Source organism: Helicobacter bilis, from assembly GCF_001999985.1.
Lineage (GTDB): Bacteria > Campylobacterota > Campylobacteria > Campylobacterales > Helicobacteraceae > Helicobacter_A > Helicobacter_A rappini.
In genome coordinates this window covers 921253-978923 of record NZ_CP019645.1, presented here as the reverse complement: position 1 = coordinate 978923, position 57671 = coordinate 921253, and the positions used below count along the sequence as shown (strand labels likewise).

At 35.3% G+C, this 57671-nt stretch carries 53 protein-coding genes and 2 pseudogenes (1 of these 55 running past the window's edge); 21 read left to right on the top strand and 34 right to left on the bottom strand.

Features of this window, described 5'->3' with window-relative positions; translation table 11 throughout:
• The 4 genes from gltS to hisD form a co-directional block, all read right to left on the bottom strand.
• A protein-coding gene (gene gltS / locus XJ32_RS04685) for a sodium/glutamate symporter (protein ID WP_051355090.1) crosses the window boundary here: on the bottom strand, window positions 1-702 show its 5' portion. The gene continues 471 nt to the left of window position 1, outside the view; 702 of the gene's 1173 nt are visible here — the first part of the coding sequence; the start codon lies at window positions 700-702; its stop codon lies beyond the left edge, outside the window.
• Between the two features lie 610 nt (window positions 703-1312).
• Window positions 1313-2995: an asparagine synthase (glutamine-hydrolyzing) gene (gene asnB, locus XJ32_RS04680; RefSeq protein ID WP_254422518.1), complete on the bottom strand. Its 1683-nt coding sequence runs from the start codon at window positions 2993-2995 to the stop codon at window positions 1313-1315.
• A 59-nt stretch (window positions 2996-3054) separates the two neighbouring features.
• Window positions 3055-3273 carry a hypothetical protein gene (locus XJ32_RS04675; protein WP_077388505.1) on the bottom strand — a complete coding sequence of 73 codons (219 nt, stop codon included), beginning with the start codon at window positions 3271-3273 and terminating at the stop codon, window positions 3055-3057.
• Between the two features lie 101 nt (window positions 3274-3374).
• Window positions 3375-4733, bottom strand: coding sequence for a histidinol dehydrogenase (gene hisD / locus XJ32_RS04670; RefSeq protein WP_005216615.1), 1359 nt, complete (start codon window positions 4731-4733; stop codon window positions 3375-3377).
• A 127-nt stretch (window positions 4734-4860) separates the two neighbouring features.
• Between hisD and XJ32_RS04665 the strand changes: the two genes are divergently transcribed.
• Together XJ32_RS04665 and XJ32_RS04660 are read left to right on the top strand one after the other, a co-directional pair.
• Entirely contained in the window at window positions 4861-5757 is an 897-nt protein-coding gene (locus XJ32_RS04665) for a DUF2156 domain-containing protein (RefSeq protein WP_005216616.1), read from the top strand.
• A 112-nt stretch (window positions 5758-5869) separates the two neighbouring features.
• The gene (locus tag XJ32_RS04660) at window positions 5870-6451 is read left to right on the top strand and encodes a 5'-methylthioadenosine/S-adenosylhomocysteine nucleosidase family protein (protein WP_005216617.1); all 582 of its coding nucleotides are present in this window, start codon (window positions 5870-5872) and stop codon (window positions 6449-6451) included.
• Between the two features lie 2 nt (window positions 6452-6453).
• Here the strand turns inward: XJ32_RS04660 and XJ32_RS04655 are convergent, their stop codons facing one another.
• From XJ32_RS04655 to XJ32_RS04635, 4 genes are all read right to left on the bottom strand, one after another.
• Window positions 6454-6999: a PepSY-associated TM helix domain-containing protein gene (locus tag XJ32_RS04655; protein WP_005216618.1), complete on the bottom strand. Its 546-nt coding sequence runs from the start codon at window positions 6997-6999 to the stop codon at window positions 6454-6456.
• A 132-nt stretch (window positions 7000-7131) separates the two neighbouring features.
• A complete protein-coding gene (locus tag XJ32_RS04650; RefSeq protein ID WP_254422486.1) occupies window positions 7132-8892 on the bottom strand; it encodes a CCA tRNA nucleotidyltransferase in 1761 nt (586 codons plus the stop codon).
• Window positions 8846-9955 (bottom strand): glutamine amidotransferase-related protein, encoded by a 1110-nt coding sequence (locus XJ32_RS12755; protein WP_254422485.1) that lies wholly within the window; start codon window positions 9953-9955, stop codon window positions 8846-8848. Before XJ32_RS12755 ends, XJ32_RS04650 begins: the two co-directional genes overlap by 47 nt.
• A gap of 2 nt (window positions 9956-9957) precedes the next feature.
• Entirely contained in the window at window positions 9958-10692 is a 735-nt protein-coding gene (locus tag XJ32_RS04635; protein ID WP_077388504.1) for a disulfide isomerase, read from the bottom strand.
• Window positions 10693-11050: 358 nt separating this feature from the next.
• Here XJ32_RS04635 and XJ32_RS04630 point away from each other — a divergent pair, with 358 nt between their 5' ends.
• Both XJ32_RS04630 and XJ32_RS04625 read left to right on the top strand, forming a co-directional pair.
• On the top strand, window positions 11051-11860 hold the full coding sequence (locus XJ32_RS04630) for an LPP20 family lipoprotein (protein WP_077388503.1): 810 nt from the start codon (window positions 11051-11053) through the stop codon (window positions 11858-11860).
• A gap of 54 nt (window positions 11861-11914) precedes the next feature.
• Window positions 11915-12595 (top strand): HP0838 family lipoprotein, encoded by a 681-nt coding sequence (locus XJ32_RS04625; protein WP_005217292.1) that lies wholly within the window; start codon window positions 11915-11917, stop codon window positions 12593-12595.
• 291 nt (window positions 12596-12886) lie between these two features.
• On the opposite strand, the gene XJ32_RS04620 is transcribed toward XJ32_RS04625, so the two are convergent.
• The 10 genes from XJ32_RS04620 to XJ32_RS04575 all read right to left on the bottom strand — a co-directional run bounded on the left by XJ32_RS04620 (window position 12887) and on the right by XJ32_RS04575 (window position 22621).
• Complete coding sequence (locus XJ32_RS04620) at window positions 12887-13429, bottom strand: hypothetical protein (protein WP_077388502.1); 543 nt, start codon at window positions 13427-13429, stop codon at window positions 12887-12889.
• Between the two features lie 15 nt (window positions 13430-13444).
• Window positions 13445-14209: a tRNA pseudouridine(38-40) synthase TruA gene (gene truA / locus XJ32_RS04615; protein WP_077388501.1), complete on the bottom strand. Its 765-nt coding sequence runs from the start codon at window positions 14207-14209 to the stop codon at window positions 13445-13447.
• Window positions 14209-15228 carry an LptF/LptG family permease gene (locus XJ32_RS04610; protein WP_077388500.1) on the bottom strand — a complete coding sequence of 340 codons (1020 nt, stop codon included), beginning with the start codon at window positions 15226-15228 and terminating at the stop codon, window positions 14209-14211. Before XJ32_RS04610 ends, truA begins: the two co-directional genes overlap by 1 nt.
• Window positions 15218-16513 (bottom strand): prepilin peptidase, encoded by a 1296-nt coding sequence (locus tag XJ32_RS04605; RefSeq protein WP_077388499.1) that lies wholly within the window; start codon window positions 16511-16513, stop codon window positions 15218-15220. Before XJ32_RS04605 ends, XJ32_RS04610 begins: the two co-directional genes overlap by 11 nt.
• Before the next feature lie 111 nt (window positions 16514-16624).
• Window positions 16625-17620, bottom strand: coding sequence for a UDP-N-acetylglucosamine 4,6-dehydratase (inverting) (gene pseB / locus XJ32_RS04600; RefSeq protein ID WP_077388498.1), 996 nt, complete (start codon window positions 17618-17620; stop codon window positions 16625-16627).
• Window positions 17621-17629: 9 nt separating this feature from the next.
• Window positions 17630-18076: a hypothetical protein gene (locus XJ32_RS04595; RefSeq protein ID WP_077388497.1), complete on the bottom strand. Its 447-nt coding sequence runs from the start codon at window positions 18074-18076 to the stop codon at window positions 17630-17632.
• 15 nt (window positions 18077-18091) lie between these two features.
• Entirely contained in the window at window positions 18092-18820 is a 729-nt protein-coding gene (locus tag XJ32_RS04590; RefSeq protein ID WP_020995417.1) for a tetratricopeptide repeat protein, read from the bottom strand.
• 238 nt (window positions 18821-19058) lie between these two features.
• Complete coding sequence (locus XJ32_RS04585; protein WP_077388496.1) at window positions 19059-19316, bottom strand: hypothetical protein; 258 nt, start codon at window positions 19314-19316, stop codon at window positions 19059-19061.
• Window positions 19317-19327: 11 nt separating this feature from the next.
• The gene (locus XJ32_RS04580) at window positions 19328-22048 is read right to left on the bottom strand and encodes a hypothetical protein (RefSeq protein ID WP_077388495.1); all 2721 of its coding nucleotides are present in this window, start codon (window positions 22046-22048) and stop codon (window positions 19328-19330) included.
• A 291-nt stretch (window positions 22049-22339) separates the two neighbouring features.
• Window positions 22340-22621: a TM2 domain-containing protein gene (locus XJ32_RS04575; RefSeq protein ID WP_020995377.1), complete on the bottom strand. Its 282-nt coding sequence runs from the start codon at window positions 22619-22621 to the stop codon at window positions 22340-22342.
• A 411-nt stretch (window positions 22622-23032) separates the two neighbouring features.
• Between XJ32_RS04575 and gpmI the strand changes: the two genes are divergently transcribed.
• Together gpmI and XJ32_RS04565 are read left to right on the top strand one after the other, a co-directional pair.
• Window positions 23033-24562, top strand: a complete 1530-nt coding sequence (gpmI, locus tag XJ32_RS04570) for a 2,3-bisphosphoglycerate-independent phosphoglycerate mutase (RefSeq protein ID WP_077388494.1) — start codon at window positions 23033-23035, stop codon at window positions 24560-24562.
• 106 nt (window positions 24563-24668) lie between these two features.
• Window positions 24669-25181 carry a hypothetical protein gene (locus XJ32_RS04565; RefSeq protein ID WP_077388493.1) on the top strand — a complete coding sequence of 171 codons (513 nt, stop codon included), beginning with the start codon at window positions 24669-24671 and terminating at the stop codon, window positions 25179-25181.
• Between the two features lie 132 nt (window positions 25182-25313).
• On the opposite strand, the gene mrdA is transcribed toward XJ32_RS04565, so the two are convergent.
• The 8 genes from mrdA to XJ32_RS04530 all read right to left on the bottom strand — a co-directional run bounded on the left by mrdA (window position 25314) and on the right by XJ32_RS04530 (window position 32021).
• Window positions 25314-27101 (bottom strand): penicillin-binding protein 2, encoded by a 1788-nt coding sequence (mrdA, locus tag XJ32_RS04560; protein ID WP_077388492.1) that lies wholly within the window; start codon window positions 27099-27101, stop codon window positions 25314-25316.
• A gap of 2 nt (window positions 27102-27103) precedes the next feature.
• Window positions 27104-27580, bottom strand: a complete 477-nt coding sequence (locus XJ32_RS04555; RefSeq protein WP_077388491.1) for a hypothetical protein — start codon at window positions 27578-27580, stop codon at window positions 27104-27106.
• A gap of 141 nt (window positions 27581-27721) precedes the next feature.
• The gene (locus XJ32_RS04550; RefSeq protein ID WP_254422484.1) at window positions 27722-28129 is read right to left on the bottom strand and encodes a hypothetical protein; all 408 of its coding nucleotides are present in this window, start codon (window positions 28127-28129) and stop codon (window positions 27722-27724) included.
• The gene (locus XJ32_RS12750) at window positions 28062-28346 is read right to left on the bottom strand and encodes a hypothetical protein (protein ID WP_254422483.1); all 285 of its coding nucleotides are present in this window, start codon (window positions 28344-28346) and stop codon (window positions 28062-28064) included. Before XJ32_RS12750 ends, XJ32_RS04550 begins: the two co-directional genes overlap by 68 nt.
• Window positions 28347-28616: 270 nt before the next feature.
• A complete protein-coding gene (locus XJ32_RS04545) occupies window positions 28617-29219 on the bottom strand; it encodes a hypothetical protein (RefSeq protein ID WP_077388490.1) in 603 nt (200 codons plus the stop codon).
• A 3-nt stretch (window positions 29220-29222) separates the two neighbouring features.
• Window positions 29223-29996, bottom strand: a complete 774-nt coding sequence (gene purC / locus XJ32_RS04540; RefSeq protein WP_077388489.1) for a phosphoribosylaminoimidazolesuccinocarboxamide synthase — start codon at window positions 29994-29996, stop codon at window positions 29223-29225.
• Window positions 29997-30251: 255 nt separating this feature from the next.
• Window positions 30252-31631 carry a S41 family peptidase gene (locus XJ32_RS04535; protein ID WP_077388488.1) on the bottom strand — a complete coding sequence of 460 codons (1380 nt, stop codon included), beginning with the start codon at window positions 31629-31631 and terminating at the stop codon, window positions 30252-30254.
• Window positions 31632-31664: 33 nt separating this feature from the next.
• Complete coding sequence (locus XJ32_RS04530) at window positions 31665-32021, bottom strand: rhodanese-like domain-containing protein (RefSeq protein WP_077388487.1); 357 nt, start codon at window positions 32019-32021, stop codon at window positions 31665-31667.
• A gap of 206 nt (window positions 32022-32227) precedes the next feature.
• On the opposite strand from XJ32_RS04530, the gene metG reads away from it, so the two are divergent.
• From metG to XJ32_RS04510, 4 genes are all read left to right on the top strand, one after another.
• On the top strand, window positions 32228-34219 hold the full coding sequence (metG, locus tag XJ32_RS04525; RefSeq protein WP_077388486.1) for a methionine--tRNA ligase: 1992 nt from the start codon (window positions 32228-32230) through the stop codon (window positions 34217-34219).
• Between the two features lie 46 nt (window positions 34220-34265).
• On the top strand, window positions 34266-34535 hold the full coding sequence (locus tag XJ32_RS04520) for a hypothetical protein (protein ID WP_004086370.1): 270 nt from the start codon (window positions 34266-34268) through the stop codon (window positions 34533-34535).
• 119 nt (window positions 34536-34654) lie between these two features.
• Window positions 34655-34963 (top strand): c-type cytochrome, encoded by a 309-nt coding sequence (locus XJ32_RS04515; RefSeq protein WP_077388485.1) that lies wholly within the window; start codon window positions 34655-34657, stop codon window positions 34961-34963.
• A gap of 312 nt (window positions 34964-35275) precedes the next feature.
• Window positions 35276-36325: a D-alanine--D-alanine ligase gene (locus XJ32_RS04510; protein ID WP_077388484.1), complete on the top strand. Its 1050-nt coding sequence runs from the start codon at window positions 35276-35278 to the stop codon at window positions 36323-36325.
• A gap of 94 nt (window positions 36326-36419) precedes the next feature.
• Here XJ32_RS04510 and XJ32_RS04505 read toward each other — a convergent pair whose 3' ends face one another.
• The 3 genes from XJ32_RS04505 to XJ32_RS04495 all read right to left on the bottom strand — a co-directional run bounded on the left by XJ32_RS04505 (window position 36420) and on the right by XJ32_RS04495 (window position 39036).
• Window positions 36420-36863 carry a DMT family transporter gene (locus XJ32_RS04505; protein ID WP_077388483.1) on the bottom strand — a complete coding sequence of 148 codons (444 nt, stop codon included), beginning with the start codon at window positions 36861-36863 and terminating at the stop codon, window positions 36420-36422.
• 11 nt (window positions 36864-36874) lie between these two features.
• The gene (locus tag XJ32_RS04500; RefSeq protein ID WP_077388482.1) at window positions 36875-37990 is read right to left on the bottom strand and encodes an alanine dehydrogenase; all 1116 of its coding nucleotides are present in this window, start codon (window positions 37988-37990) and stop codon (window positions 36875-36877) included.
• Window positions 37991-38268: 278 nt separating this feature from the next.
• On the bottom strand, window positions 38269-39036 hold the full coding sequence (locus tag XJ32_RS04495) for an MFS transporter (protein ID WP_254422482.1): 768 nt from the start codon (window positions 39034-39036) through the stop codon (window positions 38269-38271).
• A 109-nt stretch (window positions 39037-39145) separates the two neighbouring features.
• Between XJ32_RS04495 and XJ32_RS04490 the strand changes: the two genes are divergently transcribed.
• Window positions 39146-40057: a PDC sensor domain-containing protein gene (locus XJ32_RS04490; protein WP_077388480.1), complete on the top strand. Its 912-nt coding sequence runs from the start codon at window positions 39146-39148 to the stop codon at window positions 40055-40057.
• Window positions 40058-40080: 23 nt separating this feature from the next.
• The gene (locus XJ32_RS04485) at window positions 40081-40323 is read left to right on the top strand and encodes a NifU family protein (RefSeq protein ID WP_004086334.1); all 243 of its coding nucleotides are present in this window, start codon (window positions 40081-40083) and stop codon (window positions 40321-40323) included.
• 282 nt (window positions 40324-40605) lie between these two features.
• Here XJ32_RS04485 and rpsI read toward each other — a convergent pair whose 3' ends face one another.
• Both rpsI and rplM read right to left on the bottom strand, forming a co-directional pair.
• Window positions 40606-40998, bottom strand: coding sequence for a 30S ribosomal protein S9 (rpsI, locus tag XJ32_RS04480; RefSeq protein ID WP_077388479.1), 393 nt, complete (start codon window positions 40996-40998; stop codon window positions 40606-40608).
• Between the two features lie 12 nt (window positions 40999-41010).
• Window positions 41011-41445, bottom strand: coding sequence for a 50S ribosomal protein L13 (gene rplM, locus XJ32_RS04475; protein WP_004084569.1), 435 nt, complete (start codon window positions 41443-41445; stop codon window positions 41011-41013).
• Between the two features lie 343 nt (window positions 41446-41788).
• Here rplM and XJ32_RS04465 point away from each other — a divergent pair, with 343 nt between their 5' ends.
• From XJ32_RS04465 to XJ32_RS04425, 9 genes and pseudogenes are all read left to right on the top strand, one after another.
• Window positions 41789-43081 carry a citrate synthase gene (locus XJ32_RS04465; protein ID WP_077388477.1) on the top strand — a complete coding sequence of 431 codons (1293 nt, stop codon included), beginning with the start codon at window positions 41789-41791 and terminating at the stop codon, window positions 43079-43081.
• Window positions 43082-43314: 233 nt separating this feature from the next.
• Window positions 43315-44340, top strand: coding sequence for a type I restriction endonuclease (locus tag XJ32_RS04460; RefSeq protein WP_077388476.1), 1026 nt, complete (start codon window positions 43315-43317; stop codon window positions 44338-44340).
• 124 nt (window positions 44341-44464) lie between these two features.
• Window positions 44465-45679, top strand: coding sequence for a 1-deoxy-D-xylulose-5-phosphate reductoisomerase (gene dxr, locus XJ32_RS04455; protein WP_077388475.1), 1215 nt, complete (start codon window positions 44465-44467; stop codon window positions 45677-45679).
• 55 nt (window positions 45680-45734) lie between these two features.
• On the top strand, window positions 45735-46169 hold the full coding sequence (locus XJ32_RS04450; RefSeq protein WP_077388474.1) for a Dps family protein: 435 nt from the start codon (window positions 45735-45737) through the stop codon (window positions 46167-46169).
• Between the two features lie 10 nt (window positions 46170-46179).
• Entirely contained in the window at window positions 46180-46542 is a 363-nt protein-coding gene (locus tag XJ32_RS04445; RefSeq protein ID WP_005216649.1) for a hypothetical protein, read from the top strand.
• 27 nt (window positions 46543-46569) lie between these two features.
• Window positions 46570-47541 carry an NAD(P)H-dependent glycerol-3-phosphate dehydrogenase gene (locus tag XJ32_RS04440; RefSeq protein ID WP_077390132.1) on the top strand — a complete coding sequence of 324 codons (972 nt, stop codon included), beginning with the start codon at window positions 46570-46572 and terminating at the stop codon, window positions 47539-47541.
• Window positions 47542-47589: 48 nt separating this feature from the next.
• A pseudogene (locus XJ32_RS11810) lies at window positions 47590-47862 on the top strand (glycosyltransferase family 2 protein); the annotation flags it as partial.
• Between the two features lie 1333 nt (window positions 47863-49195).
• Window positions 49196-49493 (top strand): annotated as a pseudogene (locus XJ32_RS04430) (glycosyltransferase family 2 protein); the annotation flags it as partial.
• Between the two features lie 261 nt (window positions 49494-49754).
• The gene (locus XJ32_RS04425) at window positions 49755-50897 is read left to right on the top strand and encodes a glycosyltransferase family protein (RefSeq protein WP_077388472.1); all 1143 of its coding nucleotides are present in this window, start codon (window positions 49755-49757) and stop codon (window positions 50895-50897) included.
• Window positions 50898-50990: 93 nt separating this feature from the next.
• Here XJ32_RS04425 and XJ32_RS04420 read toward each other — a convergent pair whose 3' ends face one another.
• The 3 genes from XJ32_RS04420 to fliE form a co-directional block, all read right to left on the bottom strand.
• Window positions 50991-54536 (bottom strand): acyl-[ACP]--phospholipid O-acyltransferase, encoded by a 3546-nt coding sequence (locus XJ32_RS04420; RefSeq protein WP_437339616.1) that lies wholly within the window; start codon window positions 54534-54536, stop codon window positions 50991-50993.
• A 208-nt stretch (window positions 54537-54744) separates the two neighbouring features.
• Complete coding sequence (locus XJ32_RS04415) at window positions 54745-57318, bottom strand: peptidoglycan D,D-transpeptidase FtsI family protein (protein ID WP_254422481.1); 2574 nt, start codon at window positions 57316-57318, stop codon at window positions 54745-54747.
• Window positions 57319-57355: 37 nt separating this feature from the next.
• Window positions 57356-57658: a flagellar hook-basal body complex protein FliE gene (gene fliE, locus XJ32_RS04410; RefSeq protein ID WP_004086421.1), complete on the bottom strand. Its 303-nt coding sequence runs from the start codon at window positions 57656-57658 to the stop codon at window positions 57356-57358.
• Window positions 57659-57671: the final 13 nt, after the last annotated feature.

Below are 57671 nucleotides of genomic sequence, written 5' to 3'. Positions count from 1 at the left end.
CCCGGGCATGACATCTTTCATAACATCTTCTAACACTTTACCGATTAATAAACATGCTGCAATCAATGCAAGGCTCTCTATAAAGCTAATAGGTGTGATTAGTCTCTCTTTTGTCGGCGTTTCAAAACCATGTGCTTCATCATTATTATGCTCTGCACCCGGCAATTTGAGATTATGCTTTTTAATAAGATATCTTGCAACAGGACCACCGATAAGCCCACCCATAACAAGCCCAAAAGTCGCACATGCCATAGCTACACCCGTTGCCGCAGAGAAGTTGTATGGATCTGCTTCAAAAATCTTAGCCCATGCAGCACCTGTGCCATGCCCGCCACTCATTGTGATAGACCCGCCAAGCATACCAAGTAAAGGATCTACACCCATAGCATAGGATATACCAACGCCAACGATATTTTGCAAAAAAAGCGCACCAACGATGATAACAAGGAATATGGTAAGCATTTTCCCGCCTTTTTTCAATGCGGAGAAGTCGGCACTAAGCCCAATTGATGAAAAGAAAGCAAGCATTAAGGGCTCTGATAATGAAGTGTCAAATTTAAACTCAAGCTGTAATGTTTTATAGATTAATAGAATCATAATCGCGGTTATAACCCCACCTACAACAGGCTCTGGTATATTATAATCCCTCAAGACTTTTACACGCTCGATAATGAATCTACCAAGCAATAAAACTGCCACCATACACACAAGCGTGAAGTAGAAATTAAAGTCAATGCTACTTAGACTAACATCTTGCACACTGACATAGCCCTGTTTAGTCTCTTTATCATGCGTATAGCTTATGGAATAGTAGTTATCCACTTTGCCAAGCACTTTTAGCTTTGTGTCCTTAGGTATGGTTGTATCGAGTTTGCACTGCTTATTTGGTGCAGTATAGATTGTCGCATTTTGTGTGTTGATTCTATATTCATCACGCCATGCAGCTACTTTCTCTAGCTTTATATCATCTGTGGCACATTGTGTCGTGCTATTTTGTGCGTTCTCAGTCGCATAAAGCGGCAATAATGTGTTTAAAAACAAAAACAGGCATAAAATATGTCGCATAAAAATCCTTATAGTTAAGATTGTGATATTTTGGCTTTTTAGATTCTATGTTTGTTTTAGAAACTTAGAATCTATAGATTCTACACTTTTAATCTTGTAATTACTCAATAAAAGTAGAGAAATTATATCCTTTAGCATTTGAGTGAGATTTTAGTCAAAGTATCTAAAAATACAGAATCTATAAAACACTTTGAAAAAAGATTTTTCGCTCAACACTCAAAACGACGAGAAACTAAATGCCAAAATATCAGCCAAAGATTATTTTGATTATAAAGCAGTCCTTTACAAACTCATTGAAATAATTACTAACCTGTTCGCCTACTCTATAATTATTTTCTTCTTTATTGCATATTTTTATAATTAATGTTTGTAAATCTTTTGGGTTTCTCACTAGATTACATTCTAAAAAATCTTTAGAGTGTGCTATATCTAAAAACCATTCTTTTAATCCATTCTCTTTTCTATCTCGCTGCATCCATTGCACGATAGGGGAGACAAAGCCCATCTTGCTTTTACGCCAAATCACAGATTCTGGCATAATATCATGCAAAGCATCGCGAATTAGTGCCTTTGTATAGCCATTTCTAATTTTATATGTATAAGGTAGGCTAAAGACAAATTCCACAAGTCTATGATCTAAGAATGGCATACGCACTTCTATGCCATTAATCATGGAATATCTATCATAATTTCTCAAAAGTGTTTGTAATACATCTTGAGTAAATAATTCATAAAGCCATTTTGAAAAATAATCAAGTTTGTTAAAATTAGGATGAGAATCATGGGGTGTGTATAATTTATTTCGTATCTTTTTATTGAATCTTGATAAAAGAAATTTGGCTCCATCTTTATAGAGTTTTAGTGTTGGTTTTGGTGCTTCGCTAGAATCATTAAGAGTATGCAAGATATTTTTTATTTGTTTAATATTAAATCTTGCATCCCATAAAGATTGCAATACATGTCCATAACCGCTAAAAAGTTCGTCTGCGCCATGCCCATCAAGTGTTACGGTAACACCTTTTTGCTTTATGGCTTGATATGTTGCGATCATTGGCACAGGGCTTGTTGTATATAAATCCTCAAAGAGATAAAAATAATGCTCTATTTTATCCCAATGTGCCACCGGGTTAATCTCTAAAAATTCACCTTGTATATGAATATGATCGCACACTGCCTTAGCATACTTACTCTCATCAAATGGCGTATCTTTAAAGCAAGCAATGCAAGCATGCTGCCAATCATTTGATTGTCTTAAATGTTGTGTGCTATTTTTGCTTACATGCGACATGGCACATATTGTAGCACTAGAATCTACTCCGCCACTAAGGGCTGTGCCTAGACTTACATCAGAACGCATTCTTAATGCTACTGAATCAAAAAATAAATGGCGAAATTCCGCAACAATATCTTCATAAGGTTTTGGTGTCTGCGGATTATATGGCATATTATCAAGTATGTGATAATATCTCTGCGGCTTAAGACTATCTACACCATTTTGTATAGAATCTGTATTTATAATCGTAAAATGTGCATGTGGAAAACGCTTAATGCCATCTATCAATGTATGCTCTGTGCATTCATAGCTATATATTTTGTTATATATCATATCATTAAAATGGCTGGAAGGCTCTAAATCTTTTAAAAATGGATAGATTGCCTTCATCTCAGAAGCAAAAACAAATTTCTTTTTATTGTTTTCATCAGTAATGAAAGCATAAAAAAGAGGCTTTTTGCCAAACCTATCACGGGATAGAAAAAGATCTTTTGTTTCATGGTTAAATATAGCAAACGCCCACATGCCATTAAATTTATTTAAACAAGCACTCCCATAAGCATCATAACTAGCAAGTAATACTTCGCTATCAGAATCTGTGTGAAATACATACCCTTTTGCTATGAGTTCATCGCGTAGTTCTAAAAAGTTATAAATCTCTCCATTAAAAACTAGACTATATTTTATATGCAGTTTCGCTGTATCTATTTGCTGGGTTACCCCCCCCCCCCCACATTGTCAATATTTAAGGGAAAGTGCATGGGTTGGGCTGCCTTATTGCTTAAATCAATAATTTTTAATCGCGTATGACCGAAACTTATATTCTCATTATGAAATACTCCATTACTATCTGGTCCCCTGTGATGTATTGTCGTTAATGCCCTATTGAAAAGTTCTGTATTGCTTGATGGAATTGTCCCTAAAATACCACACATATTCTGCCTTTTTGGATAAATTTAGAATTAATTATACATTAAAATAATATGTTATATGTATTAAAAATCCTTTATCCACTCAACAACTTAGATTCCATAATTTAATCTTTCATAGAATCCAAACGCGATATAACAGAGAGTTTGTGAGCTTCAAGTCCTTCAGTTTCAGCTAAGATAGCACAAGGATTCGCTAGATTTTTAATACCTTGTTTTGAAAAAGAGATAAGAGAACTACGCGTGCAGAAATGCTCTACCCCAAGTGGTGAGAAAAATCTCGCACTACCGCCTGTTGGCAATGTGTGATTTGGTCCTGCTAGATAATCGCCGATTGCCTCTGGTGTATAATGCCCTAAGAATACCGCACCAGCCGCTTTAATCTCACCCAAGAGTGAGAAAGGCTCTTGCGTTACAATCTCTAAATGTTCGGGGGCTATGGCATTCATTAGCATTGCGGCTTGTTTGAGATTCTCTACAATGATGATTGCCCCCCTTTCTTGTATGCTTTTTTGTGCTATGTCTTTACGCATTAGATGAGTTAGCTTTGTATCAATCTTTTGTGCGACTTCTTTAGCTAAGTCTTTATTATCTGTGATTAATATCGCACTTGCCATAGAATCATGCTCTGCTTGTGATAGCATATCTATTGCTAAATAATCGCTATTAGCATGAGAATCTGCGATGATTCCAATCTCGCTAGGACCTGCTATCATGTCAATATTTACTTCTCCAAACACAAGCTTTTTTGCAGTGGCGACATAGATATTTCCCGGTCCAGTGATAACATCTACTTTTTTAAAGCCTTTTTGCGTAGTCTTTGTATGTGAAAAAAGAGAATCTTTACTCCATTTAGTCTCGCCAAAACCATAGGCAAACATACCAATAGCACCAATCCCCCCGATTTTATACCCCTCTTTAATACCGCAAAGATACATCGCTGCAAGCACTAATTCATTTATATGATTATTGGGTGTTGGACTTGCCATAATGATTTCTTTCACACCGGCGACTTTTGCGGGGATTGCATTCATTAAAAGTGAGCTTGGATAAAAGGCTTTACCACCGGGGATATAGATACCAGCACGCTGAATGGGCATAATATTTTGCCCTAGCATATTTGCGTATTCATCATGATAGATAAAGCCTTTTGGGGCATTTTTCGCGTGGAATGTATAGATTCTATCGTGTGCTATTTGCAATGCGTCTTTGGTTTTAGAATCTAGATTTTTATACGCATTAAAGGTATCTTCTTCTGCGATTTTTAGATCATTAAAAGTCTGTGGATTCCAAGAGTCATATTTTCTCACAATATCTAGCAGGGCATCTTCACCCCTTTGCTTAATATCTTGCAGCGTTTTTAACACTTCAGGGATAATGCTATCCATATCTGTATTTGCACGCGCTAAAAGAGTGTTAAACTCCGTCTCAAAATCCTTGTCGTGTATATTTAATATCTTAATCATTTTAGAATCCTTAGTGATAGTTTTTTCATTATAGCAAACAAACTATAAAGTCGGCTTTTTTGTAATAATCTTAGCGAAACTTTGATAGAATCTTACTTTTACTTTGTTACAAAAAAGGCACTAACGCATGGAACAGCAAGCCATTATATTTAAAGACATTACACTGCAAGATAGGGAAATAATTAATACATATCTACAACAAGAAGAGTTTATGATTTCTGATATTTCTTTTGGGAATCTTTTTATCTGGCGTTTAGCTAGAAAGATAGCATTTTGTATTTTGCATGATTGTCTTATTATAGAAACAACTTATACAAATGAAGCACCATTTTGCTTTTTCCCTATCGGTAGCGGGGATAAAAAGAAAGCTTTAATCTCACTTCATAATCACTATAAACAAAAAGGACAGAATCTTATATTCCATTCAATAGAAAAACAGAATCTAGACTTATTACACGAAGTATTTGGCGATAGTATAACGCCTATTTTGAATCGTGATAGAAGCGATTATATCTATAAAACACAGGATTTAATCGAGCTTACCGGACGCAAATATCATAAAAAGAAAAACCATCTCAATAGATTCTTTGATGAGTATAAAGGCTTTAGCTTTGAATCTATTAGTGAGAATAATCTTAGCGAACTCTTACATGTATGGAGAAAATGGGATAACGCAGGAAATGATATAGGGCTACAAAATGAGTCAAAAGGCATTATAAGCGTGTTTGAAAACTATGCGGATTTGGGATTTTTAGGCGGACTTTTGCGATTTAATGGCGAAGTGATTGCCTTTAGCTTTGGTGAAGTTATCTCAAAAAATCTTTGTATTATCCATATAGAAAAGGCGGACATTAACTATCGCGGGGCGTATCAAGCGATTAATCAACAGCTTTTATCCCATTGCTTTAGTGATATTTTATATGTAAATCGTGAAGAAGATTTAGGTATAGAGGGTTTGCGTAAGGCAAAGCTATCGTATAATCCAGAATTTATTTTAGAAAAATACGAAGTGAGTATTGTATAGATTTGAAATTGTGAGTTTATTAATACCAAACATTTTAAAATCTTAATCTTTATGGGTGCGTGCAGGGTTTAGGGTGCATTTTAACAATATTTTAGAATCTTAAGGTGGTATAATGTATATTTGTGCGGGTGAGTGTGAGCAGTTTGTCTTTGCAAAAAGTATTGGTATGGGTTTAGTGTCTAGTGCAATAGGGCTCACAAAGATTTGTTTGCAGTATGCACCAAAAGAGCTTGTATTTATAGGTAGTGCAGGGTGCTATGATGAAAGTTTGCGTATAGGTGATATGGCGTATAGTTATAGTGCTACGCAGATTGAGCTTAGTTTTTTAGATAATCATTCTTATACGCCGATTGATAATAGCGTAAAACTTGAACTTAAAGATAATGTTTCACATGAAACATTTATACAGAATCTACATGATAAGATTCAGAAATTACCGCAAGTTATTGTAAATTCAAGTAACTATATCACAAACACAAATAAATATAATGCGATGATGAGTCATGCAAATATTACGCTTGAGAATATGGAATTTTTCAGCGTTTTAAAAGTCGCACAATATTTTCAGATTCCATGTATTGGAATCTTTTGCGTGAGTAACTTTGTCGGCAAAAATGCACATAATGAGTTTATAGAAAATCATACGCTTGTAAAAACAAAACTGCATGATTTTATAGCAACTCTTAACAGATAAAACTATATACTTAAAAATATCATAAGCCCCGTAACACAAAGCCCACAGAAAAAGGCAAGTAAAGCAGCACCCCTTTTATGCTTACAAAATGCAGTGATAATAAGTCCGCTAAAATAAAATAAAAACAAAGATACAGAAAAGCTAATAGCTATAATATCAAAATAAAATCCACCTTTGCCCTTATGCATAAGCAGCAAAATCCCGTAGAATCCACGCTCAACCGCCCGTAATTTCATCGTGCCATCTCTCTCTTTTATCACCATAACGCTATATCGTATCGACCCCATGCTAGGATTCCCACGCACCATTTTTAAAGTTGTATCGCTTGGAATCTTTAGATTATTGTCCTTTAGAATCTGCAGCATTGTGTCTTGCTCTTTTCCTTTAGGCAAAGATTCTATTTGAATCTCATGGATAGTAGCCCCTGCCTCTTCTTTAATATCAAAGAGATAAAGAGAACCCGTTATTGCATAAATGAGTGCTGCTGGAAGAAAAAATAGACTAAGATACAAATGCACTTTCATCCAAATTTGCTTTTTCTTAAACAAGTGAATCCTTTTATATAAAATTATCTGATCTTATAAATCAAATAATAAGAATGAAATCTAATTTTAATTATAGCAAAATTTTAATATTCTAGAATCTTTTCTGCTGAATAAATATTTTACAAATATGAGATTCTACAACCTTGCAATATAAAACCTTGCCCTATTCTCTAATGAATGAAAAGTATTTGGTATCTCTTCTTCTATAACCGCATATAACAGCTTTGTTAAAAGTATGCCGATTTGTTTGCCTTGTAGTGAAATCCCCATAGATTTTGCAATATTTTGCAATGCGTTACCATTAATGCTTAGTTGAGAGAGTTTATAGCATTCTTTGTTTATGATAATCTCGTTTAAATCTTTTGTTATAGCACATAGTTTTTCTTTGCTATATGGCGGCATTTCTTGTAATATAGAATCTTTTGGGCTAGATTCACCCAATGCTTCATGTGTTTTCTGCAAGACTACATATAATAGCATGAGTTGTGATATTATCTCTATATCATGCTGTGAGAGTAGATATTTGAGTGCTATTTTGCTATTTTGTGCTGTGAAAATCTCTGTATTACAAAGTAGTTGCAAAAGTGTTTGACTTCTTTGTATCGTTTTGTTATCAAAATGCAATTGTTTGCAAATAGCTTGATAATCACACAAATATTTTTGCAATTTTTCCCTATTTTTGTATATATCCTTTGCATAAGGCAGGGGGCAGAATAATAGAGAAAGTCGCAAGATAATATTTTTTGGGGCGATTCTTAGCGTTTCAAAATTATGATTTAATTGCATTGCGTTTAGAATCTTTAAAGGCGGTAAGATAAAGAAAAATACACTTTTGTATATAGATAAGATTTTATGTGCGTATTGTCCGCATAAAAGCTTTGTAAATTCTATCTGTGTGCGTTCATTTGCAATAAGCGATAGTTTTTGAGTAAGTAGAAATACCGCTTCTTTTGTCCTGTCATCAAGCTGAAATGCAAAAGGCAAAACAGAAGCAAAGCGAATGGCTCTCATAATACGCAGAGAATCTTCTAAAAATCTTTCTTGTGCATTACCTACACATGCGATTTTTCTCTCACATAAGTGCTTGATTCCGTTATGATAGTCAAAGAGTTGCATATTTATACTTGAATAATTTGCAGAATTTTTGGAATCTAGATTCTCTACCAAATGGGTAGGTGCAGGGTTTAGGGTGCAATTCTTGGAATCTAGAATCTTGTCATTTGAAAAATCTTTTTTAGAATTTGGGTTATTAGATGTTTCGCTTTGCTCAACATGACAATTACTAGAATCTAGATTCCAAACATTGCGCCCTAAACCCCGCAGCCCACCCTGATTTGGTAGAGAATCTAGATTCTTACTATTTTGCACTCTAAGCCCTGCATCCACCCATAGTATAACATGCTCTTCTGTCTTAATATCTTTATGTAGCATTCTACACGCAAGGGCATTTATGCTAAAATCCCTGCGAGATAAATCTTCTTGCAGAGTTTTTGCAAATTGTATGCATTCAGGTCGTCTCCCATCTTTATACTCACCTTCAAAGCGATAAGTCGTAATCTCGACAAGATTCCTTGTCGCTTTATCTCTAATCCCCAAAGTGCCATATTTTAAACCAACAGGGATAACTTCAAAAGATTCAGCATATAGGCTAAAAAGCTGCTGTGTTTGCATAGGCTCTGCATTGCTTGTAATGTCCCAATCTTTTGGCGACAAACCAAGCAGACTATCACGCACACAACCACCTACAATATAGGCTTCAAAACCATGAGATTCTAGAATCTTTAAGATATCAATCACATAGTTTGGTATCTGCATAGATAGGATATAGCTTTGCATGTTTTGACTAATATTAGCGAAGTTGCAAGAAATCACGCATGAGTTTAAAGCCCATTTCATGACTTCTTTCTGGGTGTGGCTGTATGCCTAAGATATTCTCTTTGCCGATAATGCTAGGAAATGAGATTCCATAATCACAAGCAGCAATGATAAAACGAGTATCACAGCACACATGATAGCTATGCACAAAATACAAATAAAAGGAATCTTTCATAGAAGCACATAAATTATGTGGTTTTTTGATAAAGTTTTTATTCCAACCTATGTGTGGTATTTTTAAATGCGTATTCTGTGCCTTGTTATTGTTTGTTGTATAAAGGGCTTGAATGTTTGTGTAAATAGATTCTAGATTCCCTACCACTCGGGCGGGTTCAGTATTTAGAGTGCAATTTTTACTAGAATCTAGGTTTTTGTCATATTGAGTGTGTAAGCACGAAATATCTTTTTTAGATTTCGTATTAGATACTTCGCCCAAAGGCTCAGTATGACAAGCCATTGTTTTAGAATCTAATTTCTCACTTACTTGAGTTAGCGTAGTGTTTTGCGGTGTATTTTCATAGAATCTAGTTTCTTTATCTTTATGGGTGTATTCAGGGCTTGGGGTGCATCTTGTGTCGAATCCAGATTCTCTACCATTTGGGTGGGTGCAAACTTTATAGAATCTAGATTCTATCTCTATTGAGTGATTATTAGGTGTAGGATATGACTTTGTAGAATCTAGCCCTTTAGATTCTATACCATTAAATCCCATATTCGTTTTTATATGCCACTTTATTGAGTCTTTTGAGCCAAAAGGTGCGACAAAGCCCTCCACTAAGCCAAGCCCTTTATATTCGCCAAACTCATAGCTTTTCTCAAAAAGTAGCTGCATGCCAAGACAGATTCCAAGCATGTAGCGACCGCTTTTTGCGTATTCACACAAAGATTTATCTAAATCCCTTGCACTCAAATGCTCCATCGCACTGCCAAATGCCCCGACACCGGGCAATATAATCTTATCACATGCTTGTATGTCCTTATGTGTGCTAACACGCTTAATAGATTCTGTCCTAGCGACATACTCTAAGCAACGCATGACATTTGCGATATTGCCAACGCCATAATCAACAACTCCAATTTGCAAGACTATAAATCCTCTTCTATAATATAGGGTGTGCCTTCAGCCTTGCCTTTACCCATGAGAGAGCGGACGACTTCTTGCACCTTTGTGCGTGTTGCATCTTTTGCAGTTGGAGCTTTATAATTTGTATCATAAGCTTTTTTTAGCAAAGCGATTTTTTCAGAATCTGTTTTTGCATTTTTTAGCTTCTCATAGAGTTCAGCTACTTTATTTGCCGACTCTACTCCCATCCAGCCAACAGGTATCATTTTCACATCGCCTTGTTTCAATCTCTCATCTAAATGCTTCAGCTCTTCTTGGCAATGCGGACAAAGTGGATCAGAGATAATGTAGAATACCTTTTTGCTAGTCTTACCCTTAAGGCTTACAATGTATTCTTGCGGTAGTTGTGCTATCTCTTTTTTCACTGCTGCTTGCGTTTTGAAAGTCATATTATAGTTTGTTATGGATTGAAACTCTTGGACTACTAGCTCCCTATCCTTATCATTGTTTGTAAAAAATGCTTGTGTAATAGGCAGAAAAATGCTCTCTTGTTTATTTGTAACCGCAAGCACCTTATACCCGCTTGAGCTATCTTTTAGCGTTAAAAGCTTAAGATTACTATCTTGACTTAGGGCTTGCTCTTTTAGTATCGTTGTAGCTTGTCCTGTTTGCTTTTGTATCATATCAGTGATTTTACTTGCATTTGCTAGATTTACACTCAAACTCAAAGCTATAAAAGCCGCAATTTTCTTTTTCATACTTCATACTCCAAAATAAAATAAGCCAGTATTCTAGCATGTAAATCATAATAGAGTAAAAAGCCCACCAAAATAACACTAAAAACCTAGCTAAATATTTATAAACCTTGATACTAGATTCCGTGTTTTCAATCTATGAAGATTCTATAAAAATCCACATGAATGACATTAATAGTTTAAGATCCATAAATATCTCACATCTTAAAGCACGACAAAACACACCCTAAAATGCGCATCTTATACAAAAAATCCAAAATATTTTTTATACTTTTATAGAAAATTTTATTTTGGCACACCTTTTGCTTCATACATGTCAAGTGCAAGGTTTGCACAAATACTCTTTTAATAAGGACATTATATGAAAAAGACAATTTTGGCGGCTTCAGTTATTTCTGTAGCTCTTTTAACTGGTTGTGTAGATAGCGGTTCAAGTGTAGATAATGCAGCTTTAGTTCCACCTGCAGCAGGTCCAGCTTTAGCACCTTTATCTGTGCCTACTTATCCACCTGTTGGCTATAATGCTAACCCTAGCCTTATGGCTTCAGCTCCTGTTGGCAATAGCGGCATTGTAGCACAGCCTACAACACCACCAGTAGCAGCTCCATCAGTGCAAACCGCATATCCAATGCAAGCAGGACCAGCAGTCCCACCATCACAATATGATTATAATCCAGCACCTCGCTATGATAGAGGCGATTATTCACGCAATACAAGAAGTGGTAGTGGTGGTTATGAGCAAGGCTTTGATAGATCAAATGCAAATAACTTTAGTGATATGAGAAAAGGGGCAAGTGATAGTGATATATCTGTTGGGATTCAAAACTCCCCATTACTAACACCAAATAATGTTATTGAGATTCAAGCGGTTGGTATGGGCGTAGCTCCAGAATCTACGGTATCTCCAGCACAAGCCCTAGCATTAGCAAAGCGTGCAGCAATCGTAGATGCGTATAGGCAAATCGGTGAAAAAATGTATGGTATCAGAATCAACGCAAACGATACAATCCGTGATGCAATCGCACAAAACTCAACTATCAAAGGCAGAGTGCAAGCTTTAATTAAAAATGCAGAAATCACAGAAACAGCATATAAAGATGGCTTGTGTCAAGTAAATATGGAAGTAAAACTTGATGGTAGAATCTGGCATCGTGTTTTGAATAATGGTTAATTTTCACATAGAATGTGCTAATATTACAGAATGCAAAAAATAAAAAGGTTTAGAATGTGTAAATTGCAAAGCGGTTTTGCCTATATCGCTAAGGGTTTTAGTGTATGTATTTTGGGATTTTTTATAGCGGCGTGTTCGTGGAAAAGCGACAAAGAGCTTACTAATCCAAAGAATCCAGATGGCATTTATGACCCTATGATGAATGGTGGCAGTGCAAACGCACAAGCTGAAAATGTATTCACACCGCAAGAGCAAGAGCCACAAAACCTTATCACAAGCAATGTAAAGCTGCTTTACATTAATACCGCACCTTTCAAGTTTTATGACTATGGGAGGCTTAATACCTATAAAAGCGGACTTGTGAAGTTAGAGCTTTTTAAATATGCACAAACTATCGGTAGTATTCGCATTAAAGCAGGGAGAATGTGTGTGCTTACAGAATGCAGCTATAAATGGCCTATCTCTAAGAAGTTTTTTGGGAAAGTGAGCTATGGCGATTTATTTGAAGACATTCTATTTGGACGAGATATATTTGGCGGCAAAGGGAAGCAAGTAGGTCCCAATGGAGTTTCGGTGCAAAGATTCCAACAATCAGGTGAAATGATTTACTATGAAAGAAAGCCGGGCCACACTTTGTTTAAAAATATGTCCACAGGAGTAACCATTGGGGTTGATGACTATACACCTTTATCGCCAGATAATGGCGTGCAAAACACACTCAAACTCCCGCAATAATTTCTTTTATAATCCGTGTCGATAACAAATGCGATACGATACTTTTACCTCGCTATGAAGTTATATCAAAAACTTTTGGTAAAAATATCATAAGAGTTACAGGACGAGCAGCTACTTTCAAAGCAAAATAAACATATTTCTTTTAATTCTTCTGTTTGCAGGTTAATCCGTTGGCTTACCCATAAGTTTATATTGTTCTTACAAGTATTCTATGTAGTTTTTAGATAAAATCTACATAGAATAAAGCAAATCCATAATAGATTGTTATTCTGCCATCCAAACATTCATAGACTACCCTTTATTATTATTCAAAGTATCATAAATCTTTTGTGAGAGTTCATTGAAAAGTAACTCTATTTGTCCGCTTAGGGCGGGGTTTGTTTGCTGGATAATCTCTTGCATTTTTTGCTGCTTTATAGCTTCTACTATGTCTTTATTTGTTGGGGTTTGTTTTGTTGTTTTAGAATCTTGTGTGTTGAGATTCTTTGTTTGAGGTGCTTTGTTGTATTTTAATTCATTTTGCTGCAATGTATGTATATCTTTTTGGAATATTTGGGCTTGTTTTGCATTGACATGGCTATAAAATTCATGGAGTTGGGAAAACATCTCATACACACTGCAAGGGATACGCAAGTCACTGCCAATCACACAAATGGGAATATGTGCGAATTTTTCCTTTGCAAGAGTAAAATCTGTGATGATGAAATCCGCCTTATCAATCGCACTCAAATGCCCCTTTAAATAGAATCCAAGCGATAGAGATAAAAAGACATTTTTACATGCTAAGTGGATTTTGACATCATCTTCTGCGATATTTTGCTGTAATTGTTGCATAGTCTTACCTTAAAATTAATATATAATGCGGTGCAGATATAGCCCGCAAGCTGGGGCTAACTCTCGCACACATAGGCTTTTTTCTAGTGTTGTATCATTTTGTATTTGACGCACTAGATTTTGAAGTGTAATTCTACCTAAACTAAACTCAAAACAAGCTTTAAGCATAATTCTTACTTGCGAACGCAAAAAGCCATTTGCCCCAATATGTGCTACAAAACACGAAATATTATGAATCTTTGTGGGGAAAATATGTGCTTTTACAATCGTGCGTATAAAATCTTTTGTTTCACTGCCATTCTTTTTAAAAAGTGAAAAATCATGTGTGCCGATAAACTCATTAAGGGCAGTTTGTAAGAGTGAAATATCGCCATGTCTTACTTTTGCAATATAGTTGCTATAAAAGGGCAGCAATTCAGCTTGTGTGAAAACATAGCGATAAATCCGCAATCTAGCACTAAATCTCGCATGAAAGTTAGAATCTGCGATAAAGATTCTCTTAATTAAAACAAATGGATATAATCTATCATTGAGTAGTTTTTTCATCTTTTCTAAAGGCATGTATAGCTTTGCGTGAAAATTAATCACTTGATTTGTCGCATGCACATCTTTATCTGTGCGACCACTGCCAATAATTTTTGCTTTTATGCCAATCTTTTGCAAAGTAAGCTCAAAAAAATTAGCCACACTTAACACACCTTTTGTATGCTTTTGATGACTGAAGCCACAAAACTTTGAGCCATCATAAGCGATAATGCAAACAATATTTTGAAGTCCCATCAATAAAATCGCTTAATATATTTTTTATATAGATAATATCCCGCAAGAAGCCATACAAGCGGTAACAATAGGCTTAAAGCAGGGAAATTCATAGATAACACATACATAGCCAAAAGATAAAAGCTCCCGCTACCTAAGACATAAAAATACGCATAGTTTTTATGGAATCTAGGATTTTTAATCCCAAAAAAGAGTATCAAAAATATGCTTACGAGTGGAAATAAAGAAGTGCAAAATGATTGTGAGAATCTTTTTAGCTGCTTATAATCACCCTGAAACGCACTCGCCCAATATGTAAAGACATTATAATCGCTATCTTGCGTGCCATCAAGGAAATTCCGCACAATCATTTCTTTAAACTCTATCTTTTGTAAGAAATCCTTATCATTAAAATACGCATCACCATCATATAGCACAAGCTCTAATATGCCCTGCCTATTCTCAATTTTACCTGTTTTTGCGATGATAAAATTATCTTTTATCTGTTCTGTCGTGTTTGCATATAGCACAAGCCCATGAAAGACATTCTTATCTTTAGAATCAATATATACAAGCCAATCGCCAATCTTTTGTCCGAAATCACCGGGCTTTAAATCGATATTAATCTCATTTTTTTTAAGGCTTATGAAATCTTTATATGCCTGTTTAGAATTAGGCGTCATCACAAATGAAAACATACAAAGCACAAAGCTAACCAACACACACAAGGGCAGTAAAATGCGTATAATATCCTTAGGACTTACACCAAGTGAGAAGAAGACTAGCATTTCAGATTCATAAGAAAGCTTACTTAACCCCAAAATACATGCACTATAAAAAGTAAGGGCAATCACAAAAAAGGTATTTGCTGGAATGCCATAGAGATAAAGCTGCATTAAGTCAATCATGCTTAATCTTACCCCATTTGTAAGCATGGCGATGTTTAATAAAAGAATGATAGAAGCGATGAAAAATAACACAAAAAAGAATGGAAAAAACATTTCGCCAATCGAGCGTAATACATATTTTTTAAGCAACATGATAAGCACTCACACATAAAAAGCTAAGTGAAAGAAAGGGGATAAATGGAATTTGTTTTATTGCTAAATTATTGGATTTAGATTCTATATTATTTTCTGTTTGATTATGTGCTGATGTGTTTTGTGTGGAATTTTTGGAATCTAGATTTTCAATCGCTTGAATAGCAGCAGGATTATTGGATTCTAGAATCTTGTCATTTTGAGCCTTTGAAAAAGGCGAAATATTTTTTTTCAAATCTTTTATAGAATCTAAGCCCTGCCTAGATTTTATGCTAGATACTTTGCTTTGCTCGGTATGACAATTTTTAGATTCTAGATTCTCTACCAAATCTAGGTGGGTGCAGGGTTTAGGGTGCATTTTTTTAGATTCTAGGTTCTCAACCGCTTGAATGTATGCGGGGCTTTGAGATGGTTCTTGTGTAGAATCTGGATTCTTATCCAAATGGGCGGGTGCAGGGTGTAAGGGTGCAAACTTTATAGAATCTAGATTCTGTTTTGTGTTGTCTATATGGTTTTTAGAATCTAGAATCTTGTCATTTTTGCAAGTGTGGGCAAAATCCTTGCGGATTGTGCGAGCCGAAGGCGAAAAATCCCTTATGTCATTTAGTTTAGATATTTCATCACACTCAATAGAATCTACATTATCACATTTAACATTATAGCCACTAGACCGCACTCTCTTTAATCTCCATACATTAAAATAAGAATATACAATACCCATTAAAGAAGCCACACATAACATTTCAAAAATAAAGCTTATTTGATAGGCAAAAAAAGATTCTAAAATAACAGCAAGACTAGCGATAATCCACACATCACCCTCACCTAAATATTGCCGACTACCCACTAAATGCAACATAAAATACACCCCATACACAACACCTAAAACACCAAAAGCATACAAATCATACAATTCATGTGTTACATAATAAAGAATATTAGCACAAATAAAGAGAATAGCAAGCAATATATTTGGCACTTTTTGCGTATAAAAATCAAGCACACTTAATATATGTAAAAGCACAAAGCCCATAAGACAACAAAGGGCTACAAATATAGAATCTTGTGTATATAGCATATCTATATAGATAGCCCCATTTATACAATACAAACCCATAATATACGCAAATACCACATAAATACAAATTAGCATATAATGCAACATAGCATATCTCACTATCTTATAAGACACACCAAGCCCTGCTAAAAAAAATCCAAGCATAACACGCCACAACACAAAGCAAAGCAATATGCCTACACAAAGATATAAAATATTAGTAAGCATACTTTTCCTTTATGTTTTTAGGGTAATAGCGTTTATGCACCTTACGCCCTACATTTGCTTAAATCAATAGTTTCATGTCTATTTATAGAATCTAAGCAAATCACACTCAATCTAAGATAGCCTAGCAAGTTCTTGCAATAACTCTGCTTTAGTAAGCCATTGTGTATTTGTGTTACTTGCATAAGTGAAATGTGGTGGGACGGGTTTGCCTTTTTCATTTAAAAGTGTAGTTGTATAATCAATTGGTGTTTGGAACATAATGCTAGGTGATATAATAAAAAAGTCATCAAACTCATAAGAGAGATGAGAATCATCTTCCCCTATCATTACTTCATGTAGCTTTTCCCCCGCTCTTTTGCCGATAATCTTAAAACTCGCATTTGGTGCGATAGCATGTGCTAGGTCCGTAATTTTAATGCTCTTAATCTTTGGGATAAAGATCTCGCCACCTTGCATTCTAGCTAGATTCTTAATCACAAACTGCACGCCCATATCAAGCGAGATAAAAAACCTTGTCATATCTACATCAGTGATTGGTAGCTCAGCTGCTCCCTCACTCACAAGTTTGCGGAAAAATGGCACGACACTGCCACGACTACCGATAACATTGCCATAACGCACAACGCTAAATTTCGCTGGATTATCGCCCTTAATATTATTCGCACTGATAAAGAGTTTATCACTGCAAAGTTTTGTAGCACCATAGAGATTTATGGGATTTGCGGCTTTATCTGTTGAGAGAGCGATGATATGCTTCACACCTGTTTTTAGACATGCTTCAATGACATTACTTGCACCATGAATGTTTGTCTTGATACATTCCATAGGATTGTATTCAGCGATTGGGACATGCTTTAAGGCAGCTGCGTGTATGCAGATATCCACATCTTTTAATGCAGATTCCAATCGTTGTAAATCCCGCACATCACCTAGAAAATACCGCATACATTTATCATTATAGATTTGAGCCATTTCATATTGCTTTAACTCATCGCGGCTATATACAATTAGCCTTTTTGGCTTGTAGAGTTTCAGCACGATTTCTACAAACTTCTTGCCAAAACTGCCTGTGCCACCTGTAATCAGTATGCTTTTATCATTTAACATTATATCCCCTTACATTTGATTTTTACAGAATCTTGCTACATCATTGCGACTTTGAAATAACGCTTTTTTATTCCATTCTAGTGTAAAAAGGATTTGTTGTTCCTTCTCATCTAGATTCTTAAAATTTTTACAAAACTTTTGCATATTATTGCTTAACGCATGATATTCATCGGTTGTGATTGTAAAAATGTCGTCTTTTTGCATGTCTTTCGCTTCTTTTATATGTGTGTTTGTGCCTTCTTGTGCTTGTTTTCTTATTTGTTGTTGCATAAGTTTAAAGTTGTGATTTTGTATTTTTTCAAGTATTGTGAGTGCTTTATACAAGCTTTTCGCACAATCACATAGCGTAGCGTTTGTCTCACTGCATGGAATCTTTACATAAGACTCAATATCTTTTGCAAAGATTGTATAAGAAAATGTGCTACATAAAAGAAGTATGAAAAATCGTATATACATCAAATCTCTTTAGGATTATAAAAACTCATTATACGCATCACATGCTTCAGAATTCCCTAAATCACATGATTTGCTATATAATTCTTTTGCTTTTTTTAGATTAAGTTCTGCCCCAACGCCTGTGCGATAATATCCTGCAAGTTGATAGCAAGCCTGTGCGTTTTTGAAATCACATGAGCGAGTAAGTAACCCAAATCCTTGCTTTGGATTTTTCTTAATGCCTTTACCACTTTCATAGAGATTCCATGCTTCAAAACATGCAGTAGCATTATCGCCATTACATGCGATTTGCCTTGCATTTAGGGCTTTTTGTCGTTGATTATGCAAAAGATAGATTTGTGCGTAAGCCCTGCAAACCTCGGTGCTATTGAGATTGCATTGCTTTGAGTTTTTATCCGCAAATGCTAAGGCTTGAGCACACATTGCTTTGTTGTTATTTACGCATTGTGTTAGCATTTCTCTAAATTTATCATCGATTTTATAGGTTTGCTGACGGCTTTTGGAGGTAACTAACTGCTCATTTCTTGGTGGCGTATCTTGCACGCCCGTTAGCTCATCTACGCGAAGTTCATCTAGGGTATCAAAACTTTTTTCTTTTTTAGAATCTGTGGTCTTCATACCACCACTTGGCGTATCTGGTCCTATGCGTATGACTTCAACCGGGGGCAAGTTTTCTGTGTCTTGTGCATTTGCAATACAAAATCCAAAGCAACATAGAAACATACTATATAATAAAGTTTTCATACACACCTCACATCGCGAAATAGCAGGAATTATAACATAAAATAAAGGATATATAAAAATACATTGTGGAAACTAAAAATCTAGTAAAGATTTAAAGTTATTTGGATTAATGGCAAGGTGATAAAAAAAAGGGGGGGGGGGGTTATAAATCTTAATACACATGCTTTAGGCTTAGGTTGAAGTATGCGTATTTGTGAAGATTTGTATTAGAATCTTTAAAGTGAAAAACAATCAAGCCTTATTGGGATTTAAGCCAATTATAAAAATCTTCAAAGTTATTAAACAAAAGTTTTACTTTTTTGTCAGTATCTGGGCGTTTTTTATCATCAAACTTTCTTTTTAGCTCCCCAATCTCTTTAAACTCATCGGTTTGTGAGAGTGCCTCTGCTTCTTCTTCGGTTATGTTTAGTCGTTTTGAAACGATTTGCTTTCCACGCTCAAAGTGTGTATCACTTACGATTTTAACATATTGCTTAATCAATTCTTGTGTATCCATGGTTTTGCTCCTTAGTTTAGTTTTACTTCAAGCATTTTGAGTGTTTTTGCATCCACTTTTTCCTTGCACTTTTTTCTGCCGCTTTTAAACATTTTTTTATCACATCGTTCATACTCCTTAATGTGGTTTTCAAATATGGGTGCAATATCCTTATTTGCATCATTTATGAAAGTTTGCAACTTGGCTTCATCTTTATACCAAGGGTTTTTAATGGTGCTTTCATAATCTGTATAAGGATATTTTTTCTCCATTGTAGCCCATTCTTTCATCAAAATTGTATCAACAACACGCTCAATCTCGATGCCATAAAGAGAGCGATAACGCCAATTTTCTTCAAATACTCTTTCTTGTCTATATGATACTTCCTTATCAAGTGTTTCTTTTAAGGCACACCATGCTAATTGTTTATATAGTGGTGTATTTTCTATTTCAGCTTTTGTGGTATAAGAGTTGCCATCATAGTCATAATATTTTTTATCTAAAAGTTCTGCGTATTCTCCACCTGACATACATTCATCAAACTTTTCATAATCTGTAATTATTTGGTCTTTAAATACAAATGCTTTTAATGCTTCTATTCTAGCAAGTTCATCTGCCTTCTGTGCTTCTATTTTAGCAAATTCAGCATTCACACATTGCACTAGTTTTTTGTATAGTGGTTCTTCGCTTATCTTGTAGTCATCGTCTTCATAATATTTTTTATCTAAAAGCCCTGCGTATTCTCCACCCCATGAAGTCGCTTTCTTTTTTGCTCCATCATCACTTAGACTCATACATTTATTAAAATAATGAGATAGTTTCTCTTTGTCTTCGTTATATGCGATGTCTCCACTTTTAAATATAAACTCTCTTAACAACTCAATCTTTTCAAGCTTATCTGCTTCTTGTTGTTTCTTTACTGCCTCTTCGTATTCTTTAGCACTTAAATAGACTTTTTTATCTTTTAGTAGCTCTTCTAGCTTTTTAAGATTTGTCTCCATAGATTCATAGAGAAATGAAAAATGACTTATCTCTTTATTATAAAAATATAAAAAATTACCAACGCTAGGCACTATACCAATACGCTCAATACGATAATAATTAGAATACCTACCTTTTACCAGCCAAATATAGAATAATCCTTTAGTGATTCTATCCATTCCGGGTTTATTATAGTCTTTAATCAAGCCTAGCTTGGCATATCTATTAAACTTTTCCCATAGTGTATCTGCTAGCCGATAAAGCTCTTTTTTGTATGTATCATCTTCATATCTATTTTTCATTCTCTCTAGTTCCCATTTGACTATATCTCTATTCATCTCTAGCTCTAAAGTAGCAAGAGATTTTATACATTTCTGCTCAGTGGGAGTATAGTCTTGCTTATAAGCAGTGTAATCTTCATATGCAGTGTATGACATCCCTAAGATATCTTTCTTTCTTACTTCTTTTGTTCTTTTTTCTGTGATAAAAGTCCCGCAGACTTGTTTTACGCGTTTTTCTAATTCTTCGTATCCAAGCCAAAAATTAGGGTTATCATAAAAAATAACCTGAGAATAATGTCTATAATCTATTTCTCCCCAGCCACCATTTGAGTCACCTCCCTTTAATCCACTTTCATATAAAAGTGGGGTCAACGCCACTTTAAATAAAAGCTTAGAGGTCTCACTCTTTATTCCAGCCTTTTGTATCTCTAATGCCATTTTAGAGTCAAAACGCTTACTTATAAATTCTGCTTTGTTTTTATAATACTCTTCATTTTCTTTTGCTTCATAATACTTATCATTCTCATCAGACTCATTAAGACTTTCTTCATCTTGTCCTTTCTCTTCAATATCTTGCTTTTTCTTTACTGCTTCTTCGTAGTCTTTAGCACTCAAATAGACTTCTTTTTTCCTAAGTAGTCTTTCTAACTTTTTAAGATTTGTTTCCATAGAGTTGTAGAGAAATGAAAAATATCCTTTAAGTTGATATTCATAAAACCAAAAAAACCCATCAATGCTATCTAGATAATTTTCGGATCCCACTACCCCGATATAGAATAATCCTTTAGTGATTCTATCCATTCCGGGTTTATTATAGTCTTTAATCAAGCCTAGCTTGGCATATCTATTAAACTTTTCCCATAGTGTATCTGCTAGCTGATAAAGCTCTTTCCGATAAGACCCTCTCAATACTTCACTGCGTATATCTGTCTCCCCATCATTTTTTATTCTCTCTAGTTTCCAATTGACTATATCTCTATTCATCTCTAGCTCTAAAGTAGCAAGAGATTTGATACATTTCTGCTCGGCGGGAGTATAGTTTTGCTTATGGATAATGTAATCATTATTTGCAGTGTATTGTCGCCCAGTAAAATCTTTTTTAACTTCTTGTCTTGTCTCTTCTTCTGTAATGAGAGTCCCGCAGACTTTTTTCACACGCTTTTCTAATTCCTCATATCTAAACCAAAAATTAGAGTTATTTTTTTTAGATACCAAAAGATAATTAGAATAATGTATATAATCTATTTCTCCCCAGCCACCATTTGAGTCATCTCCCTCTAATCCACTTTCATATAAAAGTGGTGTCAATGCGACTTTAAATAAAAGCTTAGAAGTCTCACTCTTTATTCCAGCCTCTTGTATCTCTAATGCCATTTTAGAATCAAAATTTTTCTCAATAAATGCTGCCTTATTCTTAAAATACTCACTCTCAGCCTCATCACCATAAACCACACATACACATAGCCATAATGTCAATATAAACTTTTTCATACTTTTCTCATCTCTTTTATATCTGTCAAACTCAATGCTTAAAATTTACTATATTTGCTAATTAGCCTTATTATAAGCTTTGCTTTATAGAATCTACTTGCCTTGCATTCTTTATCATAATGCTAATAGGCACAAGAAAACGCTAATGAAGTGTATTCCCCCACTCTCTTATACATATCTTTGAAAACCCTGCAAAAGAGCTTTCAAAGATATGGTAGAAGAATCAAATTCTCCTGCATTTTCCACATAAACGCACCACTTTCACACTCGCTAGGAAGCTCTTAAAGTAGATTAAGAATTAGCCGTAGCCACAGCCATAAGCTCAAGTGATTCTATATGCTTATTATTTGAGTTAATCCCCATAGGCACAATAAACCAATCAATAACATACCAAATCCCAAGCCCACCAAGCGTAAAAAGCTTAAGCAAACCCAGTCCTATCTCGCCTTTGTAGAATCTATCTATACCCCAAAATCCAAGAAAGAAACTTAAGAAAAACCCAAGTAAAGGCGATTTCTTTTTCCCTGCTTTTTGGACAATCGCATTTGCTGCGATGCCTTTTGTATCTGCCATAACAACTCCTTGTAAAATATTCTGCAATCAATGCAGAATGAAACCCTACAAAAAAAAAAAAACAAATAGTAAATAAATAGAAAACATACAGAAATATTTTTTAAATTATAAATCTTTATACACATTTTGCTTTACATAAGGTTTTATGCGTTCTAGTAGTTTTTGTATTTATTTTGGATTCTATGCTAGATGTTTCGCTACGCTCAAAATGACAAACCAATGGTTTGGAATCTAAAAATGATATTTCACCTTTTTTTATAATGCTTAATATGACAGGATTTTTGAGTGTCGCTAAAGTGTTTTACGCAGATATAGAAAGTAAATAATCCAAATAGGGCTTATAGATATTATATTTTTTGTTATAATCTTACTTTATTGTTTGAGAATCTAGCTTCACAAAAAGGAAAAAGAATGAAAAAAGTAGTCCTTATCATTACAGATGGCATTGGGCATAGTGAAAAGACAGAGTATAACGCCTTTTTTCATGCGAAAAAGCCGCATTATGACTATCTCTTTAAGCATGTCCCGCATTCACTCATTAGCACTTATGGCTTGAGTGTGGGATTACCAGAAGGACAGATAGGAAACTCTGAGGTAGGACACATGAGTTTAGGCAGTGGGCGTATCCTTTATCAAGATTTAGTAAAAATTAATAATGCCCTGCAAGATAAAAGCATAGAATCTAATAAGGCATTAAATAGCATACTAGATTCTATACAAACCTTGCATTTATGCGTATTAGCAAGTGATGGCGGGGTGCATTCACACCTTAATCATTTAAAGGGTTTAGCCCTATTAGCAAAAGAGAGACAAAAAAGAGTTTTATTGCATTTAATCACAGATGGCAGAGATGTAAAGCCTCAAAGCTTTCTTTCCTATTTAGAATCTTTGCAAGAGATTCTATGTGATAGCATACAGATAGCTAGTGTTTGCGGAAGATTCTATGCGATGGATAGGGATAAAAGGTGGGATAGGGTGCAATGTGCCTTTGAAGTCCTTGCCTATGGGGATAATCCGCAGACTTGCAGTATAGAATCCTACATACAAAAGCATTATGATGAGGGCGTATTTGATGAGTTTATAAAGCCTGCTAGCTTTAATGGCTATAAGGGTTTTAAGGCATATAATAGCGATAATACTCAAAATTTTATCAATGAAACTAATCTAGATTCTAACACAGAGGGCTTTATCTTTGTAAATTATCGCAGTGATAGGGCTAGAGAGATTATTGCGAGTTTGGGGCTAAGGGATTTTAGTGAATTTCCTAGAAAGTTTTTCCCTAATCTTTTCATAGGCTGTATGTGTGAGTATGATGAGAGTTTCCCTTTTCCTATACTTTTTCCAAAAGATAAGGTGCAAAATACCATTGCTGAGATTCTAAGTAAAAGAGGGCTAAAACAAGCCCATGTCGCAGAGACAGAGAAATACGCGCATGTAACATTCTTTTTCAATGGTGGCAGGGAAGAAGAATGGGCGGGTGAAACAAGGCTTTTAGTAGCATCACCAAAGGTGAAAACCTATGATTTACAGCCAGAGATGAGTGCTAGAGAAGTAGGTGAAGGCGTGTGTGATTTTATTAATAAAGATTATGATTTTATCGTGGTGAATTTTGCTAATGGCGATATGGTGGGACATACAGGCAATTTTGAAGCAGCGATAAAAGCTGTTGAAGCGGTCGATAGCGAAATCGCAAAGATATGGAATCTTGCCAAGCAAAAAGGATATAGCATAGTAATGACAAGCGATCATGGCAATTGCGAAGAAATGAAAGATGCCAATCTCAAACCGCTAACAAATCACACGCTAGGCGATGTCTTTTGCTTTGTAGATTCTAATGGCATAGATTCTATACAAAATGGCGCGTTAAGCAATATCGCCCCAAGTATCTTAAAGCTTATGGAGATACCTATCCCAAGCGAGATGGATATGCCGTTGTTTTAGGCTTTTTATTATGTTAGATTCTGTAATATTTAGGTGTAATTTAGGGTTAAAATGCAGAAACTTCTACTAGTATTTTAGTTAGATTCTAAATTTATAAAGGATAGATATGCGTAAATTGTTTATATTAGCGTTTTGTTGCATGAGTATTGTATATGCAGGTTTGAAAGAGGATATTGAAGAGAAGTTTAATGAGTGTATGAGTGCGAGTGATTATGCTATGCACGATAAATGTGATGATGAAAAAGCTGGGTGTTATTTATCGCAAGATGAGTATGGAATGCCAAAATATAAAAGCTACACAGAGAAAGAATATTGCTTTAGCGAATTTTCAAAAAAGTATGCAGATATTTTAATGAAGCAATGTGAAAATAAAAAGAAAGATGAGTGTAAAAAAATAGCACATATTATAGTTAATGTTTATGGTGTTAATAGTGTCGATTCTGCCGAAGATTCAAAAAATCTAAAATCAGCAATCAATAATCTTTTAACGCTTTGCTCTAGCACTGAATGCTATGAGATAGCAGAAATCTTTGGCTTAACACATAAAATATCGCAACCATTTTTAGAAAAAGCATGTAAGGAAAATGTAGATGATGCCTGCTATGCAATCGGCAAATAAGATTGTTTGGAGTTAATATTAAAATAAAAAATGCGAATCTCTAGCAACAAAGGAGATTCTACAAAAAAGCCAACATTTTTCTTTCATAAGAATTTTATGAGAAGCGAATAATCTTTTATATCTGGCTTTTAATCACACATACCCAAATTCACGCAAGGCGTTTGCAAGCTGCACGAGTAATGGACCACCACGACCTCCACTTCCACCATGCTCTATTAAGATAGTAATCACATATTTTGGATTCTCATAAGGTAAAAAGGCAGTAATCCAGCTTTGCGATCTATGCCAATATTCCATATCAGCTTCCCTTTTTCTTTTTATTGCATCTTGTGCGATACCTACGACTTGTGCTGTCCCTGTTTTACATGCAAGTTTTACTTGTGTGCCTTGTGTTACACGATATGCCGTGCCAGATGGATCGGAACAGACTTGATACATGCCAAGTCTTAAGGCGGGTAGCTTTGAGTGCTCAAACTTTGTTAATACATCTTTTATAGGCATATTTGTTGGCTTACCACCTAATTCTTTAGCAAAATGCGGTGTTACAAGCTTACCACTTGCAATAAGGGCGGTATATCGTGCCACTTGCATAGGTGTGGATAGAAATGAGCCTTGCCCTATGGAAGTAACAATCGTATCGCCTACATACCATTGTTGTGCATAGTTTCTCATTTTCCATTCTGGTGTGGGGAAGATTCCAGAGTTTTCATAAGGCAAATCAACTCCTGTTTTTTGCCCAAATCCCATTTTATTCATCACAATGGCTAGATTATTTATCCCCGCGATTTGTGCGAGTTTGTAGAAATACACATCAACACTTTCTCTAATCGCCCTATACACATCAGAGCTACCATGTCCGCCTGCTTTCCAATCGCGAAATTTATGTTTATTGACTTCAATATATGGGGGTGTAGAAATGATTGTCTTTTCTGTGGTATCGGTAAATTCCAAAAATGCTAATGCCATACCCATTTTGATAACAGATCCCGGTGGATACTGACCGCTAATAAGCTTATTAATAAGTGGTTTATAGGGATTTTCTAGTAAGTCTTTATATTTTTTATGTGAGATTCCACCGACAAAGTCATTAATATTATATTCTGGATAGCTTCCTGCGGCAAGTATCTCGCCATTATGTGCGTCCATGATAATACCCGCACCATTATGCTCACTAAATACAGAATCAAGCCGCTCTTGCAAACGCATATCAAGACTTATTTTCATATCATTATTGCTTGTAGCGGGCTTTTCATCGATTAGTCGTAATTGCTGATTAAGGCTATTTACCTGTATGACTTTTTCGCCAAGCTGCCCTTGTAAAAATTCATTATATTGCTTTTCAATGCCTTGCTTACCGATAATCTTTGTGTATCGTGAAACACGATCATTTTCTCTATCACGCACATCACTTGCCCCGATATAGCCTATAACATGTGCGGCTGATGCGTTATTTGGATAGTATCGCTTAGTGGTTGGGGTTACAATAATATTATTTTCTTGTATCATAGCTGGATATATAATCTGCATTTGTGCGTAAGATACAAAGTCTATAAGCGTAACTGGTGTGCGGCGATAAATGCTATTAAATTTTTTATAAGTTTCTAATAACTCTTCTTTATCTATATCAATGATATGAGAAGCGATAAAGTCAATGCTTTTTTCTAGCTCTTCATTACTCAAGCGATTACGCAATGATAGAGTAAAGCCTAGCTTATTTATCGCTAAAGGCTCGTTATTCCTATCAAGTATTTGCCCTCTTGTTGGCACAAGGATTTCTGTTTTAATCGTATTTGCAACTGATAGTTTATCATAGTATTCATGCCTAGCAACAGCAAGTATATAAAGCTTTATAATAATAATGGCGAAGACAACACCAAAAATAGCATATAGAATCCGAAAGCTTTGCGGTATATTTTTCATCATCACTCTTTAATAGCAAGGTAGTAATATATTAATGCGATTATACAATCCACTATAAGATAATACATATAGATTGTTGAAAAGGATAACATAGGTGTTTTAAACAAAACATTACATAATAATAAACCCGCAAAATAAAGCAAATATAAAGAACACACATAAACAAGCACAAAAGGTGCGTTTATAAGCACAATAGATTCTAACTGCTCTGCTACAAAGAATCTAACGATAAAAAACACGCAAGGGATAACTCCCACAAGTAAGGTTTTATCAAACTCATAGAAAAATAAGCATATAAGAACAATCGTTGAGATATAAAACTTCTCATCATTATAATGCTTATGAAATATAAGAAATAACACGCCCATAAGCGGTGGCAGAATAGGATAAATATCGCTCATCATAACATAGAATAAATAGGCTATGATACCTAAAACAATAAATGTTATATGCTTTGTCTTTGTTCTTTTATAAGTCATTGTTTATACTCTTTTTATCCGCAATTATACATCATTACTATTTTAAGTGCAATATTTTTTAAGTGATATTTTTAATTGACTAGATTCTATTTGTTTAGATTTTATAATGCTAAAATATTAAGATTTCATAGCTAACAAATATTAGAAAAAAGTCCAAACAAAGTTTAAGCTATGGATTGTCCCTAAATCTAAATCATTATGTCCGCCATAGATATTTGCACGATAGGTAATATCGGTATTGACTAAAAGTGGACTTATTTTTAATAAGCCCAAACCCACTTCAATATATGCTCCATTTGCTTTGAGATTATGTTTCTCGCTAAAGTTTGCTCCGACACCAATTATAAGGTGAATTAAACCCAAACCACTAAAACTACTAAATTCATCAGGGTGGATATATAGCACTCCGCCCACAGAGTGAGTGGGAGCATAAGTGTCCATATAAAGATATTTAAGCCTTGCTCCAAAGCCTACTTCATAATCAGTAAAAGGAATAAGGTGCGGCAGGTTTGAAATAGTAAGTGCTATACCTATACTCAAAATCCACAAAGAAATTCCACCCTACACTAGCACCAATGATTCCGCCAAATCTATCTTTAGCTACTTTATTTGAATCTATCTTGTTTAAATCTGTGCTAAAGCCATAGTGAAATGAAGCTATTTGAAATACATTTCCTATTGCATGTGGAAATTTCTCCAATCCACCTTCAGCCCTTAAGCTCCCACATATCATAATGCTAAGTAGAAAGATTCTTAATAGTCTCATTATTTTACCCCTTAAAAATGATTTGCTTACAAGGTGTTCGTAAGCAAAGTTTATTATATTATTATATATTTAAGATTCTTGTGATATTGAGTATAAGCAAACATCTAAAACTTAAAGTCTAAATTAGATGTTTCATCTTTTTTGTAATGCTTAGTTATACAAGCGATTGCGTTAGGTTTTAGAATCTCAACCATTTGGGTGGGTGCAATATAGCAAGAATTTAAAATCTTTTAGTAAAAATAGATTCTATAAAAACAGAATCTATACAAGCTATTGCGTAACGCGTGCTTTTGTAGGCGTATCAAGTCTAATCCTATCGCCCTTTTCATTATAGACTTTACGCCATTGATTTTGAAACTCTACATTTTTGTTTGAAAAGTAGTCAATCCATGCTTCCTCACATGTCTGCTTATCTACAAAGACAATATGCGGTCTAGGCATAGTCCAGCCATTTTTCATACTGCCTTTAATGCAATAAATCTCGCCCTCCATAGGTGTAAATAGCACATAGCTTGTAGCCTCTGTCTTTGCCATAAGGGCGATAGGATAGCCAGCCTCAACATCAGCTAAAAAGGTCTTACCCATTGCCATATAGCCAAGTGAATCTTGATAGTTCTTATAGCTTGGACGCCCTTTAGAATCTGTCTTTGGCTGATGCTCAATCCGCAAGGTATAGCCTAGATATGAACCGACATGATTATTCTCCCTATACACATAGATTCTTGCTTTACCGTGTGGTGGGTCTTGCAATACAAAACTACCATCACTCACAAAGCCGATTTCCTTACTCTTTGCAAGTGGGACAAGCTGACGATTGATAGAACATGCAGTAAAGCTAAAAATACATAATATAAAAAAGATATAAAAACGCATATTTTACTTAATCTCTGTGAGACGAGACAACACTTCTTTATAAGCACTTGTTACATTGCCTAGATTTTGACGGAAAATATCTTTATCCATCTTTTTATTTGTTGCCTTATCCCATAAACGGCAACTATCAGGGCTTATCTCATCAGCAAGTAAAATATTCTTATTAGAATCTCTGCCAAACTCAAGCTTAAAGTCAATCAGTCGCAATGAAGCCTTATCAAAATACTCTTTCAACATCTCATTCACCTGCAATGCTAACTCTTTAAGTTTTGCTATCTCATCAGTGTTTGCAAGTCCCATTAAAAGACAATGAGAATCTGTAATAATAGGATCATTCAAAGCATCATCTTTATAATAAAACTCTACAAGCGGGGCTTTAAGCGGCGTGTCTTTTATGTCTAAAGATTCTTGAATGCCTAGTCTTTTACTCAAACTCCCAGTAGCAATATTTCGCACCACAACTTCAATGGGGATAATCTCTAAGCTCTTGCATAGCATATATGTATCTTGCAAGGTTTGTATAAAGTGAGTTTTTATCCCCTTAGATTCTAAAAGTGTAAAAATCTGCGTTGAGATTTGACAATTTAGGCTGCCTTTGCCCTCTTCGCTACTTTTTTTCTGTGCGTTAAATGCTGTTAAATCATCTTTAAACGCCGCAAGCAAAGTATTCTCCAATGTCGTTTTATACAGCTTTTTTCCTTTGCCCTCATAAAGCAAATTTGCTTCTACAAGATTTTCTTGCAAAAAGTCTTTTTCTTGTGTTACTACATTTTTCATAAGTATTTCTCCTTAAGGTTTTTATATTTTATTTGCATTTTAGAATCTAGACTGAATCTTATAGCCACTCAAGTATAGAATGGCGATTAGATTCTAATATATCATACTCAATGCAACAAAACACCTAACCTAGATTCTATCATGAAATTGGGCAGTTTTTGGGAAGTCAGATTCTAAAAAATACACCATATACAACAGCAACTAGGCGTGAGTAAAAACTAGTTTTATCCCCTTATGCTACAAGTTATTAAAAGCCTACTTTGCTGTGCCCTTAATAACTGCCCAAGTTTTTAGCACATCGATAGCACTTTTTAGCTGCATGTCTTTCATAACCATGCTTTGTGTAATATCTTTGCTTTCAGAATCTTTAGAATCTGCTTTTGAGTTATTCTTCTTTTCTTCTTGTAATAATTCATTTTTTAAATGTCGTTTTAAATCGGCTTCTTTAAACTCAAGCTGATTCTCATCACTTAGAGGCACTTCAGTTTCTGCCACAACAAGATCTGGGGTAATGCCTACTGCCTGTATGCTTCTGCCTGTTGGTAAATAATACTTTGCTATGGTAAGCTTCATTGCCTCTTTAGCTTCTCTGCCAAATGGAAAAATCTTTTGCACACTTCCTTTGCCAAATGTGCTTTCTCCCACAACAACTGCCCTTTTATAATCCTGCAATGCTCCCGCTACAATCTCACTCGCAGATGCACTACCACCATTTACAAGCACCACAAGAGGCTCATGTAAAAACTCTGCCTTGCCTGAAGTCTTAAGCTCGACATTCTCTATTTTACCTCGCTCACTCACAACCACGCCATCTTTTACAAAAAGGCTTACAAGCCCGATAGCTTGATCTAGCAATCCGCCCGGATTCCCACGCAAATCAAGCACAATGCCTTCAAATTTGCCAAGATCCTTTAAGCCCTTTTTCACTTCACGCGTTACATGCTGATCGAATGTCGCAACGCGAACATAAGCGTAATTTGTCTCTTCAATCTTACTTACCAAAGTAGATCGGACTTTGACATCATCTCGCTTAATCTCAAATTTTAGCGGCTTTGTTTCGCCTTTTCTTATGATTGTAAGTGTTACTTTTGTGCCTTTTTTGCCTTTCATAAGCGATACGGCTTGGTCTATTTTCATATCAAGTGTTGGGTTATCATCAATTTTTAGGATAATATCCCCGCTTTTTAAGCCGACTTTTTTAGCAGGTGTGTCATCAAGTGGTGCGATAATCGTTAATGCCCCATCTTTCATGCCAACGGTTATGCCTATACCGCTAAAACTACCGCTTGTTTTTGTGCGTAAGTCCTCATAATCTTTTTGCGGTAAATACGCAGAATGTGCGTCAAGATTGCTTAACATGCCAGAGATTGCTTTCTCAATAATCTCATTTGTATCCACATCGCTGACATAGCTACTTTCAACAAGATTCACTGCTGCCATGAACTTTTGTAACGCCCTATCTCTTTCTGCCTGTGTTAGCTTTTTCTTTGGCGGTGTTTGTGTGTTGGGTGTGCTTTGTGCGATTTGCATTTGTGTGTGGTCTGCAATATTTTGTGCTTGTAAGATTCCAAAGCCACCTACAAGCAAAGCCGATGATATAAACCCTGATAAAATATAAAAATTAAGATTTTTCATTGTGTCGTATCCAAAAAGTAAAATTTCAAAGAATTATTGTAAATCTCTTAAGCAATCTTTTGAGATACCTACAATCTCAAACTTTTCATAGAATCTAGCAAAGGTATCATCAAAAAAGTAGACATTATCGCAACCAAGCCTTACAAGCCTGCTCCCCATAGCAGACGCCCTGCCCCCTCTTTTACAATGTATGAGTATCTTTTTGTCTGGATTGTCTTTAGCAAGGTTGAAAAGGGCATGGGTTTCTTTAATATTTGGGACACCTTTAATGCGTGCTGCACATACTTCCTCTTCATCTCGCATATCAACCATAATATAATCATCTAGATTTGCTTCTTCAATATAAACCGCCTTTGCAAGACTTTTATTTCTCTTACCATACTCTTGCATGTATATCCTTGAATTTTAGTGAGATAAAGGCTATATTCTATCGTTATTTCATAAATAAAGGGAGAATATGTAATTAAAAGTTACTAGATTCTATAACTTTACATAATAGATATTGCCAACAAACATTTAAAACTGCAAAAAACCAACAAAATCAAGTATAATTAAAACTTTTTATTTATATATAATAAACGCACAAAAGGACTTAAATGAAGAAATTATTAACAACGCCTATTTACTATGTCAATGATGTGCCACACATTGGACATGCTTATACTACCATTCTTGCTGATGTTATGAAAAAATATTGGACTCTTAGGGGCGATGATGTATTTTTCCTTACAGGCACAGATGAGCATGGACAAAAGATAGAGGAAGCGGCAAAAAAGCATGGGATAAAAACGATTGAATATGCAAATTCTATCAGTGAAAAATTCCGCGATACATGGCGTGAATACGACATAGATTATGATAAATTTATCCGCACAACTTATTTTGAGCATATTCTATCCGTGCAAAAAGCCTTTGAGATTATGTATGATAGGGGGGATATTTATAAGGGGGCTTATGAGGGTATGTATTGCGTTGGCTGTGAGAGCTTTTTCACGCAAACACAAGTCATAGATGGAATCTACTGCCCTGATTGTAGTGGTAAGAAAGAAACTCGCCTTGTCAAAGAAGAGAGTTATTTTTTCGCCCTATCAAAGTATCAAGACAAACTTTTAGCATGGTATAGAGAGAATCCAGACTGCATTATGCCTTCACACAAAAGAAATGAGGTTATAAAATTTGTAGAGCAAGGCTTACAAGATTTATCCATTACTCGCATAAGCTTTGAATGGGGGATTAAGATTCCATTAAAATTGCGTGATAGTAAGCATATCATTTATGTATGGCTTGATGCGTTGATGAACTATGCTAGTGCGCTTGGCTATGGATTAGACTACAATAATGCGAAAGAGCAGCTAAGCTATAAAATGGAGCAAAATCCATGTTTAGAATCTAAAATGGAATACTTTAATAACACAACGCATATTGTAGGTAAGGATATATTGCGATTTCATGCGATATATTGGCCTGCATTTCTTATGAGTTTAGATTTACCACTGCCAAAGCACATTTTAGTGCATGGCTGGTGGACTATCGATGGTGTGAAAATGAGTAAAAGTATTGGCAATGTAATCCACCCGCTTGATATTAAAAACGCTTATCCTACCGATATATTCCGCTACTTTTTATTACGCGAAGTGCCGTTTGGTCAGGATGGCGACTTCTCACAAATAGCCCTTATAAATCGCAATAATGGGGAGTTAAGCAATGATTTAGGGAATCTGTTAAATAGGCTTATTGGCATGAGTGAAAAATATTTCCAGTTTGATTTAAGTAAAAGTTATGATGAAAACGCATATGTTTCACAAAAAGAAGAGATTTCTCGCATTATTAATCAAAGTTTAGCCTATATGGATTCTATGCAACCGCATAAGTTTTTAGAGTCTGTATGGGAACTTTTCTATCTAGCAAATACTATGATTACACAAATTGCTCCTTGGGAACTTATAAAGCAAGAAAAAAGTATAGAATGTAAAGCCTTTTTGAATCTTATTGCAAATATCCTTGCAAAAGCAGCCTTACTTCTTTATCCAATACTGCCTAATTCATGCAAAGAGATAAGCAGGGCATTAAATATCAGCATAGATTCTAAGCAGTTTGATACACTGATAATAAAGCAAGGATACATACAAGATTTTATGATACAAAAAGTTTGTGCGCTTTTTCCAAAGATAGAAGAACCACGCATGAAGACAATGCACCAACCTTTTGTAGAAAATAAACCACAAAAAGAAAAAGATTCTATCCATAAGCCATGCATAAACGATACGATTAATATTGACTATTTTCAGCAAATAGTCATTAAAGTCGGCACAATTATTGCCGCAGAAAAACTCCCAAAAAGCAAAAAACTTTTAAAATTGCAAGTTGATTTAGGCGAAGAAAAACCGCGTCAAATCATCGCAGGTATTGCTGAATTTTATGATACAGAGAATCTCATTGGCACACAAGCATGTGTATTAGCAAACTTAGCCCCAGCAAAGCTTATGGGTGAAATCAGTCAAGGCATGATTCTAGCATGTAAAGATGAAAATGGGTTAAGCCTTTTACGCACAGAACATGCAAGAGTGAATGGCTCAAGAATCAGTTAATTGATAAATTCACTAAATCTACAAAAGCATTGATACAGGAAAAAGTATGCAGTATGATAAAGCTAAGATAGAACAATGGATTAAAGCCTTTAAAATTGCCCTTATTGAAAATAATACACAAGAAGCATTTATGCTAACACAGAATCTACCTTTTGATACAAGCATGTCTATGAATAATGCGGATAAAGAATTGCTAGAATATTTAGATATAGCAAAAGAGCTTATATCTCAAACCATAGATTTACTAGAATCTAGCCAACATGATACAAGGCAACAAATGGAGAAAATACGACAAGCAAAGAAGTTTTTCTCTTAAACATGAGACTTTTTTGCTAAAAAATGTTGTTTCTCTGCGTTTTTATTACCATTATTAAGCTTGAAATAATAAAAAAAGTGTATAATTGAGACTTAATCAAATTACAGAAAGGATAGATTATGAGAAAGATGTTACCATTGATGGTTATTGTAGGTTTAGGTAGTGTTGCATTTGCGGCGAGTGATCCAGCTGCAATCATTGCAAAGCAATGTAAAACTTGCCATGGTGCAAAAATGGAAAAGTCTTATCTTAATAAGACAGCTGTTGTAAAAAATCTAAGCAGCGATGAAATTAAAAAAGACTTACTTGAGTATAAAGCAGGTAAGCTTAATCGCTACAAAATGGGCGCTCAAATGAAAGCTCAAACTGCAAAGCTTAGTGAAGAAGATATTGAAGCATTAGCAAAATATATCCCCACAATAAAATAAGCTAAGATTTGTGCCTTACTTTGCAAGAATATTATTCAAGTGAAAGTTTGGTGCAAAGCCCCATAAATCCCCTTTAATCAAGATTCTAGTGTTTCAATGAGTTTTGCTTTGAAGTGCTAGATCTTTAATCAAGATTCTAAAATCGTTGTTTTATGATAACTTATATATTATAATCTTGTGTTATAAAACCCTTACATGCGCGTAAATCTATATAATAATTCATGTAAATTTCAAGCTATTTTATAAAGCGTTACTTTTAAACTCAACATAAAATAGTGTAAAATTACAAAAACTTTTAATAAAGGAATAAATTTGAATCTTAGCATTATTTTTGGCGGTATAAGTTATGAGCATGAGATAAGCATTGTAAGTGCTATTACTATGGCACAAAAACTTGGTAAAAACATTAAAATCACACATTTTATTTTTCTTGATTCTAATCATGATTTCTACCTTATAGAATCTAGCAATATGAAGTCAAAATATTTCAGCAGCCTAGCCTATAAACAAGCTAAAAAGATTGAGATCGGTGTGGGTGGATTCTATGAATCTGGCTTTTTAGGTAAGAAAAAAATGCTAAATACAGGCTTACTGCTTAATCTCATACACGGCGGTGATGGCGAAGATGGTGTATTATCTGGCTTATTTGACTTTTATAAAATCGCCTACATTGGACCACGACTTGAGGCTAGCATATTAAGCTATAACAAGAGATTAACAAAGCTTTATGCAAAAGAATGCGGTGTTGAAACACTTCCCTACTATGTGTTAAAGCGAAATGAGACTTGCGAGATTCCATTTGAACTGCCCTATATCATTAAGCCCACATGTCTTGGCAGCTCTATTGGCGTATGCGTAGTTGAAGATCAAACAAAGCTTTCTTATGGGCTTGATTGTGCGTTTGAGTTTAGCAATGAAGTCATTATGGAGCCATTTAAAAAGGGGATAAAAGAGTATAATTTGGCTGGAACAAAGGTAAATGGCGAGTTTATCTTATCGCTTATTGAAGAACCAGTGAAAAAAGATTTATTAGGATTTGAGGATAAATATTTAGATTTTTCTAGGACTGAAGAGATTAAAAATGCAGAAATTACAGAATCTTTAACAAAGAATTTGCATGAAGCATTCAAAAAAATCTATAATACAACATTTGAGGGTGCGCTTATACGATGTGATTTTTTCGTATCTAGTGATAAAATCTATCTAAACGAGATTAATCCAATCCCTGGTAGCATGGCAAACTATCTTTTCTCTGATTTTGAATCCGTGCTAGAAAAGATCGCCACTTCCCTGCCAAGAAAACATGCCATTAACATAAACTATCAATATATTAATCAAATCCAAAGCGCAAAAGGGAAGTAATCTAATTTAGATTCTAAATGCACCAAAACTTTAGAATCTATTGCATCATACACAAAATTTAGTTTCAGCTTTAGTTAATATATAAAAATCTTGCTTAATGCTGTTCTTCGCCTAGAATCACACATATAATGCCCACAAAGCCAACTGCTATGCCTATATATTCTTTTATTGTGAGATTTGGTGGGAAAAAGAGAAAGGATATAAATAAGATTCCAATCATACCTACAATCTCCCACACAGAATATGCCACGCCTAAGGCGATTTTACGCAAGGCAAGAGACATGCAGTAATATGAAGCCGCGATCATGCTTAGCATAACAGCTTTTGCTATCATTGGCGGGGCTACTTCCACAGAAGCAATATCTACAACACCATCACTACTAAAAGGCTCAAGCCATAAAGGGATAGCATTTAGCATAGCCACACCACCAACTTCAAGCAAAATCGCAATAATCAAAAAAGTCCATGCGAGTGTGCGAGTGTGCCCTGTATTTACCGAATCTTTTGAATTTATAGAATCTTTTATTGTATTCTGCATATTATCCCCTTTTACAGCACACTTTTTGTGTCAATGTAGGGTAATGAAAAGCTTTTTGCCACAGATTCTAAGGCGATTTTACCATCATAAGCATTTAAGCCACCGATTGCACCGGGCATTTTTAGCATTTCTCTCCAACCTTTATTTGCGATACATTGCACATAGGGCAGAGACTCATAAGAGTAGGTAATACTTGAAGTTCGTGCAATCACGCCGGGTATATTTGGCACACCATAATGGATTAAGCCCTCTTCAACATAGGTTGGATCATCATGCGTTGTCTGCCTTGAAGTCTCAATGCAGCCGCCAAGATCCACAGACACATCTAGCACGACACCACCTTTATTCATAAGTCTTAAATGCTCTCTTGTGATAACCTTTGGGGTAGCCGTCGCAGTTACTAAAACCGCACCGATGAGTATGTCTGCTCCGCTTAATGCCTGTGTTATAGAATCTTCATTTGCGTATAGCACCTTGATTCTATTCTCTAGTGTAAGTGGGTGGTTTGCTATCTTTTGCGTATCAATGTCAAGCACACTTACATCAGCACCCATGCCTACTAGTATCCGTGCTGCGTTCATACCTACCGCACCGCCACCGACAACCACCGCTTTCGCAGGGGCTACACCAGCACAACCGCCAATAAGCACACCCCGACCGCCATAGTTTGTAGCAAGCAATGTCGCAGCATGCTGTGCGGCAAACTTACCTGTTACTTCACTCATCGCCGCTAATACGGGATAATTCCCCTTTGGTCCGGCTATCGTCTCACCACATATTGAAGTAATCCTAGATTCTACCAACGCAGTTGCAAGCTCTTTGGAGCAAGCAAGATCAAGGAAGCTATACAGAATCATATCGTTTCTCAGATATTTAAACTCAGATTCAATAGGCTCTTTACATTTTACAATCAGTTCAGAATCTTCCCATATTTTCTTAGCATTTGAGACAATCTTTGCCCCTGCTCTTTCATAATCCTTATTTGTATAGCCTATGCTGCTACCTAAGCCATCTTCTACATAAATAGTGTGATTTGTGCTTGATTGTTGTAATAATGCCACATCACTTGGCACAAGCCCCACTCTATGCTCGTGATTCATAATCTCTTTTGGAATACCAATAATCATTGCTTCTCCCTTATATTTTATAGAAAGCTAATTGTTATAAAAGTGTCATTATATCGCAATATTGCGTAAAATGTGTTAGTGTGGTTATCTTTGTGTTGTGCAACATTGTGAGATTTGTCCTTGCGGTATCGTGTGTTAATTGTGTTTTTATCAGCAGTAATACATCTCTCACTTTTTAAAAGTACAAAAAGCTTTTAGGGTGCATTTGTGTAGAATCTGAAACTACATTGCCCAAACCTAAATCAACATGGAATTCTAGACTTAAAATAAAATAGATTTTACCCCACACGGATTGTTTTAATTCTAAGCCAAGCGATACTATAAAATATCGGTGCAAGTATGAGACATATAATCCCAAGTGGCAACACAAAGCGACCGACTAATCCCGCACATAGCACAATATAAAATGCACTCATAAAGAGTTTTTCCCCTGTAATCTTGCCTAAAAGTCTTAGATATAGAATCATGCCTATAAATATACTGATTGTTGAAAGCCCTATAAAGCCAAAGAAGAGTTCACCACTCATCTCAATACCAAAGATTCCAGAAAATAACGCTAATAATGTAATAAAATACATACTACCAGATGACATAAAAAAATAAAACATAAGCATCTTATTTTGTGCCTGTATGGCGATTTGCTTTGTGAGTAAAAACTGCATATACGCTGCGATAAAAAGCGGTATTACAAATATAGGCAATATAAAGTTACAAACTAGCATGATTTTTACTCTGCGTTTAAAAAGTGTGATATTTTCAAGCGGGATAATATAACCCTTTGGTGTAGATTCTACATGTATTTGGCTTGTATTTGTTGATATAGATTCTGTGGTTGTGTGTTGATTGTTTTGTGGTGTTATCTCTATATCAATATTACAAGCTATGTCATTATGTATATCAAAAATAACTTGCCTATTGATTAATGAATTATTTTGTATATCATAAAGATTATTGATATGTGTGAGGGATAATTCATATATTTCGCCATTATCTGCTTTAATAAAGCCATTTGGTAAAACCACACCTTTTAATCTTTCGTTTTGCACTATCACTCCTTATTTGTTGTAATTATAGTAAAAAAGCGTGATTTCATAAAAACATTTGCTTTTATGCTAGAATACCACATAAACAGAATCTAATTCAGTAAGGAAAACAATGCTTTCACGCGATATTGTAACCTATTCAAAAGTGCGTTATGAAGTGCGCGCATACATGGTTTATCTTTTTACACAAAATATTAAAAACTTTATGCCAAACCCAAGCTTTGAAAGCGTATTAGAAGGGCTTACACGCATTAAAGATGAGATAAAAGTCTTTGATTCTATGTATATTTTAGATAAAAACGGCACACAGCTAAGCGATGTTTTGCAGCCAAATGGTGCATTGCCAAATGAAAATAAAAACTTTTCTAATCGTGCGTATTTCTATGAAGCTATAGAGGAGAGACGATGTATCATCACAAACCCTTATCCATCAAGGATTGATGGCGATCTTGTCGTAACCGCTGCTTATCCCGTGTATAATGAAGCCCATGAGTTGCTTTTTGTTGTCTGCATTGACATTCATTTGCGTGATGCGATAAAGATTAGCTCACCTAGCCTATTTTTTGGAATCTTTTCTAATTTTAGCATTGCCATGTATTTTTTATGTTCCATTTCACTTGCTTTTGTTTCAATCATTTTGATTGTAAAGGGTATCGTGAAACTATGGTCAGAAGATTTATTACAATTTAGCGATTTTAAAGTAGAAGATATCTTTGAATCTACCATACTCTTAACCCTAGCCCTTGCTATATTTGACTTAGTGAAAGCCATTTTTGAAGAGGAAGTGCTGGGAAAAAACACAGGGCAGAAAACCTACACAGTCCATAGGACAATGATTCGCTTTCTAGGCTCTATTATCGTAGCCTTAGCGATTGAAGCTTTAATGCTTGTATTTAAATTTAGCATTGATTCACCAGAAAAGCTCATATATGCAGTATGGCTTATCTTGGGTGTAGCAATACTTCTTATCGCATTAGCTATATATGTAAAGCTCTCATTTGCTGCTCAACAAAATAAAGATTGATAGATTTAATACAAGGATAGATTATGTTTCCATTTAGCGATACCGAGCTTTTAGCCCCCGTGCGACAAAGTATAAATAGTGTGCGTCCCATACTGCTAAAAGATGGCGGTGATATTGAGATTGTAGAAATCAAAAATGCGTGTGTCTTTGTGCGTTTTCATGGTGCATGTAGTGGCTGCCCTAGTAAAAATGCGACTTTACATAATGCGATATTAGCTACTCTGCAAAGAGATATCCACCCAGATATTAAAGTGAGTGAAGTTTGAGATGAAGTCATGTATTTTTTCAGGGTAAAAAGACAAACAGCAAAACGGAATCCAGATTCCTTTTCTGTTTAAACAATACAAATGCAAGAAAATCGCTTTTAAAAATAAAATCAAGCAAAACCCAATGTAAAAAAAACAATTAACTATTACCCCTAAAGATTCTAGGCAGAACAAAAATATTAATTAAACAGATTTTCAAAGAAAGGAACAAGCTGTAATATCGAATCTTTGCGATCCATATATACAGCCCGTAGCAGAAAATGGAGAAAATATAAAAGAATCTTATCTTTTTGAGAATTGTGGGCTTCTTCTAGCCTTGCGCTTACCATATTTTTTACGCTCTACAACTCTTGCATCGCGTGTAAGCAATCCAGCACTTTTAAGCTCTTTGCGGAACGCATCTCTATCAAAGTTATTTAACGCTTTTGCTATACCGCTACGCAAAGCTTCAGCCTGTGCAGAGTAGCCACCACCAAGTGTAATCGCACGAATATCTACCGATTTATCCTGCTTTGTAAGCACAAGCGGCTGCATAACTTTCATTTTGATAGAATCATGTCTGCCAAGCCACTCATCTAATCCCATATCATTGATTGTAAGTTTGCCTGTCCCACTGCTTAACCATACCTTTGCAATCGCAGTTTTTCTTTTTCCTGTTGCATAAACCTTACTCATTACATTCCTTTATTATGCTTTTTTAGAATCAGCTACTTGAGCTGTGTGTGGATGTGTAGCACTTGAATACACTTTTAGCTTTTTAATCATAGCACGACCAAGTCTTGTTTTTGGTAGCATACCTCTTACTGCAAGTCTATAAAGCTTTTCTGGTTGCTTCTCAAGCATTTCTGCTAAAGTCTTTGACTTTGTGCTACCAAAATAGCCTGAATGTGTGAAGTATTTCTTATCATCAAGCTTGTTTGTGCCATTAAACTGCACTTCTTTTGCATTGATAATTACCACAAAATCACCGCAATCCAAATGCGGCGTATAACTTGCCTTATGTTTGCCTCTTAGTAGTGTCGCTGCTTCAGCGATTAATCTACCAAATACCTTGCCTTTTGCATCAAGGACAATCCAATCTCTTTGGATTTCCCCCTGCTTTGGTGTTTTAGTGAGTTCCATAATTTGCCTTTAAAACATGTAAAATATTTTTAAAAACAGAATTCTAATCAGCATTTACTTAAATATAGCTTAATTTAAGTTAAATTTAATATTTAAAGTCCCAAGCGTATCTACTTAAAGATTTGTTTGCTTTGAATATACAAGCCAATTATGACAATAGCATGCAGTTTTGTAACATGTATATATTTGCAGTATCGATAATATACAATGTGCTAGAAAAATGCTTGAAAAAAAGATACAATGCAATCAATCTAGGGGTGTTATTGTGCGGCTTTATAGAATCTTTGTTGCACAAATGGGGCATTGCTAGACTATATAAGCTTTATTTACAGAAAGGATTAATATGGGTAAGAATACAGTAACACTCACAAACAATGAGACAAATGAAAGCTTTGACTTTGATTTGATCAATTGCACAAGGGGACCAAAGGCGATTAATTTTAGCAAACTCTACGAGACTGCGGGGATTTTCTCTTATGATCCCGGGTATGGCAGCACAGCAGGGTGTGAATCTACTATTAGCTATGTTGATGGTAAAGAGGGGGCACTGCTTTATAAGGGCATTCCTATCCAAGATTTAGTAGCAAAGTATAGCTTTACAGATGTATGCCGTTTGCTTATCGCTGAAGATGGTTTGCCAAAAAATAAGGAAGAATCACAAGCTTTTGATCTTGAGCTAAGGCATAGGGGCTTTTTACATGAGCGACTAAAATCTGTCTTTGCTGCTTTCCCAGATAAAGCACACCCTATGGCTACGCTATCAGCACTCGTAAGCGTTTTAGCAACGCTGTATTATGACCATAAAGAAATGGACGATGAAGATGATTATCAAATGATGGCAAGAAGAATCATCGCAAAAACGGCTACAATGGTAGCATTTTGCTATCGCCATAGCGTTGGTGCGCCTTTTATTGAGCCAGATGTATCAAAAAGCTATGTAGAAAACTTTTTATACATGTTGCGAGGTTATCCGCATGGCAGATTCAAAAATACGCTAAAGGGTGAAGAAGGCGTTGATGCAGTAGAGATTGAAGCCCTTGATAAGATTCTAACACTACATGCAGAACATGGACAAAACGCCTCCACCACAACGGTGCGAAATGTCGCTTCAACAGGCGTGCATCCTTATGCAGCAATCTCTTCAGGTATCGCAGCACTTTGGGGACCAGCACACGGCGGTGCAAATGAGGCAGTTTTACAACAATTGCGTGAAATCGGCGATGTTAAAAATGTAGATAAATATGTCGCTAGAGTGAAAGATAAAAATGATCCATTTAGACTTATGGGCTTTGGACATCGTGTGTATAAGAACTATGACCCAAGGGCAAAAACTCTAAAAGCCTTGAAAGATGATTTAAATAAACGCGGTATCAAAATGGATATGCGTTTGAGTGAAATCGCAGAAAAAGTGGAAGAAGTAGCATTAAGTGATTCATACTTTATTGAGAGAAAACTCTATCCAAATGTGGATTTTTATAGCGGCATTATTTTGACTGCCTTAAAGATTCCAACAGAGCTTTTCACACCTATATTTGTTTTAGGTAGAATGCCCGGCTGGTGTGCTAACTTGATAGAGCATGTAAAAAATCCATCAGTAAGAATCACACGCCCACGACAAGTTTATTTGGGGAAATAGCTAAAATCCGACTGCCTATTGTCCAAAATAGTTGGAATTTGACATAAAATTGCACCGCATTGTTATGCGTAGTTTTATGTCTGTAAGATATCCTATAGTATTAAACAACAGCAAATTATTCCTAGACATACACACAAAATAATAAACAAATCTCAAACATTGTTATAAAAATATAGAAATATTTTGCTACAATAATGAGAAAGCAGTTTTTTAGGATAAGTAGGGGTATTATCATGTTGGAAGATAAAATTTTTGAGTTGGCACAGCGTGTAAAAACACAAAAGGACAACATTAAAACAGAGGAAGCCACAAAGCATAGCTTTGTATTACCTTTTCTTAGTGCGCTTGGGTATGATGTGTTTGATAATCATGTGGTTGTGCCGGAATTTGTTGCAGATATTGGAACAAAAAAAGGGGAAAAAGTTGATTATGCTATATTGAAAGATGGCAAACCACTTGTGCTTATTGAAGTAAAAAATCATAGTGAAAATTTAAATAATCATAACAATCAGCTAGTGCGTTATTTTAATGTTGTGTCTGATGCAAAATTTGCGATTTTGACAAATGGCATAGAATATCGCTTTTTTTCTGATTTGGATAATGATAACATTATGGATCAATATCCTTTTATGATTTTTCATCTAGAAAATATTAAACAACGAGACTTGAAAGAGCTTGAAAAATTTACCAAAGAACAACTTGATATAGATTCAATCGTGCAATTTGCAAGTATTGCAAAAAGCCACAAACAAATTCAGGAAATTTTCAGGAATCAAATAGAAAATCCAGATGATGATTTTGTGAAGTTTTTTGCAACGAAAATAACATCAAGACGCATGACAGAAGGCATTATTAATGATTTGGCAAACGAGAAAATCCTAGCCGTTAAGAATTCTCTTTCAAAAGACGAAAAACAAGATGAAGCAGAAGTAAATACTAATGAAGAAGAGCTTATTGTTACCACAGAAGAAGAATTGCAGGGATTCTACATTGTCAAGTCATTTTTTGCGGAATGTAAGAATTTTGATATTGAGAGAATTACATATAAAGACACCTTTAGTTATTTTGGAATCTTAGCGGATAACAATTTAAGAAAATGGTTTTGTCGGCCATGGTTTAATGGTAGCAAAAAATACATTACTATCCCTACAACTGAAAAAGATAAGCGTATAGATTTAGAAAATATTAGTGATATTTATCGATACAAACAAGAGATTTTGGCAGCTTTTACACTAAAAACAAACGAGCAGTTGTCGTAAAAGAATGTGACTCTATATGGAAACTGGCATAAAATTATATGATACTTCTATCATCTTGTTTAAAATACAATATTTCATTTTTTTGCTTTAATTTTGTATTGCAAAATTCGCAAAAAGGCATAGAGTGGTTATATTAGGTAGCACTGGTAGCATAGGTATAAACGCACAAAAAGTTGCAAAGCAGTTTAACATAGAGATTGAAGCCCTTGCGTGCGGTAGTAATATCGCATTGTTTAACGAGCAGATTAGAGAGTGTAAGCCTAAGTTTGTCGCTATCGCAGATGAAAAAAATCTTAATATGTTACAACCACAAGATAGCATAGTGTTTGTCGGCGAAGAGGGCATTTGTAAAATGCTTGAAATATGTAAATCACAAAAGATTCTAAATGCGGTGGTAGGCTATGCTGGTCTTAGCTTTAGTCTCAAGACTATTGCATTACAAAAAGAGCTTATCCTTGCCAATAAGGAATCCTTAGTGGTTGCAGGACATTTGATAAAGCAAAATATCATGCAAAACTTAGAATCTACTAAAGATTCTAAGCATACAGAATCTAGCACAAGAAACTACATGCTAGAGCATATTTTCCCCATTGATAGCGAACATTTTAGCTTATGGTCTTTACTAGCAATTTTAGATTCTAAAAATAAATCAAATATTACGCATTACAAAGCTTTTAAGAATCTCTATATTACCGCTTCTGGTGGGGCTTTAAGAGATTTTCCACTCGAAAAGATTCCATACGCTACACTAAGCGATGTATTGAAACATCCAACATGGAGTATGGGGCAAAAAATCACAATAGATTCAGCAACACTTGTAAATAAGCTTTATGAGATTTTAGAGGCTTATTGGCTTTTTGATACAAAAAACATTCATGCCTTTATTGAGAGAAGCTCCCTTGTGCATGCTTTTATAGAATCTAGTGATAATTCATTAAATGCTAGTGTAAGTCATGCGGATATGTGTTTGCCCCTTGCTTATGGTGTGGATAGATTCAAGGCTCAAAGTAGCTTTTGTATCACTCCGCTTAGCATAAATGACTTTGTAAAAATAAATTTTCAAAAAATACAGACAGATCGCTATCCACTATGGGCGTATAAAGATCTTTTGCTAGATTGCCCACATTTGGGTATAGCTCTAAACTCTAGTAATGAATTAGTCCAGCAATATTTCCTGCAAGAAAAACTCCCCTTTTATGCACTAGCAGAAGTAAGTATGCAGGTATTAGAGAAAATGAAAGATACAAAGATTCCAAATACTTTAGAATCTATCCTTGCTTTTAGACAAGAGGCAAGGGCTTTAGCAGATTTTTTTATAAAAAACTTGAAACAAAGATAAAAGTCCTTAAAGATATGCTAAACTCTCAAAGTTATTTTATTTTGAGAGGTGTTTCATGGAACAGATAAAGATTTTAAAGCAACTTCAGGCAGATTCATTAGTTTTCTTTACAAAAACTCACAATTACCACTGGAATGTAAAAGGCAAAGATTTTCCACAAGTCCATGCGGCAACAGAAGAGATTTATAATCAATTCGCAGAAATCTTTGATGCTCTAGCAGAGAGAATCATACAGCTTGGCGACACTCCGTATGTAACGCTAAAAGAAGTGCTTGACAAAGCAAAGATCAAAGAAGAAAGCAAAACTAGCTTTAAGTCAAAAGATGTATTAGAATCCGTTTTAGAAGATTACAAATATTTCCTAAAAAACTTTAAAAAACTTTCAGAAGTGGCAGCAAAAGAGAATGACACTACAACACAAGGACTTGCAGATTTACAAGTAGCACATTTAGAAAAAGCAATTTGGATGCTTAACGCACAACTTGCATAGGTAGGCTTGTGTGCCTTACTCCATTAACAAGCAAGATTCCACAATGCAGCAAGGTATCATAGAAGACACTTTGGAGATAAGCGATCTTGATATGCGTATATCAAATGATGAAAAGGAAGAGCTTGTAACCTTTGATGAAAAAAGGGAGGGTATAGGGAGATTTAATCTTCTTATAGCGTGTTTCATTCTGTCTGTCATTATGGCTATTTTTATCCCAAAGATTTTTATTTCTAATAATATTTATTACACAAGTCGAGAAATTGCAAGGTTAAATGCTGAAAAAGAGCTATTATATGAAGAAAGAATGCGATTAAAAAGAGAAATAGAGATTATAAACAACAAGCATTTAATGCTAGAGTTAGGGACCAAATAATCAAATGGTGTGGGAGAGATTCATATAATGCAGGATATATTTGTGTTTGGCGGCGGTGCTTGGGGACTTGCCCTAGCTCATGCGTTTAGTCAAAAAAATCGTGTTTTTGTATTATCAAGGCGAAAGCTAAATCTCACACAATATGGCAGTGATATTACACAAGATTCTAATACTACCCCCTATCAACTTAGCTATGATGACTTTATAACACACTATAAAAATTCTAAGAACCCACTTTGTGTGATCGCCATTGCAAGTGCTTTTTTACGAGAGTTTATGCAGAAGGCAAGTTTTTTAGAATCTGTGCGTAATGATATGCAAATCCTTGTAGCAAGTAAGGGGATAGAGCAAGGTAGTGGGGCTTTTGTCAATGAGATTTTAGAGCAGTATTTTAAGGCAGATTCTATGTGCTATCTTGCTGGACCTAGCTTTGCTAAAGAAGTGATGAAAGGGCTTCCTTGTGCGTTAGTGATACACTCAAGCAATGAAGATTTAAGCAAAAGATACGCACAATGCTTCCCTAGTTTCATTAAAACCTATGTGCAAAATGATGTTATAGGCGCTGAAATCGCAGGGGCATATAAAAATGTTATCGCCATTGCTGGTGGGATTTGCGATGGACTAGGACTTGGGAATAATGCTAAGGCATCACTGCTTTCTCGTGGGCTTGTTGAGATGGCGCGTTTTGGTGCGTTTTTTGGTGCAAAACAAGAAACTTTTTTGGGATTATCTGGTAGTGGGGATTTATTTCTTACCTCAAATTCTACAATGTCAAGGAACTATCGCGTAGGTTTTGGACTTGCTAATAATAAATCGCTAGAAGAGATTCTAAATGAATTAGGCGAAGTAGCAGAAGGTGTATATAGTGCAAAATCAATCGTGCAAATCAGCAAAAAGCACAATCTCTACACACCCATAGCCTTTGAAGTTCAAGCCATTTTAGAAGGTGGTGCCGTGCAAGTTGGGTTAAAAAATTTACTTGCGAATAAGTTGAAATAATATAAAGGTATGAAAATTTACAATACACCAACACAAAAGGAAACCACCATGCAAAACAAAAAAGTAGGCGTTGTAATACCAATCTATAATGTAGCAGAGTATCTAAGAGAATGTCTAGATTCTGTAATCAATCAAACATATAAGAATCTAAGCATTGTTTTAGTCAATGATGGTAGCACGGATAATAATGAAAGTCTAAATATAGCAAAAGAATATGTAGCAAAAGATTCTAGATTTATACTTATAGATAAAGAAAATGGTGGGCAAAGCACAGCTAGAAATGTAGGTATTGCATGGTTTAGTGAAAAGTATGAAGCAAAACTAGATTCTAGTATAAATTTAGAATCTAGCACAACATATACAATAGATTCCACGCTTCAATATAAAGATAAAGTAAAACCAGATTTGAAAGCAACTTGTCATACTGAGCCTTTGAGTGAAGTATCCAACATGGAATCAAATTTTTACTTAGATTCTGAAATAGATTCAAATAAAGATTTTTCACCTATGACTAAAAATAACAAGAATCTGAACTCTACACAAAACACAAACTACAATAATAGAATAAATAGCAACAATGGGGGGGGGGGGGTAACACTCTATTCCTATAACATTACAAATGAAAACCCATATAATATTTATAAAATCTATGCATCTAATACCACAAACAATCATAACTCCACACTCCAACCACAAAAAATAGACTATATTATCTTTTTAGATTCTGATGACTATTGGAAACCTTATTGCATAGAAGAGTGTATAAAGCATTCAGATGGTGTAGATATTGTGTGGTTTGATTATGAGGTTGATTGTGGTGAGATAGAGGCAAGCCCTATAACTCAGCTTCATGCATTAAAGATACCGCAACAAAAAATTAATATGCAAGATTGGCTATATAGGCTTTATGATAAACAGCAAATTTATTTTTCTTGGGTGTGGCAGGGTATCATAAATTTTAAATTTTTAAAGCACATTGATCTCTATTTTTACGACAAGGTATTTGCCGAAGACCACTTGTTTGGTACTTTACTCTTTTTGCAAAGTGAGTTCATTTATGTAATCCCAAAACCATTTTATGTTTATAGAATAAGATCAAATAGCTCGTGTGATTTTGATCCAGACCATATTTATATACCCCGCCATTTTGAACAATATTGCGATATTTTTGACAACAGGTTAATAACTAAAGAATATTATATTGCTAGTAGCTGGTTATTTATGTTTTTGGCGTTCATGAAATTTTTGGAGGATAATCAAAAAGTTAATGATGAGATTCTGCAAAATCTCTTTTCACTCTACATACAACACAGCCTAAAACTTTTTGATTTTAAGCATGACCCCCTAAATCTCATTCCCAAGCTACCAGCAATAGAACCTTATCTCAAAAAAGGTTTTAAATATCGCCATAAACTCCGTATCACAAATCCAAAGAAATACAATAGACTAAAGCTTCTATTTGCAGGTTATGATTTCATAAAAAGTGTTGAGAGAAATATACGCAAGATCTTTAAATTACACAATAAAGCATGTCAAAACAAACAACGCTAATCAAAATTTCATAACGCTCGCAATGTATACATCATTTAATTTGCTATAATAGCAAGTTTGTTTGAGAGATAAACTCAAATATACATAAACATGAGAGAACACCATGCAACATAACACTACAACAACACAATCTCCACAAAACAAAAAAGTAGGCGTTGTAATACCAATCTATAATGTAGCAGAGTATCTAAGAGAATGTCTAGATTCTGTAATCAATCAAACATATAAGAATCTAAGCATTGTTTTAGTCAATGATGGTAGCACAGATAATAATGAAAGTCTAAATATAGCAAAAGAATATGTAGCAAAAGATTCTAGATTTATACTTATAGATAAAGAGAATGGTGGGTTATCTAGTGCTAGAAATGTAGGTATTGCATGGTTTAGTGAAAAGTATGAAGCAAAACTAGATTCTAGTATAAATTTAGAATCTAGCACAACATATACAATAGATTCCACGCTTCAATATAAAGATAAAGTAAAACCAGATTTGAAAGCAACTTGTCATACTGAGCCTTTGAGTGAAGTATCCAACATGGAATCAAATTTTTACTTAGATTCTGAAATAGATTCAAATAAAGATTTTTCACCTATGACTAAAAATAACAAGAATCTGAACTCTACACAAAACACAAACTACAATAATAGAATAAATAGCAACAATGGGGGGGGGGGGGGTAACACTCTATTCCTATAACATTACAAATGAAAACCCATATAATATTTATAAAATTTATACTGCTAGCACTCATGCAACCACGACACAACAAGAATTTAGCACAGATTCTAAAACTTTAAAATCCAATAATTCCCAAAACAACACAGATGAATCTCAGCATAAAATAAACAACATAAATCATCACAAAGATAGCCCACCTCACAATACAGAATCCATACACAATATAAACACCACAAAACACAATATAAACACCACAAACAATCATAACTCCACACTCCAACCACAAAAAATAGACTATATTATCTTTTTAGATTCTGATGACTATTGGAAACCTTATTGCATAGAAGAGTGTATAAAGCATTCAGATGGTGTAGATATTGTGTGGTTTGATTCCTGCATATTGCATGAAGGCATGCAACCACATTCACATGATAAAGATGTATATCAAATTTATGCGCAAAAAGACAATAACATGCTAACACAAAAAGAATGGATACAAATATTTGTCAATTCGAATGAGAATTACTTTGCCGCCGCATGGCCATTTTTAATCAATTTCCATTTGTTGAAGTCTATACAACTCGCTTTTGTTGATTATGCGATTTATGAAGATGTCAATTTTGGAGTACTGCTTTTTCTACAAAGCCAAAGAATTTTTATGGTAAAACAAAAGTTGCATGTGTATCGAGTCCGTCCAAATAGCATCACCAATACGACACAAAATACACCGGTTCCACATTATGTCAAACATATTTATGATACTTTTAAAGACAAGCAAGTTATGCGAAAATATCATACATGTAGTAGCTGGTTTCTTATGTTGCTTGAATTTATGGAGTTTATAAACGCAAATCCAAGTAAGCTAGATGACAAGGCAAAACAAAAGTTTCTATCCCCATATATAGAGCCAAGCTGCCATCTTTTAAGTTTTAAGCATGATCCATTGAGCCTTATCCCAAAGCTTACAATCTTAGAGCCCTATCTTGACAAAAAGTTTAAATGGCGTGATAGATTGCGCATCACAAATCCAGCAAAATATAATAGACTAAAACCCTTGTTTAATATTTATGATTCCATAAAAGGTATCGAAAGAGCTATAAGGCGGCTATTTAGACCTAAGAGATAATCAAAATAAATACTTGCACTCTGAAAGATGCAAATGTCTTTGCAACATCCGTTTAAAAAATAACTCACATAATCTCACACAAGCAACAAGCTATTATGCCATAAGATCCTTTGTTGTAAACTTCTTTCCCTCAATCTCCCTAGCAAGTTCCTTTGTGCTTTTTAGATCTACTTTACCACTGCCAAGTATTGGAATCTTATCTACGATAAAATATTCGCTTGGCTTTTTAAGCGGGATAATATCAGATTTTTTAATACTCTCAATTGCTATGGCACAATGCTCTTGTGGGGATTCTATAAGTAATACTACTTTTTCGCCTTTTTTGCTATCTTCGAGTGCTACTGCACAAAACTTTACTTCACTTGAAATCTCTTTATGTTTAAAGACTTTTGCAATCTCTTCTTCAACGCTTGATAAGCTAATCATCTCACCGCCAATTTTTGCAAAGCGAGAATATCTGTCTGTAATATGTAAGAAACCATCAGAATCTAGATAGCCTTTATCCCCGCTTTTATACCAGCGGATTCCATGTAAATCGATAATCACTTCATTTGTTTTTTCTTCATCATTGAGATAGCCTACCATGATTTGATGTCCGCCTATAAGGATTAGTCCATGCTCTCCTAATGGCAGCTCTTCTAGCGTGTCATAATCTACGATTCTAATAGCAGTCCCAGGAAGTGGCATACCTACACTGCCCTCTTTATTTGCTCTGTGAATCTGCCAGAATGTAACATCAAATTCATCAGGTAGATTCACACTTGCAACAGGCGTGGTTTCAGTCGCACCATAGCCTTCATAAATGGGCTTATTAAACTTCATCGTGTAAGCCTCACGCACTTCTTTTTTTAGCTTTTCAGCCCCTGCCACAGTTAAACGAATGCTATCAAACATTACTCTATCAATCTTTGGATTTCTCGCATAGATTCCAAGTAGGGTAGAAGTCGCACACATGATTGTTACATTATTTTGTGCTATTGCCCTTGCGATACCTAATGCGTCTGTTGGATCAGCATGTGAGATGACAAGCATATTTTCAATAAGTGGCATAAGCGTTGTAACGGTTAAGCCAAAAGCATGGAATGGTGGCAGAGAAGACAGCATGGTCTCATCATTTCTTGCATGGATTACATCAGCGATTTGTGCGATATTACTCATAATGTTTAAATGACTAAGCATAACACCCTTTGGCACGCCCTCACTCCCGCTACTAAAGAGAATGGCACATACAGATTCTATCTTGCTTTCCTTTGCAAACAAAAGCTTTAAAAGCCAAGTAGGTGCAAGTGTGATAAAAGAAATATTGAGTATAAAGGCTACTTTTTGCTTACGAATCTGTGCGACAATATCTTCCATAAAATGCAGGGTAACACCGCTAAAATCAATCTCTATGCCTTTGTCTTTTAGCTTTTCTAAAAACTTTTTTGAAGTATAGATATGTGAGATATTAGAAGACACTATTGCGCTTTTAATCGCCTTTGGTCCGGCAGTAAAGTTGAGATTGACAACGATTTTTCCAGCCATCATACTTGAGAAATTACATAACACACTTGCTAAAGAAGCAGGCAGCATAACACCTATGCAATCATTTGGAAGAGAACAGCTATTTGTCCTTTTTGGTAGTGGCTTATAGCTTAACTCTTTCATATCTTGACTAAGCATAACACAAAGTGTAAGCAATTTACGATAAGACATACTGCCTGTTTGTGTATCAATGATAGCAATATCGCCTCCACCGCGTTTGCAAGATTCTATAAAAGCAGCAGGGATAGTTGGCGAGTTTTGACACTGATGTTCCCATGCTTTAAAACTCATCTCAAATACTTTTGCTTTAATCTTTTCTTTTTGTGTATGAAGTGGCAGGGGCATACCAAAGGCAATGCTTACACTTCTTTTTGTAAAGCTTTTTTTACGCTCTCTAAACTGCTCATTGCTACGACTAAAGATACTGCCCCACATACCGCGAATGTAAAAAGGCAGAACAACTGCAAGACTCTCATCAACACCTTGTGCGATTTTCTCAAATCCACTTTTAAATTCATTTAAATGTCCATGCCGACTAATCACACCTTCAGGGAATAAACACACAATATCTCCATTGCTTAATCTCTTTTGAATCTGCTCTATTGCCCCACGACTTCCTAAGCTAGATACAGGTATCACACCAAAGAAATCAAGGAAAAACTTAATATACCAACGAGAATAAATACTTCTCTCCATTACAAAATACACTTTCTTAGGCACAGCCATCTGCACGATAGCCCAGTCGATAAATGAGATATGATTCCCAAGCAGCAATACACCGCCTTTTTGCGGGATATTATTAAAGCCCTCTACAACGAGTCTGTATCTCTGCAATATTGCCATGCTAACTAAGATTCTAACAAGTGAGAAAGGTAATAGCTTTATCATATATAAAGTAGCGACTATTCCAAGCAAGGCACTCACATAGAAAAGCCACTCAACAGGTAGATTCTGTATGCCAAATAAAGTAGCGATAAATAGGGCTAAAAGCATGCCGATATTCTGCACGAAGTTATTTCCAGCAAGGATTGTCCCCAATTCCTTATCATTGCTATAAAACTGCATTAACGCATTTAATGGCACAACATATAATGCCCCACCTAAGCCAAAAAGAAAGAAAAGAAGTGAAATGCTAAATAGAGAGTTAAAAACGCCAAATAATAAAAGGGCAATAGACATGATACACGCACCAAGCGGTATGAGACCTGTCTCAATATAGTTTTTAGAATAGCGACCAGCAATGATTGAGCCTACAATAATGCCAAGTCCAGTGCAAGCAATAAGCATATTGACAATATCTGTATCCATGATTCTTAATACATTTTTCGCATATACAGGAAAGATATTAACAAGCAGTTGTGAGATAGTCCAAAATACTGCTATAAAAAGCACAGAGAGATAAATCATTCTATGCTTTTTCATAACTGCTAGATTCTCTTTTAAAAGCTCACCTCTTAGATATTTGTCCTTATTGAATGAAATATTAGAATCTTGTCTTATTGTCGGTAGTCTAAAGCTTAGTAAAAATTCCAAACATGCAAAGAAGCAAAGCAGTATCGCTAAAAACACCATATCTTTTATAATGAGTGAGGGATCTGTAAGTCCATCTGTATAGAATCTCTCAAAAAGGGCTGAAAAAAATATCATACCACCAAGCATTGCTACAATCGCAGTTGCTTGTATAATGCCATTTCCCCATGTAAGATTCTCTTTACCTACAAGCTCTTTTATATACCCATACTTTGCAGGGGAGTAAATGGCAGCTTGCATACCCATAAGCAGCGTCATATAAAATGCCCCCCAAAAAAAGCCTATGGAGTAAAAAAACATAAGAATACATAAAAGAATGATATTAACAAAAGCCCCAATCTTTAGAATCTTATTTTTTGAAAACTTATCACTAAGAAAACCAGCAGGGGAAAAAAGCAGAACAAAAGGCAGAATCACAAGTGCATTTGCAATGGAGTTATAAAATAAATGTTCCCCCTCACTAAATGACTTATAGATAATGCTTAGCATTAGCACCTTATGCCCTAAATCAATAAAGGCATTGATAAATGCTACAATGATAAATGGAGTAAAACCTTTGATTTTATAAATCTTATTCATATATATCCTTATATTTATGCTGAAACTCTTATTGTATAAGACTTGGGATTCTAGCAGAAGTTTTGTAGTAAAGTGGAAATTGTGGTTTGTTTTAGAGTGGTGGAAATTGGTTTCCGTGTTTGTTTGGCTCCGACCCAATAGCTCGAAGGTGTGTCAATGTGCGGTTATGATATATTGTAGGCAACGATAATATAATTATCAAGAGTTATCTATGCTATTTACGCTCCAAATATCCCTCTTGTGCTAATAGGTCGGCGATTTTTGCAAAAACTGGGGCGGCGGTTTGTCCTGCATAGTAGTCTTCATTTGCTTGTGAGCCATAAGTAACTACGCCGATGGTATATGTTTTTTTGCCATCGCTTGCATAGCCAAAAAACGAGCCATTATAGATGGTCTCACCATCTTTTCTCTCTCTTGCTGTCCCTGTTTTACCGCCTACAATAAGCCCTGCGACATCAGCCCTTTTGCCTGTGCCTTCTTTAACTACGCGATGTAAAATCTTTTGCATGTATGCCGCATTTTCTGCGCTAATGATTTGCCTAGGAGATTCTATACTTGGATAGAAAATCTTTGAATCTGGGGCTATGAAATGCTTTGTTACATGCGGTGTTACAAGAAAGCCGCCATTATTAAAAGGTGCATAACTACGCAATAGCTGGATAAAAGTCATACGCAATCCATAGCCATAACTTGCCGTTCCTTTTTCTACCTCTCTATTTAGAATGCTTGGCTTAGGCAATAGCCCCGTGGCTTCGTTTGCTATGTCAATGCCTGTGCTTTCACCGATACCAAAGGCTTGAAACATATCTTGCATTTGCTTTCCGCTTAGATTGCGTGTGAGTTTTGTCATACCAATATTGCTTGATTTGATGAGAATCTGCTCCGCTGTTGCACTTTTTAGCGGGGTAGTATCTCGTATGGTATAGGTGCGTAATTGATAGATTCCATCATGCAGGTCAAAGTTCTCCTGAAAGTTAATCCACTTTTTATTTGCTAGATAGGCAAATACAAGCGGCTTAATAGTGCTACCGGGTTCAAATGAGCGTTCGGCTGCTGCTACACGCATTTTGCTTGCTATGTCTTTGTCGCGTTTGCCTATATTTGGGTTAAAAGATGATGAAGAGGCAAGCGCTAGAATCTCGCCTGTAGTTGGGTCCATGATGCCTGCTACAATTTGTTCTGCTTTGTATTTTTTATGTGCGTCATTGAGTATATCTTGTATTTTTGACTGCAAAGTTAGTGGTATGGTAAGCTGCACTTGGAATCCATCTGTCCTTTCGTATGTTTTTGCATGACGATTTAATATGATATTTCCGCCTTTATCTGCCATACCCAAAATCTTGCCATCGCGTTTTGGCGATAAGATTCCATCTCGATATTTTTCAACGCCAGATTGGGCTACAAGCTTCATTTTATCATCATACATTTTGTCGTTTATTATCTTTTTGCCATAGTTTGTAAAGCCTAGTAATGGTTGCATAAGATTCTTAAAAGGATATGTCCTTTCTATCTTTTCAACAGCAATATCAAGCCCCCTATCAATCCTTGTGCTTGCATTATTTTTCACATCAGAATTGTGGGTAAAAATAGGCGTATAACATTCTTTTGATAGGTCTATATCTTTATTTTTGTATTCTACCAATAGCACATTTAATTTTTCAAGGGTATTTTCTTCTGTTATATCGCCATTTTCAAAGGATTGCATCGTTTGTAAGACTTCTATATCAAGTGGGGTTTGACTGCCTTTTTCATGTGTAACTTGAGCGCGTGCATAAAGTGTTTTGATCTCTCCATCTTGCAAACTTGTTTTATTGATATAGGTAAAAGTGCATTTTTTATACACGCCCAAACGTGCTAACTTTTGATTTAAAATGCGTAAATTTGCCGCATCAATGGAATTTACATTTGTAGCAATTAGGGCATTACCACCTTTTTCTATTGAATCCCGCAAAGATTTTATGTCAAAATCCGCATAAAGATGCAAGAGCTGAAATAGTAATTCCCTTTTTTCTTCGTATATGGAAGGGACATAAATGCTTACCCTGTATAGCTTTTTGCTTGTCGTAAGGATATAATTATCTAGGCTTGATATTTGTCCTCGCATAGCAATATCCACATCTGCCTTCACAGACCAAGGATAGTCTCTTGACTTTTTATTGTAGGGATCCATATTTGGTGGTTTTGCAATGATTTTTGCATATACCGCGAGTATAAATACAACAAAACAAAGGGCAAATGTCCCAAGCACTAGGAAAAGTCGCCATGCTTTTTGCGTTTTCGCCTCTTCGCTTATATTTTCTTCATTTTCATCGACTTGTTGTATCTTTTGGGCTTTTTGCGGCATGACTTCATCTTGTTGAATTTTGCGTTTTTCACGCTCATTGTTTGAAAGAGTTGTGATTTTAAAAGAATTTTCATTTGGTGTATCATATAGGCGGAAACGATTTTCCGCAATGCTATCAAGCATTATGGAATCAATATTTTCTTGATTTTTATCTAGTTGTGTTTGGCTGTTGCTGGAGTGTGAGTTTGTGGGTTTTTGCGGTATTTTAACACGAACAGAATCTGCTGCAGCATAATCTCTGTCATTGCTTGAGCGAAGATTCTCATCAATATTATTATTAGACGGGAAAAGATAGACATTTGCATTGCTATTTTGTGATTGCTGTGGGGTAGGGCGGTTGGATTTGCTTATTTGATTTTTATTTAGTGAATGGTTGTCCTCTAAGCTATCCTTTAAAGTAATTTTCTCATTACTTTTAGAATCTCCACCAAAGCTCCCACGCATCTAAAAGCAACAATCCACTAAATTCTTTTAAGCAAAATTAAATTTGAGTGCGTAAAATCTCTTTATACGCACTGATAGCCTTATTTCGCACTTCAAGCATAAGCTTCATGCTGGTTTCTGCTTTACCAATAGTGATGGCTGCTTGGTGTAAATCCTTAACCTGTCCGCTTGCCATGTCTGCCAACGCTCTGTCTGATACTTCTTGAGAAGCATTGAGTTCATCAAGAGACTGCTTCAATAACGATGAAAAATCGCCTTGTCTTCCTCTAACCTCATTGCTTACATCTGTTAGAGAAATATCAGCAAGACCGGGTGCTGCAATATGTGTAACTTGTGCCATTATTTCTCCTTAA

Excerpts from the sequence above, each read along its gene's own strand:
- XJ32_RS04675 (WP_077388505.1), bottom strand. The coding sequence starts at position 3,273 with ATGTGTGGTATTTTAGGGACAATTCCATCAAGCAATACAGAACTTTTC.
- hisD (WP_005216615.1), bottom strand. The coding sequence starts at position 4,733 with ATGATTAAGATATTAAATATACACGACAAGGATTTTGAGACGGAGTTT.
- XJ32_RS04665 (WP_005216616.1), top strand. The coding sequence starts at position 4,861 with ATGGAACAGCAAGCCATTATATTTAAAGACATTACACTGCAAGATAGG.
- XJ32_RS04660 (WP_005216617.1), top strand. The coding sequence starts at position 5,870 with ATGTATATTTGTGCGGGTGAGTGTGAGCAGTTTGTCTTTGCAAAAAGT.
- XJ32_RS04650 (WP_254422486.1), bottom strand. The coding sequence starts at position 8,892 with ATGAAATGGGCTTTAAACTCATGCGTGATTTCTTGCAACTTCGCTAAT.
- XJ32_RS04635 (WP_077388504.1), bottom strand. The coding sequence starts at position 10,692 with ATGAAAAAGAAAATTGCGGCTTTTATAGCTTTGAGTTTGAGTGTAAAT.
- XJ32_RS04630 (WP_077388503.1), top strand. The coding sequence starts at position 11,051 with ATGAAAAAGACAATTTTGGCGGCTTCAGTTATTTCTGTAGCTCTTTTA.
- XJ32_RS04625 (WP_005217292.1), top strand. The coding sequence starts at position 11,915 with ATGTGTAAATTGCAAAGCGGTTTTGCCTATATCGCTAAGGGTTTTAGT.
- XJ32_RS04620 (WP_077388502.1), bottom strand. The coding sequence starts at position 13,429 with ATGCAACAATTACAGCAAAATATCGCAGAAGATGATGTCAAAATCCAC.
- truA (WP_077388501.1), bottom strand. The coding sequence starts at position 14,209 with ATGGGACTTCAAAATATTGTTTGCATTATCGCTTATGATGGCTCAAAG.
- XJ32_RS04610 (WP_077388500.1), bottom strand. The coding sequence starts at position 15,228 with ATGTTGCTTAAAAAATATGTATTACGCTCGATTGGCGAAATGTTTTTT.
- XJ32_RS04605 (WP_077388499.1), bottom strand. The coding sequence starts at position 16,513 with ATGCTTACTAATATTTTATATCTTTGTGTAGGCATATTGCTTTGCTTT.
- pseB (WP_077388498.1), bottom strand. The coding sequence starts at position 17,620 with ATGTTAAATGATAAAAGCATACTGATTACAGGTGGCACAGGCAGTTTT.
- XJ32_RS04595 (WP_077388497.1), bottom strand. The coding sequence starts at position 18,076 with ATGTATATACGATTTTTCATACTTCTTTTATGTAGCACATTTTCTTAT.
- XJ32_RS04590 (WP_020995417.1), bottom strand. The coding sequence starts at position 18,820 with ATGAAAACTTTATTATATAGTATGTTTCTATGTTGCTTTGGATTTTGT.
- XJ32_RS04585 (WP_077388496.1), bottom strand. The coding sequence starts at position 19,316 with ATGGATACACAAGAATTGATTAAGCAATATGTTAAAATCGTAAGTGAT.
- XJ32_RS04580 (WP_077388495.1), bottom strand. The coding sequence starts at position 22,048 with ATGAAAAAGTTTATATTGACATTATGGCTATGTGTATGTGTGGTTTAT.
- XJ32_RS04575 (WP_020995377.1), bottom strand. The coding sequence starts at position 22,621 with ATGGCAGATACAAAAGGCATCGCAGCAAATGCGATTGTCCAAAAAGCA.
- gpmI (WP_077388494.1), top strand. The coding sequence starts at position 23,033 with ATGAAAAAAGTAGTCCTTATCATTACAGATGGCATTGGGCATAGTGAA.
- XJ32_RS04565 (WP_077388493.1), top strand. The coding sequence starts at position 24,669 with ATGCGTAAATTGTTTATATTAGCGTTTTGTTGCATGAGTATTGTATAT.
- mrdA (WP_077388492.1), bottom strand. The coding sequence starts at position 27,101 with ATGAAAAATATACCGCAAAGCTTTCGGATTCTATATGCTATTTTTGGT.
- XJ32_RS04555 (WP_077388491.1), bottom strand. The coding sequence starts at position 27,580 with ATGACTTATAAAAGAACAAAGACAAAGCATATAACATTTATTGTTTTA.
- XJ32_RS12750 (WP_254422483.1), bottom strand. The coding sequence starts at position 28,346 with ATGAGACTATTAAGAATCTTTCTACTTAGCATTATGATATGTGGGAGC.
- XJ32_RS04545 (WP_077388490.1), bottom strand. The coding sequence starts at position 29,219 with ATGCGTTTTTATATCTTTTTTATATTATGTATTTTTAGCTTTACTGCA.
- purC (WP_077388489.1), bottom strand. The coding sequence starts at position 29,996 with ATGAAAAATGTAGTAACACAAGAAAAAGACTTTTTGCAAGAAAATCTT.
- XJ32_RS04535 (WP_077388488.1), bottom strand. The coding sequence starts at position 31,631 with ATGAAAAATCTTAATTTTTATATTTTATCAGGGTTTATATCATCGGCT.
- XJ32_RS04530 (WP_077388487.1), bottom strand. The coding sequence starts at position 32,021 with ATGCAAGAGTATGGTAAGAGAAATAAAAGTCTTGCAAAGGCGGTTTAT.
- metG (WP_077388486.1), top strand. The coding sequence starts at position 32,228 with ATGAAGAAATTATTAACAACGCCTATTTACTATGTCAATGATGTGCCA.
- XJ32_RS04520 (WP_004086370.1), top strand. The coding sequence starts at position 34,266 with ATGCAGTATGATAAAGCTAAGATAGAACAATGGATTAAAGCCTTTAAA.
- XJ32_RS04515 (WP_077388485.1), top strand. The coding sequence starts at position 34,655 with ATGAGAAAGATGTTACCATTGATGGTTATTGTAGGTTTAGGTAGTGTT.
- XJ32_RS04505 (WP_077388483.1), bottom strand. The coding sequence starts at position 36,863 with ATGCAGAATACAATAAAAGATTCTATAAATTCAAAAGATTCGGTAAAT.
- XJ32_RS04500 (WP_077388482.1), bottom strand. The coding sequence starts at position 37,990 with ATGATTATTGGTATTCCAAAAGAGATTATGAATCACGAGCATAGAGTG.
- XJ32_RS04490 (WP_077388480.1), top strand. The coding sequence starts at position 39,146 with ATGCTTTCACGCGATATTGTAACCTATTCAAAAGTGCGTTATGAAGTG.
- XJ32_RS04485 (WP_004086334.1), top strand. The coding sequence starts at position 40,081 with ATGTTTCCATTTAGCGATACCGAGCTTTTAGCCCCCGTGCGACAAAGT.
- rpsI (WP_077388479.1), bottom strand. The coding sequence starts at position 40,998 with ATGAGTAAGGTTTATGCAACAGGAAAAAGAAAAACTGCGATTGCAAAG.
- rplM (WP_004084569.1), bottom strand. The coding sequence starts at position 41,445 with ATGGAACTCACTAAAACACCAAAGCAGGGGGAAATCCAAAGAGATTGG.
- XJ32_RS04465 (WP_077388477.1), top strand. The coding sequence starts at position 41,789 with ATGGGTAAGAATACAGTAACACTCACAAACAATGAGACAAATGAAAGC.
- XJ32_RS04460 (WP_077388476.1), top strand. The coding sequence starts at position 43,315 with ATGTTGGAAGATAAAATTTTTGAGTTGGCACAGCGTGTAAAAACACAA.
- XJ32_RS04450 (WP_077388474.1), top strand. The coding sequence starts at position 45,735 with ATGGAACAGATAAAGATTTTAAAGCAACTTCAGGCAGATTCATTAGTT.
- XJ32_RS04440 (WP_077390132.1), top strand. The coding sequence starts at position 46,570 with ATGCAGGATATATTTGTGTTTGGCGGCGGTGCTTGGGGACTTGCCCTA.
- XJ32_RS04425 (WP_077388472.1), top strand. The coding sequence starts at position 49,755 with ATGGGGGGGGGGGGGGTAACACTCTATTCCTATAACATTACAAATGAA.
- XJ32_RS04415 (WP_254422481.1), bottom strand. The coding sequence starts at position 57,318 with ATGCGTGGGAGCTTTGGTGGAGATTCTAAAAGTAATGAGAAAATTACT.
- fliE (WP_004086421.1), bottom strand. The coding sequence starts at position 57,658 with ATGGCACAAGTTACACATATTGCAGCACCCGGTCTTGCTGATATTTCT.